This is a genomic window from Nocardia cerradoensis NBRC 101014 (assembly GCF_000308535.1).
Taxonomy (GTDB): Bacteria; Actinomycetota; Actinomycetes; order Mycobacteriales; family Mycobacteriaceae; genus Nocardia; species Nocardia cerradoensis.
This window is the reverse complement of sequence record NZ_BAFW01000033.1, coordinates 57,672-114,296: the sequence shown is the minus strand read 5'-3', so window position 1 is coordinate 114,296 and position 56,625 is coordinate 57,672. Positions and strand designations below refer to the sequence as shown.

Genomic DNA, 56,625 nt, shown 5'->3' with positions numbered 1-56,625 from the left:
GGTTGGTGCCGCTGCGCGAGTTCTTCGGCTCCTTCGCCGATCGAATTTTCCACTCCACCCAGTACATTCGCCACCATTCCGCGCCGCTGTACACGCCGGAGCCGGATTCGATTCACGAAATCATCGGGCACGCAAATCAATTGGCGTCGCCGCGGTTCGCCGCGATCTATGCCGAAGTGGGCGCCGCGGTGGCCCGGCTGGAGACCGAGGCGGCGCTGAAATTCCTGGCCGACGTGTTCTGGTTCTCCATGGAATTCGGCGTGGTGCGAGAAAAGGGTGAAGTGCGTTGTTACGGGGCGGGTTTGCTGTCCTCGTTCGGTGAGATCGAGGAGTTCCGGCATGCCCGGCTGCGTCCGCTGAACATTCACGAGATGGGCACCGCGACCTACGACATCACGCACTATCAGCCGATTCTCTATTGTGCGGAGTCGATTTCCGAGATCGAGGATGTGATCGGCGGCTTCTTCGCCACCATGACCGACGACAGCGCGGCCGCCGAACTGGCCGCGTCCTGAGCGCGGGCTGCCGTCAGTCGGATTCCGAGGGGGTCGCCGGCCCCAGCGGCATGCCCGCCTCCATGAATTCCACGATCCGGTCGATCTTGTCCAGGTCGAGCCCCTCCCGGCCGAACGCGGTCATCATCGCCCCGATCATCGCCCCGGAGAAGGCGCGGACCTCGAAGTCGCCCGGTTCGCGGCCTACCCTGCGGGCGAGCAGCGCGGAGACCAGATCCACGTTGCGTTCGGTCTCCTGCATGATCACGCTGCGCAACTCGGGCTCGTTGTAGATCAGCTTCATCCGGTCCTGTTCGAACTGCCAGTCCTGCGGGTCCAGATTGTCGAAGGTGTCCCGCATCGCCTGGCGGAAGGCGGCCAGTGGCGACAGCTCCGGCGGCTGGGATTCGAGCGCGTGGATCATGATCGGATCGACGTCGTCGGCCAGCACCACCTGCTCTTTCGACGGGAAGTAGCGGAAGAACGTGCTCGGCGAGATATCGGCGGCCTCGGCGATCTGCTCGATCGTGGTCGCCGAATATCCCTGTCGCTGAAACAGTTTCATCGCTTCGGCGCGGATGGTGCGGCGGGTGCGCTGCTTCTTGCGTTCGCGCAGACCCATCCGGGGCGAGGTGGTCGCCCCGGAATGGGCCCGCGCGGGTGCCTTCGACTCAGCCGACATGCACCGATTCTCCCGCATCGTCGGCGGAGTGCGGGTCCGGCTCCCCGCTTCGGGTCCGGATCGCGGCGAGCAGCGCCGCCACCGCGCACACCCCGGCACACAGCCACAGCATCGCACCCATCCCGGAGACGAAGGCCGATTGCACCTGGGCGAGCATGTCGGCGTTACCGGTGGCCCGAGCCACCGCCACACCCGCGTTCACACCGTCCGATATCGGCTCGTGGTTGTAGGAGCCCAGGTCGGAGCGATACTGCGTGGCCAGGACGGTGCCCAGCACCGCCACGCCGATGGTGCCGCCGGCCTGGCGCAGCGCCTGCAGCAGCGCCGAGCCGGACCCGGCGCGCTCGGCGCCGAGCTGTCCCATCGCCATGCCCATCGCGGCCGGCATGACCAGGCCCATCGCGAAGCCCAGGATCGTGGTCCAGGCGGCGGTGTAGCCGTAGCCGCTGCTCACCTCGGTCATGGCGCCCATGGCGAGGCCGGCGCCGAGGATCAGGAAGCCGCCGCTGAGCACGATCCGCGCGCCGAGTTTCGGCAGCAGTTTGTCGACCGCGCGCGTGCCGACGACGAGCCCGCCGATCAGCGGCAGCAACCGCAGCCCGCTGCCGAGGGAATCGACGCCGAGCACCGCCTGGAAGTACTGCGGCACCGTGAAGAACATGCCGAACATCGCGAAGTTCACGAACACCGAATACGCGGTGCCCCAACGGAACCCGCGGTTGGTGAACAGCGCGATATCGACCAGCGGATGCGCGATCCGCCGCTGCCACCAGACGAAGCCGCCCAGCAACACCGCACCGGCGACCACCGCCGCCCACGCCGCGCCGTCGCCCCACCCCTGTTCGCCGAAGCGGATGAATCCGTAGGTGAATCCCAGCATGCCCGCGGCCGAGAGCAGCACACCCGGCAGATCGATGCGGAAGGCCGAATCGCTGCGGGTCTCCGGGACCAGCAGCGCGACCGCGATCACTCCGACCACGACCAGGGGGACGTTGATCAAGAACACCGATCCCCACCAGAAGTGGTTCAGCAACCAGCCGCCCACGATCGGGCCGAGCGGCAGCCCCAGTGCGGTGGAGCTGACCCAGATCGTCAGCGCGCGCTGGCGTTCGGCCTGATCCGGGAACAGGCTGGGCAGCACCGACATCGACAGCGGCATCATCGCGGCCGCCGCGATACCCAATACCGCGCGGGCGACGATCAACATCCCCGCGGAGGTAGCCAGCGCACACCACAGCGATGCCCCGCCGAAGACGACCAGCGCCGCCAGCAGGAACTTCTTGCGTCCGTAGCGGTCGCCGAGCGCACCCGCCGGCAGCATCACGGCGGCGAGCGCGAGCGTGTAGGCGGTGGTGAACCATTGCAGCGCAGCGGTATTCGCGTGCAGGTCGATGGCCATGGTGGGTAGCGCGACGACCAGCACGGTGGTGTCGAGTCCGATGGTGAGCATGGCGAGCGCGAGCGCACCGAGGGCGAGCCAGCGCGCCCGCCCGGCGCCCGCCGCATCGGCAGTGGGCGCTTCGCGGTTCGCTGCCGACGACCCGCCGGTCGCTCTCGGGCTGCCGGTCGCGTTCTCTCGCGCCGCGGTCTCGGCGAGTGCGGGCGATTCCGATGATCTCCGCAAGTTCATGACATGTCCATTCAGTTGGGTGTGCCTATATTTTGATAGTAGCTCCCATTTAATGGTCTCTGTCAATACTTGACCGCCCCAGGGTTCGCGGCACCATCGCGCCACGCCGCATAAGCTGCATATCGATGAACACCCGCATGTCCCGCACCGTCCGCTTCCGCCGATGCCGCGCGCTGGCGGCCGCCGTACTGACTGCCGGGCTGCTGGGCGCCACCACGGTCACCGGGCTCGACGTGGCAGACGCGGCCCCCGCGCCGCCATCCACGCCGTTCACGACCCCGAATACGGATTCGTGCCCGAACAAGACGGCCCCGCCGCCGCCGATCGACACCTCGGAGGTCCCGGCACCCGGCAGCACGACGCCGTCGCCGCTGCCGGTGCCGTCCGATCCGATCGGCGGCGACAAACTCGGGCGCTGCGGAGTGGTGGTACCGGCCGGAGCGCCACCGCTGCCCGCCGACATCTCGGCGACCGCGTGGCTGGTGGCCGACCTCGACACCGGCAAGGTGCTGGCGGCGAAGGATCCGCACGGTCGCTACCGGCCGGCGTCCACGATCAAGACGCTGCTGGCCGCGGTCGCGCTGCCCGCGCTGGACCCGAACCAGGTCGTGATCGGCACGCAGGACGACGCGAATGCCGACGGCACCCGCGTCGGCATCGGTCCGGGTGGCCGCTACACGAACGACCAGCTGTTCCACGCGCTGCTGATGTGCTCCGGCAACGACGCCGCCCACGCCATCGCCACCCAGCTGGGCGGCGACGAAGCCACCGTCGCGAAGATGAACGCGATGGCGAAACAGTTGCGGGCCATGGACACTCGCGCCGCCACCCCCTCCGGCCTGGACGGCCCCGGGATGAGCACCTCGGCCTACGATCTGGCGACGATCTTCCGCCACGACATGCAGAACCCCACCTTCGCCTCGATCATCCACACCGAGCAGTACGACTTCCCGGGTTACCCCGCGAATCCCACGATCCCCGACGACAAGGACCACCCCGGCTTCCCCATCGCCAACGACAACCACCTGCTCTACGACTACGACGGCGACCTGGGCGGCAAGACCGGCTACACCGACGATGCGCGGCAGACCTTCGTGACCGCCGCCGAACGGGGCGGCCACCGCCTGGTCGTCACCCTGCTCAAGGCCGACGTCCTGCCCATCCGTCCACCGGAGCAGGCCGCCCGCCTTCTGGACTATGCCTTCGCCCTCCCCGCCGGCGCGACCATCGGCTCCCTCCCCGACCGGAACACCGGCGAGGACTCGAACACCAACGTCGCGCTGGCGTCCCCGCCTGCCCACGACACCCCGACCGCCGCCGCGCCGACAACAACCCACGGCAACTCGAACCTGCGGACGATCGGCATCATCGGCGCGCTGGGCTCGGCCATCGCGCTGGGCTTGTTCGGCTGGTCACGCATGGGACGGTCGCGGCGGTAGACGGCCCGTCGAGACAGCGTGCGAGCGTGACGCGGTGATACCCGCCGAGCCAGGGACCCGGCCCGCACACCCCCGCATCCTCGTCATCGATCCCGCGCCGGGTGAGTTGGCGATCCCGGAGCTCGAGGGCCTGGCGGCGCTCGGACTCGCTCCGACGGCCAACCTCCGGCGAGTAGCGGATCCGACGCTGCGTTCGGAGATCTCCCGCCGGTGGCACTCGATCGACCTCGACGGTTTCCGTGCCGACGACATCGTTGCGGCATTCGACCGCCACGGCGGTTACGACGCGCTGAAATGCCGCGCCGGCATCCCGCTGACCTGCGACGTCTTCGAGCGGCTGACCGCGAGCACGCACGATCAACCGCTGCGCCTGGTCGCCAGGGCCGCCTCGGGTGTGGACAGCTTCGACCTGGACGCTGCCGCCGAACGAGGCGTCACCGTGCTGTCCACGCCGGGCGCCAATGCCGGCGCGGTCGCCGAGTTGACGATCGGTCTCATGCTCGACGCTCTCCGCGGAATCAGTAGGCGCGATACCGCACTGCGCGCCGGTGACTGGACTGCGGCGATCGGCGGTATTCCGACCGGAAGCCTGGCCGATGCCCGCGTGGGCCTCATCGGAAGTGGTTCGATCGCACGGGAAGTCGCGAAACGACTCGCGCCGTTCGGAGCCGAGGTCTGGGTCCACGGCTCGCCGCGTTTCACCGCGCGGGATGCGCAGCACTGGCCCGCGCGATGGACCGGCACCCTCCGCGAGCTCATGACCGGCTGCGACATCATCTCCGTACATGTGCCGGCCACCGCCGCGACCGCCGGGCTCATCGGCGCGCGGGAACTGCGGTGGATGCGACCAGGCTCGATCCTGGTCAATACCTCACGGGCGCACGTGGTTCCCGAAGACGCTCTCGATGCGGCACTACGCGACCCGGATTGCGGTCTCGGCCACGGCGCCCTCGATGTATTCGCCACGGAGGGAACATCTTTCACCTCTCCACTGGCATCGAATCCGCACACCACGCTCAGCCCCCATGTGGGCGGAATGACGGAGCAGGCGATGAAAGCCAGTTCCGCGCAGCTGCTTACCGCGATCTCGCGCTTCTATCGGAGCGGAGCGGAGTTCACCGCGCGACCGGGCTGACGGCAGCGCCGGGCCCCACCACGGCCGTCGGCGCTATCAGCAGTCGAGGTCGCCACGAGCGGCGGACGCGGTGAACGACGACCATTCGGCTGCGGTGAAGATCAAGGCGGGACCGGCGATATTCTTCGAATCACGCACTCCTACAAGGCTATCGGCCAGGAACGCTACTTCGACACAGTTCTTGGAGCCGCCGCTACGGCTGCTCTTGAACCACCGCGCACCTGCGAGATCCACCATCACACGTACTCCTTCGCTATCTGCCGGAGCAGGGATCGGCTCGCGACCGGATCCATCACGCTTTGCCGGAGACCTTCGTAGGCTTGATGGTACCGCTGCACCGCTACCGGTTTTTCGAGATACATATCCCCGATGAAGCCTTCGACATAGACAACCGGTGGCTCTGCGAGCTGCCCGCCGCGGTCTTTGCCGAAGTCGAGGATCACAAAGGAACCGACTGCTTCGCCTAGAGGAAACCCGGCGCGATCCGGCAGTACCTGCACGCTGACGTTCGGGAGACAACTCACGTCCGCGAGGTGTTTCAACTGCGCAGACATCACTTTGGGGCCGCCCACCACGCACCTCAGGGCTGATTCCCGCAGAATCACGTCCAGTACGGCAGGCTGATACTTGCGTGTGATTCTGGTCTGCCTGCGCATCCTCAGTTGCACCCGACGCGCATGTTCTTCGGCGGTGTCTTCTGGATGAGCAGTTGAGCACATGGCGCCGGCATACGCGGGCGTTTGGAGAAGACCGGGAACGCGTTCCGGTTCGTAAGTTTTCAAACTTCGCGCTGATGCCTCCAACCCGACATAGAAGTCGAAGTTCTCCGGAATCACGTCTCCGTATTCGCACCACCAGCTCAGCTCTTTGCCCTGGACCGCAAGAGCTTTCATCGCGAGCACGGCGTCCCCCTCGAAGCCGTAGATCTTGCACAGCGCTTCGATATCCACCTCCCGCAGTTGCGCGACCATGCCGTGCTCGATGCGTTGCAGCGTGCTCGCGCTGCGCTGAATGAGCGCCGCCGCCTGATGCAGGGTCAGCCCGCATTCCTCGCGGCCGTTGCGCAGATACCTTCCGAGCTGCCGTCGCGGCAAGGTGGACCCGTACTCCGACATGGCTGCCTCCCAACAGGTTCCGATTCGACGCCGCCAGCACACCATCACCCGAACCACCACGACGCGCCCACCGCGGAATTTCATTCGATCTCCGCATAATCCCAGGAAGCTTTGCACCGACCGGCGTCTTTCGTCCCGCCTCCCGGACGGTGCACCGGGGCACGCACGGCTCGGGCCCACGACGGCCGCCGCTCGGGGCGTCGACGCGTCCGGTATGGTCGGGGCGAATTTCAGGGTGGGAGGTACAACCGGTGGCTCAGACACTGGTGCACGGGCAGGTCTTTGCCGGATACCGGATCGAGCGACTGCTCGGTGCGGGCGGTATGGGCGAGGTGTATCTGGCTCACGATCGCGATCTGCCGCGCTACACTGCCCTGAAGGTGCTCAATCCCGCCTTCGCGGGGGACGAGGACGCCCGCCATCGGTTCCTGCGGGAAGCCGATACCATTGCGCGCCTGTCACATCCGAACATCGTGACCGTCTACGCCCGGGGCCAGGAGGGCGATCGGCTGTGGATGGCCATGCAGTACATCGAGGGCACCGACGTCGCGGCGGTGCTGCGCAACGGCCCCATGCATCCGGAACACGCGGTCGCGATCGTCACCGAAGCGGCCAAGGCGCTGGACTTCGCCCACCGCGCCGGGGTGCTTCATCGCGATGTGAAACCCGCCAACATCCTACTCGCACAGGGTGATTCGAAGCAGGTCTTCCTCGCCGACTTCGGCATAGCGAAGATCCTCGATCATACAAACGAGTTGACGCGGTCCGGCGAGGTGCACGCCAGCCTCCGATACGCCGCGCCCGAACAGCTCGACCCCGGTGTGCCGGTCGACCACCGAGTCGACGTCTATGCCCTCGGCTGCACGCTGTATCACATGCTGACCGGAGCGCCGCCGTATCCCGGCGCCTCACCCGCTCAGCTCGTCCATGCCCACCTCAAACTCCCGCTTCCGGCGGCGAGCCAGCAGAACCCTTGGCTACCACCGGCTTTCGATGCGGTGATCGCGCGGGCCACGGCCAAGAATCCGCAGGAGCGGTTCGGCAGCTGCGGCGAACTCGCGGCGGCCGCTCACTACGCATCGGCCGCAAGCGCGTCACCCGCGCCGCACCCGGCACCGGCGTCCGGCTCCGGTCGCCGCTGGGTGTGGATCGTCGCCGCGATCGTGGCCGTTCTGGTGGTCCTCGGCGCGGGCGGGGCCGGCGCATTCGTCCTGTACCACAACAGGTCCACCGACGACTCCCAGCGTTCGGCCGACGCCGCCCGCGACGCGGCCTGCGCCTTCGGCCGCACCGTCTCCACCTACGACTACGACAAATTCGCGGATTATCAGACGGCAGTTCTCGATGCCACCACCGGTGATCTGAAGACCCAGATGCAGTCGACCATGCCTACCTTGCAGGGTGTCGTCACCCAGTCGCAGGCGCGATCCCATGTGTCCGACGCTCAGTGTTTCGTGAAGACCTCCGATGCCGATCGCGCGGAGGTCGCCGCGATCATCACCCAGGCCCTCACCAACAACACGTCCTCGACCGAGCGGAGCAGTCAGGTCTCGGTTCTGCTGACCATGCAGTTCGTGGACGGACGCTGGCTCGCCGCGAAGCTGGAGCAGCTGGCGGCGCCGAAGTAGCCACGGCGCCGCTCCACACCGCCCTCACACCAGTTCCGGCACCCGCAGATGGGCCAGCGCCAGTTCGAACTCGCGCACGTCGATCGCCTCGACGCCGACCTGGCGGGCCGCGTCGACCCGCAGTGCCGCGGACTGTTCGCGGTTGCGCTGCATGGCCTCGGCGCTGTCGAAGACGCCGCAGGAGACGGCACGGCCGGATGCGCGGTTGATCAGCAGGCTCGCGCTGCAAAATCCCTCGAGTTGTTCCATCCCCGGCAGGATGTAGTTGCGGTAGGCGTCGGTCGACATGTCGAGGCGGCTCGGATCGGTCTTGATCCAGGTGACACGCACGCAGGCTCCGGGCATCGTGCGATGGTCCCGGTGCAGGACGGCGATCTCCCATTCCGCGACCTGCGCGGCGGTGCCGCCGAAGACCGTCACCGCCCGGTCGCGCGCGGCCATGAAGGCGCTCTCGCTGTCGTGCATCGCGGCCTCGGATTCCCAGCCGGTGGTGGAGATGCAACGACCGAAGGTGCGATCGACCAGCAGAGACAACCCGCTACAGCCGGGCGTCTCGGCCAGCACCGGCATGACCTCGTCCCGCATATGCGCAATTCCGGCATCGATAGCGGAGGGTTGCGCCTGAATCGTGGTAGACCGTGCGAACACGACCCACCCCCTCTCTGCTCGGGGCAGCGCCCGGCGGCGCCACCGGTGCATCTCAGCCTGCTCCGATGCGCGGGCGCTCGCAATAGGCCGTTTCGGCGTCAGTCGAGGCGCAACCGGCCGCCGTTCTCCTCCCGGTAAAAGGTGTCACCGTCAAGATCCAGACTGAAACCGGAGCCGCCGCTCGCTACGGCGCTACTCACGGCCGGCTGCGGTGACTCGGCATTGCCGCCGTCCGGGCGCGAGTCCGGGTACAGCACGGACGGATCGTCGCCGCTACCCGGCACCGTTGCGCCGGACGGGCCGTGGTCCAGCCCGCCGCCGTCGGGGTTCGCATCGGGATACCAGCTGTACGGATCGGTGGCGCTGTCCGACAAGAGGTTCGGGGTAGAAGACGGCAGCTGCGCGGCAGAAGTCGGCGTACTGCTGCCGGAGTCGTGGCCGAACCAGTGCTTCGCCAGCTGTGTGGCGTCGGTCTTCAAGCGCTTCTTGTCGTCCTGCGGACCCTCGACGACCTCGCCGGCGACCTTCTCGCCGAAGTCACCGACCTTGCCCTCGAACTTCTCGCGCTCCTCGGTCTTCGGCGCGCCGGGGCTCTCCGGCTCGTGGGTGTGCGGGTTGCGCCCGTCGGGGGACTTGTTGTGCTCGTCCACCCCGACCTTGCGCAGAGCTCCGCCGAGCGCACCGCTCGCGGCGCTCGAAATACCGTTGTGCAGACCGGCTTTCCCGATGTCGTCGAGGCTGAAGCCGTCGCGCAGGCCGAGCGCGTTCTCCCCCGCCTCCCAGGCCAGCTCCTTACCGGCTCCCTTCATGAATCCCTTGAAGCCCTCGATGGCGGTTTCCTTGATGATGCGCGTCAGTAGTTGCTTCAGCGCCTGCTGGATCACCACGCGGGTCGTGACCTCTGCCGCGGCCGCCTCGGCCATACTCGCGCCCAGCGTCTCGACGGCCGCCGCGGCGGCGATCGCGAGGTTGATCGCCAATTCGACCAGCATCGCGATGATGTAGAGCTTCACCGCGAGAATCAGCACGGACATCACCCGGCAGGCGATGGCGATCGCCTTGCAGAAGGTGACCAGACCGTCCAGGTCGTCACCGGCGGTGCGCCAGAACTGCTGGATGGATTCGTGGGTCCGGCCGTCGATGCGGGCGAGAATCGCGGTGGTGACGGCGTCGCCTTCCGCACGGATCTGCGACAGCGTGTCGCCCATATGTTCCCAGTGGTCGGCCATCCGCAGCAGGGCGGTTTCGTCGGCCTTGGGCCAATCGCAAGCGACGAGGGAGGCGACCGGCTTCAGATAGTCGGGGATCTCGATGCCCATCGCTTACGCCTTCCCCCCGTTGATGCCGTTCTTCTCGATGGCCTCGCGCACCGTGTTCAGCACCCCGGCCAATCCCTCGTCGGCGGCCTCGAGCGTATCGGCGGCAGCCCCGGACGACTCCTCCAGATGTGCGAACATCAGCGCGGCCTTCGCGATGTCCTGCAGCGCCTGTTCGGCTTTCGGCAGATAGTTCTGCGCGAACGCGGAGCCGAAGATGTCGTCTCCCCATTTGCCGGTGACCTCACCCAGGTCGACCGTGAGATTTTTCAGATCCTGCTCGAGCTGCTTGCCGAGTTGGCCCAGACGCGGTGCGTGCCGCCGGAATTCGTCGAGCTCGATGCGAAACTCGTTGCCGCTGGTCATCTCCGGCTCACCAACCCTTCCAGTGCGGCCCGTTGTCCTCGTCGTCGTCCGCGACACGCGGCGGCTCCGGAACAGGCTCCGGCTCGGCCACCGGCTGTGGGGGCGGCGGCAGGATGCCGCCCACGACACGCTCCAGATTCAGGTCCTCGCCGAGCGGATTCGTGATGTGGAAACGCTTCTCGTCGGCGAGGATCGGGGCCATCGCCGCACCGATCTCCGACTTCGCCGCACGGGCAGCGGCTTGTGCGGCCTCGGTGATGGCGTCGCCGAGCTTATCCGGAGTGGTGCGTTTGAACGCGGCCGGGTCGACCCACACCTGGATCGGGATGCCGGCCGAATTGCTGGTGACGCGGATCAGATTGTCCGAGGACCACCCTTCCGCGGTCGCTGCGGCCAAAGTGTCTCGGGCCGTGGCGATTTCGCGCAGTTGATGCTCGTAGCTCTCGAGCATCGAATCGACCTGTACCTGCAGGGCGTCGGTTCGCGCGCGCAGCTGATCGTAGCCGGATGAATCCACTGGTTCCCCTCAATCGGACTTGTCGCGTCCTGTATTCCGACGCATCGGATCGGTTGCCGGTTCCCGCGCCCGGCAAACCTGTCCGTTGTGTCAGGATGGTCCCCGTGGATCCGAACGACCCGGACGGCGCCGCCGATCAGCTGACGGCCTGGGCCGACGACCTCGAACACAAGGCCGAGCGATACCGGGAGCTGCGCGACCGGATGGCGAGTCTGAGCGTCACCGAAACCTCACGCCAGGGCATCGCGGTGACGGTCGACGGCGAGGGAATCCCCACCGATATCCGCTTCGCCGATTCCGTCCGCGGCATCGAGCCCGCCGCGCTGTCCGCCGAGCTGATGCACACGCTGCAACGCGCCCAGGTGCGGATGCGCGACCAGATCGCGGCGACCGTGCACGAGACGGTCGGCGACGACGAAGCGGGGGCGAACATCATCGACCGCTACGCCGAGCGCTTCCCCGACCCCGCGGAACCCGAGCCGGACTTCGGTCCCGATACGGACGGTTCGCCGCTGAGACCACCGGGCGGACAATAACTTTCGGGCCGACGGCCCGCCTCACCGCTTCCGGCGCGCGATACCGATCATCGACCCCAGCGCCGCACCCACGCCGAACAGGGCCAGGCCCGTCGAGGCCGTCATGCCCGCGTGCATCCGCGGCTCGATCACCGCCGGTCCCGGCGCCGGGATCTCGGCCTCCACCTCGTTCTCCCGCGCGGTGGCGGCCCAGGCGGTGGCGAACAGGATGATGCGGGCGGTGATGTAGGCGAAGACCATGAGGCCGATGATCGAGCCGAAGGCGACGCCCGCGGGGCTGGTGAGCACCTTCTGCAGGTAGAAGGAGGCCACCTGCTTCCAGATCTCGAAGGCGATCGCGGCGATGAACGCCGCACGCACGGCGCTGGTGAAGGTCACCGGCTGGCGTGGCAGCCGGGCGATGATCCAGACGAAGACCGCCCAGGACGCGAGCACCGCGAGGACCAGCGTCAGCAATCGCAACAGCCATGACACACCGGGCGCCTTGTCGAGCCCGACGCTCTCCAGCAGTTGCAGCGCCAGCCCACTCGACGACAACGCCGACAGGCCCAGCGACACCACCATCGCGACGCCGAGCCCGGCCAGCGCCATCAGATCCGACAGTTTGGTCTTGAACCAATTGCCTTCGTGCGCGGGCTGTTCCCACTGTTCGGTCAGGGCGGCGCGCAGGTTGGCCATCCAGCCCAATCCGCTGTAGGCGGCGATGAACAGACCGATGAGGCCCACGCTGGTCCGGGACTTGATGGCCTGGTCGATCAGATCGTTGACCTGGCCGCCGAACGAGCCCGGAATGTTCTCGACAATCTTGTCGCGCAACTCCTCGAGCAGGTGCGGATCGCGGGCGAGGACGAACCCGGCGACGGCGAAGGCGACCATCAGCAGCGGAAACAGCGAGAGCACCGTGAAATACGTGATACCGGCCGCGAAGTAGTCGCCACGCTGGCGCTGGTAGCTGCCGCCGGCGCGGACGGCGTGGTCCAGCCACGGCCGTGCTCGCACCTCACGTTGGATCCGCGCCTTGACCTTGTCGAGCACCTGTCCTCCCGAACCTGTTCAACCGCAACACACGGCCTCGCGCGGACAGATCAGCGGTGCAGGAAACCTACTCGGTCGTACACCTGCGCGAGGGTCTTACCGGCGATCTCGCGCGCCTGCTCGGCTCCGGTGGCGAGAATGCGATCGAGTTCGCCCTGATCGTCCAGATACTCTTGCACTTTCGCCTGCAGCGGTGTCACGAATTCCACCACGGCGTCGGCCACATCGGCTTTGAGCTCGCCATATCCCTTGCCCTCGAAGCCTTTTTCGAGTGTGACGATGGGCGTGTCGGTGAGCGAGGACAGGATCACCAGCAGGTTGCTGACGCCCGGTTTGGTCTCCGGGTCGTAGCGAATCTCCCGTTCGGTGTCGGTGACGGCCGAACGGATCTTCTTCGCCGAGACCTTCGGATCGTCGAGCAGACTGATCAGGCCCGCGTCGCTGGCGGCGGACTTGCTCATCTTGGAGGTCGGATCCTGCAGGTCGTAGATCTTCGCCGTGCCGGTGACGATATGCGGTTCGGGGACCACGAAGGTCTTCTTGAAGCGAGTGTTGAAGCGCTGCGCCAGGTTTCGGGTCAGCTCCAGGTGCTGGCGCTGATCCTCACCGACCGGGACCAGCTGCGGGCGGTACAGCAGGATGTCGGCCGCCATCAGGATCGGGTAGGTGAACAGGCCGACGGTCGCGTTGTCGGAACCCTGTTTGGCCGACTTGTCCTTGAACTGGGTCATCCGGCTGGCCTCGCCGAAGCCGGTGATGCAGCTCAGCACCCAGGTGAGCTCGGCGTGCTCGGGCACCTGACTCTGCACGAACAGGGTGGACCGTTTGGGGTCGATACCTATCGCGAGCAGCTGCGCGACACTGTGCAAAGTGCGGCTGCGCAGCTGCTTGGGGTCCTGCGACACCGTGATGGCGTGCATGTCCGGGATGAAGTAGAGCGCCTCGTAGTCGTCCTGCAGCGGCACCCAATACTGCAGCGCACCAAGGTAGTTGCCGAGGTGGAAGGAGTCGCTGGTCGGCTGGACGCCGGAGAGGACCCGCTGCTTGCGTTCGCTGGGGGCAGGACTGGACATGAACCGATCTTCCCATGCACGCCCAAGCGGTTTTTCCCGAGGGAGCGAGGACGTGCGCCACCCCGCACGGCCGGCGCTCTCGGCAGCGTGCGGGGCGGCCTCGCTCAGACCGCGTGCCGTTCGGCGTAGTTGCGCGGATCCACCCCCGGCATACTCGACCTACCGCTGGCGACCAGGTCTTTCTCCCGCCGCGTGATCAGGCGATAGACCGGGGCGCTCGGGCCGGACAGGGTGTCGCGCAGCACCGGCGGCGCGAACGGCGGGCGCACGTGGGCGGTGCGCACGGCCTGCGCGAGTCCCCGGTACGCGAGCTCTTCACGCCGACCCCATCGAATGTCGTACATCCGCCGGATCCGCGGTGGCAGCGAGCCCTGGACCAGCAGATGCGCCCCGCTGCTGGCCTGCTGGAACGGGCGCGGCAGCGGATGCGGCACCTGCTTACCCGCCAGATACGAGCCCACGAGCCGCGCCTCGTCGGTCAGATACAGCTCGTCCGAGGCGAGGTAGGCATCGAAGACCCGCCGGAAGGCCGGATAGTCGGCGGGAGCGGCCGAACGCGGCATGCCGAACAATTCACCCCAGCGCACGTAGTCCTGGTACAGGTCCTCCCGCTCGCCCGGAGTCAGTTTGCGTACCAGCAGGTCGTGCATGACCTCGGCGGAGTCGGCGGTGAACGCCATGGTCATGAACATCAGGTGCGGGTCCAGCGCGGAGTAGTGCGAACCCGCCGGATGATGCGGGCCCGCGTCCTCGGGCAGCACACCTTCGACGGGGACATGCCGTTTGCGGGTGAACGCGAGCGCCCGGTCGGCCTCGTCCCTGTCGCCGAGGAACACCGCCTCGAACAGCCGGCCGGTGAGCGCCAGCCGCGTGTAAGGGGTGGCGCGGTGAGCGGTGTTCTCGGCGGTGCCGACGAACAGCAGCGGATGGACCGCCCCGATCACGAGCGCCCGCAGGCCGTAGGTCAGTCCCACCGCGCGCTTGCGCATCACCCGGCGGATCATCGAATCGTCGGAGAAATATCCCGGACCAGGCATCGTCGCCCTCCTCGCATGGAATCTGGCAATAGCATCCACCAGAAACCCGTGTTCTGGCAAGAGTCCATGCCAGAATTGCGTCCGTGCCACAATCGGACCGTGACGGCACAGCGGACCTATGGCGGTATCTCGGCCGCCGAGCGGCGCGCGGGCCGGCGTGCCGCGCTGCTCGACGCGGCACTCGAGATCATCGGCACCCAGGGCGTGGACAAGCTGACGGTCGCCGGGCTGTGCGCCCAGGCCGGGCTGAACGAGCGGTACTACTACGAACAGTTCACCGGCCGCGACGCCGTTTTGACCGCACTGTTCGACGGCATCGCCGAGGAGCTGGCGTCCGCCATCGTGCAGGCGTTGCAGGAGGTGGCCGGCGGATCCGCCGCGGACACTCCGTCTGCCGCGCGGGAGAACGCCGCCAACCCGTCCGCACGCCGGATGCGGCCGGAAACCCGCACGATGGCGCATGCCGCCGTCGCGGCCGGTATTCACGTGCTGACCGACGATCCACGTAAGGCCCAGGTGGCGCTGGCGGTGAGCGCCTCCACGCCGGAGCTGCGCTCACGCACCCTGCAGACGATCGCGTCGTTCGCGAATCTGGTCGCCGCGCGCGGCATCGACTTCTACGCCCTGAGCACACCCACTCCGGACCCGGCGATCGGTTTCCGCGCGACCTACCTGGTGGGCGGGCTGGTCCAGACGCTCACCAGCTGGTTGCAGGGCGACATCGATATGACGCGGGAACAGCTCATCGACGAGACGACCGACGTGTTCGTCCTCCTCGGTGAGGATCTCGCCCAGCGACTCCGCTGAAGGGCCTCACGCCGGATCGGCCATGGTGAGCTCGACCGGCGACAGCACCGCCGGATGCTGTTGCAGCACCACCCGGAAGACCGTGCCGTGCCCGGCCCAGTACTCGGCCGCCTGAGTCATCGCGTCGGCGAACCATTCCAGATCCTCGCGCTGGTCGGCCAGCAGCCCGCTCGAATCACGGATCACCACAACGTAACCCGGCGCTTCGCCGACGAATTCGTCCAGATCGCGCAGACATTCGTCGAAGGCGTCGCGGTTGTCGCCGAAATAGTAGGGAAACTGCAGGGCGGCGGCGAATTCGTCGAAAACGCCCGCGGTGGTGCGCATCTTCGTGCCCCGGAGCTCGCGGGCGATAAACCCGTCCGGGACCTGGAATCGCACCCCGCTGAACGGTCCGGCGTCGACGTCGAGGGCGCCGAGGACCGGCCCCGCCGCGGCCCGGTGGGCGCGGCCGTTCTGCCGCGCCGCAGCCGCATCGGAGCCGGCGGCCGGGGCCAGGAACTGCGACAACGACATGGTTTCGGCCATCAGCGCATCCTCGTGAAGGTCTGGTAGTGGTCGCCGGTGTAGTAGGCCGATCCGTCACTGCCGGTCACGATGCGTTCGGCGTCGCGGGTCTGGCCGCGTTGCTTCGGGTTGACGTCCCATTCCTGATAGGTGATCGCCTTACCGCTCGAGTCGGTCTTCGGCAGGGTCCCGGCGCGGTTCATCCACTGATCACCACCCTTGGTGCCCGGCGCGTTCGCCGAACCGGGCCAGCGTCCGGCGTCGATCTCGACGAGGGTGGCGTAGGCGCGATCGGGCACGCCCGGCGCCCGGGTCGCCGACGCGGCGGGTGTCGCGCCGTTGCCGGGCACGGGCTTGGCGGATGCGGTGGTGGACTGCGCGGCCTTGGTGGAGTGCACGGTCGCCGCCACCGAACTCGCGGTGTCGTGCGTGGTGGAACCGCCGCGCAGGCCCAGGACCCCGGCCACGATCGCCGCGATCACCAGCCCACCCAGAACCATCAGGATGCGAATTCTCTTGTCGGACATGTTCATCGGTGCCTGTTCATCGGTGCTGCCGGACTTGCGGAGGTCCCGTCCACACTGACGGGGAGAACGACGAGTCGACTCGCCGCCCCGTCGGCCGGATGGTAGCGCGGCCCTCGTTCACGACAGACAAACCTACGGGACCACCCGGTGTCGTGTCCGGAAAGGTTGATGCGGCGTCACGGGGGCGAGTTGTCATCGCCGCAGCTATCGGTAGCGGGACGGATAACTCGCACTGCCCGTGACGGCGAACAAATCGTGCAAACCTAGCCGTTTTTCGCATTTTTGCCGCAGTTTTGCGGAGGTTTGCACGGAAAGTTCACGGGCGCCCAAACCACGAACACATACCGGTAATCCGGTACACCACCCTGACTGTGCCGGTGACGGCTACCTGTCACTCGGACGGATAGAAGCCGGTCTCACCCGTACCGATTGCCGGGGCAGGTGTGTAGCGCTTGCGTTCACCTCCGCCGGTGACACCGCACAGCTCTTCGTCCTCTCCCAACGGCATCGCGTAGTACCGCATCCCGAAGTGAGCTTCGGTCTGATCGGCACCGACAGTCACCACACGGTGAGTCGTCTCGATCTCGATATCAGAAAATTCGGCAGGGAACCGAACCCCGACGAAGGTCGGAAAACCGTCGTCTTTGCCGACCCAGAAGCGGACCCCTTCGTCCGGCCCTCTTCGGCCCCCGATGCCTCCGGCGAACACCCGGCCGGCCTCGCTGCGAGCTTCCACATAGGTCCAGTCCGGCTGGTCAGGGTGGCACCACACGCGCCACGTGTAGCCACCGTCGGTCCGCTCCGCGGTTACCGGCGTCCAGCCTTCGTCTGCGAGCGATGTCACGAATGAATCCTCACACACGGATACCCCGGAATAGTGAGGTGTCCCAGCGGGTCCCACCACCCCGCACACAGCTGGGTACCGTCCAGGAACCCACCCGTCGGACCGTAGGAATCTCGGGCTACACCTGGTCGCAACGGACCCTCGAACACATGCTCGCTGTACTTCTTCTCAGCCTTCGCAGCGTTGCCACCCGGAGGCACGATCAGGTAGTACGCCTGAAGGTTCCCGCTGTAGCCGTGCGCCACGGCCAGCGTCGTAACCACTTTGTAGACAATCAGCCCTTCCCCCGACACGTACAGCGTCACCGGGCCGTCCTGCCGTTCAGCGTCGGCATGAGCGGAGCCGGCGCCGAGCGTGAACGCCGAAACTATGCCGATGAGCGCCGCAGCGAGAACGAGACTCCATCGCGTATTCATGTATCCCCCTGGGTATTTCGGTTGTCACTTACGGATTCGAGGGCGTCACGGAACCGCATAATCACCTCCACCGGCAACAGCTCCGCCTTCGTGCCGGTAGCCAGTTCGCGGACCATGTAGGTTCCCGGTTCCCTGCGTTCGCCGAGCATCTCTTCACTGCTTTCGAGGCCAGAACAGCACTGCCAAGAACGCCACCAACGGCACCGCGAACGCGACGAACAGCCCCATCAGGCGCCCTCCGCGTCGATGTCCGCCGAACCGAGCCGTTCGGCTTCGCCTGGGCCCAACGTCCGAGCGCTATTGCATGACTGCCGGTACTCCAGATACACGCCGACACCCGGTTGGTCTCCGGGGTACGCCTGCACCTCCAGCACTCCACCCGGAAAGGTGTAAAGCCTTGTGCGCCGGGCTGGTCGGTCTCCATGTCCACTCATCTCGGCCCCTATGTGCGGTGAGTCTCCAGGGCGGACCGTTCGTCCGCTTGGTCAAGCACCCAGCACCGGAGAAGTCGGTTTTCGATCCGGTGCCGGGGCTCGGTCGGAACGGTACGAACACACTCTCAGGCGGGTCCATGAGTTTGATAAAACTTGCTCGTATTTAGTGACCAGCTATCTAACTGGGACTACTCGAGGGATCATGGAACTCGGCACGGAAAGTCCGTGCATACAAGCAGATACGGAGCTGGACTATGCTCTTGCGTTTCCTTGGTAAGGGTGGTTCGGGAACCAACGATTGCCCGACCCTCTATGCCACTGACCAGGCCAGTTACGCGATTATCGGTTGGGTGACCGACCGGCCGGAGACGGTGGAGATTCCTCACCTGCTGCTCGGCTTCCTGGAACCCGACACGTTCGTCGGTACTACCTTGACCGACACCGGCCGAGGCACGTTCCTCGTGTCGGGTCACCCGATCACCGACCGTGAGACGCTGGACCAGATGATGATCGAGACCGACGAGACGGCTATCGAAGTCCCGAAGGCAGAAAGGACGTTCTACGGTGCAACTGCTTCACGGCGATCCGTGGCCTGATCTGTTCGGGCAGTGCCAGCGGGAAGCGTTTCACCTCGAGGTCAGGGACACCTATGCGGTACCCAACGAATCGGAGCCGCTGCGGCGGTTCCTGAACGGTGAGCCGGACGACAACGCCTGGTTCGAATCGTGGGGGCAGCTCGTCCGTGAGACGACCGGGAGGGGTGTGCGCGTGACCCGCGTCCGCGTCATCACCGTTCCGCACGTGGACTACCAACGGTGGTCGCTCACGATTACTGCGCTGAATACCGAAGCGGGTGAAGATATTCGGTACTTGCCCCGGCATCTCGCAGGAGCGGTGCCCGCAGATGACTTCTGGCTGCTGGATGACGAACGGGTGGTGTTCAACCTCGTCGACGAGAACGGCCGCGCGGCCGGGGCTTCGGCTCTAACCACCGACCCGTGGATTGTCGACCGATGCCGACAGGTGAAAACGCGCCTGTGGCAGCTCGCTACGCCGTACACCGAGTATGCGGTAGACCTTCGAAGGTGAGCAACGGCGTGCATGGGGCCCGGCAGGCGCTCGGGCAGCGGCTTCGTGAGATTCGGCGCAGATCGGGAATCTCGGGCCGTGAGCTTGCGCGCCTGTCCGGCTGGCACGAAACGAAGGTCTCCAAGCTCGAGTACGGCAGAGTCACGCCTTCCGACGCCGATATTCGCGCCTACTGCGCTCACACGGGCGCAGGTGATCAACTCGAAGACCTGCTGGCGACGGTCCACAACATAGATGCCGCGTACATGGAGTACCGGCGTCAGCACGCGGCGGGGCTGAAGCGGGGACAGCAGAAGTCGGCCAGGCTCGCTGAGCGCTCGAAGCTGATGAGGATCTATCAGCCGGTCGTTGTTCCCGGCATTCTTCAGACTGCCGAGTACGCCGAAGCCATCCTGAGGCATTCAGTCGCTTTCTATCGCCTTCCTGACGACGTGGACGAGGCGGTCTCCAAGCGGCTGGAACGTCAGCAGTACCTGTACAAAGGTGAACGGCGCTTTCACATCCTCATCGCTGAGCAAACTTTATATACCTCGGTTGGCACCGACGCCGTAATGGTTGGGCAACTGGACAGGCTGATGGCGGTGATCGGCCTCTCCCGGGTTCGGCTCGGAATCGTTCCGGCGCAAGCAGGCCCGCCGATGCAGACAACGAACTTCGTCATGTTCGACTCACATATGGTCACGGTGGAAGGCATCACGGCGGAGCTGACGATTACGCAACCGCGAGAAATCGCGATCTACGCCCGCGCGTTCGATGTGCTGGCCGCTCAGTCCGCAACCGGTGAGGCCGCACGAGATTTAATCCGCAAGGCGCTCGACGCACGCACACCTTGATCGTGCCCTGAGCCGCGGAGTTGTTCGCCGGGCAGACGATCCCCAGGCCGAATCGGGGCGAACTCCCTCCGATGCGGACACGACATCAGCACCGCAGTTGATCAGGTTCAGCGGTACTGCACCGTGACCGGGGCGTGGTCCGACCAGCGCAGTGCGTACTCGGGGGCGCGTTCCACCACGGCCTGCTTCGCGCGGCCGGCGATCGCGCCGCGCGCGAGGTGGTAGTCGATCCTCCACCCGGCGTCGTTGTCGTAGGCGCGGCCGCGGTAGGACCACCAGCTGTAGGGGCCGGGCACGCCCGGATGGAGTTGGCGGACCACGTCGACGTAGCCCGCGGCCAGCATCTCGTCGATCCAGGCCCGCTCGCCGGGCAGGAAGCCGGAGTTCTTGACGTTGCCCTTCCAGTTCTTGATGTCGAGTTCGGTGTGGGCGACGTTCCAGTCGCCGCAGATCACGAAGTCGCGGGTCTGCGCCTTCATATGCGCGCCCAGTTCGCCGAGGAAACGATATTTCTCGTCCTGCATGGGAGTGCCGGCCTCGCCGGTGTGCACGTAGACGCTCGCGACGGTCACCTCGTCGAAGTCGGCTTCCACGTAGCGGCCGACGCCGTCGAATTCGGTGCTGCCGAGGCCGATTCGCACGCGGGTGGGTTCGCGGCGCGACAGGATGCCGACCCCGGCGCGGCCCTTGGCTCCCGGCTCGGCGTGGGCGAGGAACCACCCGGCGTCGAGGACCGGCGCCAGCGCCCTGCGGGTCTGCTCATCGGTTGCCCGGGTCTCCTGCAGGCAGATGATGTCGGCCTCGGTCACTGCGAGCCATTCGAGCATTCCCTTCCCGGTCTTGCCGGTAGCTGCGCGTATGCCATTGACGTTGACGGAACTGATGATGCTGGCCACGTATCGACCGTACAATGCGGGAATCAACCCGTCCTCGCGGACATCGCGGCCACGCCGAGCAGGCCGCCGCCGATCCGGAAGGGGTGACGACGATGACGTCCGGCACCACCCAACCCGCCACCTCCCTTGCGCCGATGACAGCCCTGCACACCGGATCGGGTGATCCGCTGCTGCTGTTGCACGGTTTTCTCATGTCGCCGCACTGCTGGGAGGACGTCGCGTCCCGATTGTCCGCTACTTGCGAGGTGTTCGCTCCGGCCTTCGCCGGGCATTGGGGCGGCCCCGACCTCAGCGGCTGGTACATCGACGTGAATCTGCTCGCCGACCGAGTGGAGGAACAACTCGACGAATTGGGCTGGCGCACCTGCCATATCGCGGGCAACTCGCTCGGCGGCTGGGTCGGCTTCGAATTGGCCCGCCGCGGCCGGGCACGCACGCTCACCGCCATCGCACCCGCTGGTGGATGGCACAATCCGTCGCTGGCCCAGTTGCGGGTGGGGCTCGAGTTCCTGTCGCTGGTTCCCATCGTGGAAATCGGCAAGCGCCTGCCCGCCTCGATCCGGTTCAGCGCGCCGGTCCGGCGTGCCACCGCCATGCTGCTGAGCAAGAACGTCGCCGCGGCGCCCCGGCGCGGAGTGGAGGCGGCGATCATGTCGGCAACCCACTGCGCGGCCATGCTGCCGTTGATCGCCAGTGGTTTGCGGATGGCCGTCCTCGACGATCTGTCCACGGTGCGGACGCCGGTGCGGCTGCTGATGTGCGAATACGACCGGATAATCCCGAATCGCATGTACGCCAAGCGTTTTCTGCGGGAACTGCCCGAGACGGCGGACCGCATCCTGGTGCACGGCGTCGGTCACGTTCCGATGCTGGAGGCTCCCGACCGCATCGCGACCCTCATCGCCGAGCACGTCTATGCCAGCCGCACGCGTCTGCGGGCGGTGTGAGAAAGGCCGGCGGATCGGTTCGAACCCCTCGGCGCCGATCCGCCGGCCGCCATCACGTGGCGATCACCGGCCCAGGAGCCCCTTCGCGATATGGGTCACCTGGATCTCGTTGCTGCCGGCGTAGATCATCAGGGACTTGGCATCGCGGGCGAGTTGTTCGACGCGATATTCCTGCATGTAGCCGTTGCCGCCGAACAACTGCACGGCCTCCATCGCGACCTCGGTGGCCGTCTCCGAGCAGTACAGTTTGATCGCCGAGGCCTCGGCCAGCGTGGGCGGTTTCCCCGCGCGGCCGCGTTCGAGGGTGTTGAAGACCATGTTCTGCACGTTGATGCGGGCGATCTCCATCTTCGCGAGCTTGAGCTGCACCAGCTGGAAGCGGCCGATCTCCTGACCCCACAGCGTGCGGGTCTTGGCGTATTCCACACAGAGCCGGTGACATTCGTTGATGATGCCCAGCGCCATGAATCCCACACCCACCCGCTCGGCGACGAAACTCGTTCGCGCGCTTTCGCGTCCGTCGCCGCCCTTGTGTTCCTCGGCCTCGCCGAGCAACCGGTCCCTGCCCAATCGCACGTTGTCGAAGAACAATTCGCCGGTGGGCGAGGAGTGCAAACCCATCTTCTTGAACGGTTTACCCTGGGTGAAACCCTCCATGCCCTTGTCGAGGACGAAGGTGAGCACCTTGCGATCGCGCCTGTCGGTGCCGTCGCCCTCGTCGAGTTTGGCGTAGACGACCACCACATCGGCGTAGGGCCCGTTGGTGATGAAGGTCTTCTGGCCGTTGAGGATGTAGTCCTCGCCGTCGCGCTTGACCGAGGTCTTCATGCCGCCGAAGGCATCCGAGCCCGAATCCGGTTCCGTGATGGCCCAGGCCGCCACCTTCTTCAAGGTCACGATATCGGCGAGCCAGCGCTCCTTCTGCGCGAGCGTGCCGCGCGACATGATCGTGGCCGCGCCGAGGCCGATCGAGACACCCATCGCCGCGACCAAACCCATACTGACGCCGGACAATTCACTGATCAGCACCGCCATCAACGACTGCTGCTCACCGAACGGGTCACCACCGGATCTGGGCTTCTTGTCGCGCTGCCCGGCCTCCTCCGGCGCGGCCTCGGCGGCACGCTGTTTGGCAAGCATCTTCTCGATCGCCTCGGCGCCCATGACGTCGATGCCGAACTCGCCGAACAGTTTTCGCAGGATCGGATACGGCGGCATCTCACCGCTGTCGAGAGCGTCCAGATGCGGCCGGATCTCCTTGTCGATGAAGGCGCGCACGGCCGCGCGGATCATCTCGTCGGTCTCGGACCATTCGAACATCGTCGTTCTCCTCCAGCGTCAGGGCAGCCGGGCTGCGATGTCGTCGATCAGCCAGGGGCCGTCGGTTTCGATGGTCTTGACGTCGTGCCAGCCGCCGAGCTCGGAGATGGCGCCGCCCTGGACGGCGAAAACCTTGCCGGTGACCGGGCATTTGTCGGTGGCCAGGTAGGCGACCAGCGGTGAGATGTTGGCCGGGCTGAAGGCGTCGAATTCACCCTCGCCCACCTCGGCGGCGAAGATCGCCCCCATCCCGGGTGTGGCCAGGGTCAGGCGCGTGCGTGCCATCGGGGCGATGGCGTTGACCCGCACGCCGTAACGCTCCAGTTCCTCGGCGGCGACCAGCGTCAACGCGGCGATACCGGCCTTGGCCGCGCCGTAGTTGGCCTGGCCGGCGTTGGGCAGGGTGACGCCGGAGGCCGAGGCGGTGTTGACGACGGCGGCGTTGGGCTGCTTACCGGCCTTCGACTGGTCCTTCCAATACGCCGCGGCGTGGCGTAGCACGTTGAAGTGGCCCTTCAGGTGCACCGCGATCACCGCGTCCCACTGCGATTCCTCCAGCCCGGCGATGAACCCGTCACGCAGGATGCCGGCGTTGTTGATCACCACGTCCAGCGTGCCGAACTCCGAGATCGCCTGGTCCACCAGGTTTTTCGCACCGTCCCACTGCGCGACGTTGTCGGTGTTGGCCACCGCCTTCCCGCCCGCGGCGCGGATCTCCTCCACCACCTCCTGCGCCGGTCCGGCATCGGCGCCCTCCCCGGCGTTGCTGCCGCCCAGGTCGTTCACCACGACCGAGGCACCCTCCCGCGCGAACAACAGCGCGTGTTCGCGTCCGATGCCGCGGCCCGCGCCGGTGATGACGGCGACCCGCCCATCCAAAACACCCATGACAGTCTCCTCGACTACGAGTTGTCGGCGACGACCGCCAGGCCGTCGGTCAGAACGAGATCGGTTCCGCGTGCGGTGCGGAACGCGTAGGTGGTGTCGGAGCCGGTCGAGCCGGTCTTCCAGATCTGGGTCTCCAGATCGTCGCCGGGGAACACCATCTTCGAGAAGCGCACCGCGAACCGCTTCAACCGCTGCACGTCGGAACCGGCGACCTCGGTGAGAACGGCCCACGACGACATCGCCATCGTGCACAGACCGTGCGCGATGATGCCGGGCAGTCCGGCATCCTTGGCCACCTGCTCGTCCAGGTGCAGCGGCACCGGATCGCCGGAGGCGGGGGCATAGCGGTAGGTCTGATCGTCGTCCACGTGCGCGGCGACCCGGGCCAGCGGCGGCCGCATCTCCAGTCCGGGATCGAACTTGTGCGGCGGCGCGCTCTCACCGACCTGTTTGCCGACATCGATGTTGCGGAAGAAGGCGGTCAGATACTGCTCGTTGACCAGCTCACCGTCGGAGTCCCGGCATTCGATGAGAATGGTGATGGTGGTGCCGTTCTCGCGACCCTCGTAGCCGACCGCCTTGGCCCTCGAGACCAGCCGGTCACCGGGCCGGATCGGGCGGTGGAAGTGAAAGTCCTGCTCGCCGTGCACAACTCGGCCGAAGATGTCCATCGGGACGACGTCGATCACCGGCATCATCATCGCCTCGAAGACGGGGACGATGGCGAAGACGGGTGAGGCGATATCGCCGGACAGGTGAGCCGGAATCGGGTCGTTGGTGGCGGCGGCGTACTCGGCGATCCGCTCCCGGGTGACCTCGAACCGCTCCTCGTCGGACCAGACGTTGAGGCCCGCGTCGTCGAATTCCACGGGCCGGGGCCCTGTTTCGGTGGCCATATCGCTAGGCCGTCGCCAGGGCGTCGAGCTGTTCGAGGGTGGTGTCCAGCTGCTTGGCGCCGTCCTTCTCGACCGCCTTGCCCAGCGCGCCCTTGATGAGGGCGCCCTCGAAATCACCGGAGACCGAGAATTTGCTGCCTGCTCCCTCGGGTGCGATGTCGAAGGAGAACTTCACCTTCACACCGGCCATCCCGGCGCCGCTGAGCACCAGGTTGTTCGGCGAATTCACCTCTTCCACAACCCATTCCATCTTGTTCGCCATGCCGAGCATCATGATCTTGGCGACCAGCTTCGAACCCGTGGTCAGCGTGGCCGGCGGCTCCTCCATCCAGCGTTCGTGAATGGTGAACCATTTGTCCCAGGTCTGCGGATCCGAGACGACCGCCCACAGCGCGTCCGGGGTGGCGTTGAGATTCTTGGTGGCTTCGATGTGACCCATGTTCGTACTCCTTCAGCGCTCGGCGCGTTGGTAGGCGGTGACGACCGCGGCTCCGCCGAGGCCGATGTTGTGCTGCAGTGCGGCGGTGACGCCCTCGACCTGGCGTTTGTCGGCGTCCCCGCGCAGCTGCCAGGTGAGCTCGCTGCACTGAGCCAGACCCGTCGCCCCCAGGGGATGCCCTTTGGAGATGAGGCCGCCCGACGGGTTGACCACCCACTTGCCGCCGTAGGTCGTCTGATCACCGTCGATGAGGCTGCCGGCCTCGCCCTCGCCGCACAGGCCCAGCGCCTCGTAGAGCAGCAGTTCGTTGGCGGAGAAGCAATCGTGCAGTTCGATCACCTGGAAGTCCTGCGGACCCAGGCCGGACTGCCGGTAAACCTGCTGCGCGGCTTGCACATTCATGTCGTAGCCGATCAGGTTCTTCGCGGTGCCGTCGAAGGTGGAGGCGAAATCGGTGGTCATCGCCTGGCCCACGATCTCCACCGCGCGCCCGGCCAGACCGTGCCGGTCGACGAAGTCCTCGGAGGCGAGGACCACCGCGCCCGATCCGTCCGAAGTCGGCGAGCACTGGAGTTTGGTGAGCGGGTCGTAGATCATCCGCGCGCCCAGGATGTCGTCGAGCGAATACTCGTCCTGGAACTGCGAATACGGGTTGTTCACCGAATGCTTGTGGTTCTTGTAGCCGATCTTCGCGAAATGCTCCGCGGTGGTGCCGTACTGCTTCATATGTTCGCGGCCCGCGGCGCCGAACATCCAGGGCGCCGGCGGGAACAGCACCTCGGAGATCTCGGCCAGCGCCATCATGTGCTTGGCCATCGGCTGCTCGCGGTCGTCCCAGGTGGAACCGAGCGAACCGGGCTGCATCTTCTCGAAGCCCAGCGCCAGTGTGCAGTCCGCCAGCCCGCCCCGAATCGCCTGCGCCGCAAGGTAGAGCGCGGTGGAACCGGTGGAACAGTTGTTGTTGACGTTGATCACCGGGATACCGGTCATTCCCAATTCGTAGACCGCGCGCTGACCGGAGGTGGACTCGCCGTAGACGTAGCCGACGTAGGCCTGCTGCACCTCCCGGTAGTCGATTCCGGCATCGGCCAGCGCCTTGGTGCCGGATTCGCGCGCCATATCCGGGTAGTCCCACGCACGGGTCGTGCCGTCGGCCTCCTCGACCTGCCGCCGACCCGGTTTCTCGAACTTCGTCATTCCGACGCCGACGACGTAGACCTTGTTCGCCATCGAACCACCCTTCTCCCAGTCGGCCGCCCCGGCGAGCGGCAGTGGTCGATCCGTTCCGATCGAACTGGAAACAAACATACGGAGCTGTATGTAAAGACGCAATAGGGTGCGCGCTTTCGCCGTCAGGTCGGGAGATATGCCCAGCTAGAACGTTTGTGTTGATACGTACAGATGCATCTGTAGCTCGCTACAGCTCACGCGTCGACGCCGGTGCACCGGCATGGCGGTACGGGGCGTCAACCGCCGATTCCGAGGCCCGGGAGTGCGGATTCGGCGGCCCGGCGCAGATGCGCGGAAGCGCGCTGCCAGCGGCGGTGGGCACGCTCGGGATCCGGAGAGACGAAGTTGGAGACCAGGATTCCGCGCAGGGTATCCATCGCGGTATAGGCGAAGTCCCGGACTTCCTTGCGCCGCAACTCATCCGGGACCAGCTGCGATACCGCCATCAGGACGGCGTTGTTGACGAACGGTTCCACCTTCTCGGCCTCGGCGGCCAGCACCGGATCGGTGCGGCCGGCCACCCACAGCTCCATGGCCGCGATGAACAGCGGTCCCTGGTGTAACTCCCACATCGCGTCCAAGGTGGCGCCGATCGGATCGTCACCGGCGCGCAACCGGCCCAGCTCCTTCATCGCGGCCTCGGTTCGCCGTTGCGCCAGGTGGGAAATGGCGGCCACGACCAGATCGGTTTTGGAACCGAAGTGATGCACCTGCGCGCCGCGGGTGACCCCGGCCCGCTCCGCGACGCGCGGCGTCGTGGTGCCCGCGTAGCCGTATTCGACCAGGCAATCGATGGTCGCGTCCAGCAATCGCACCCGCATCTCGCTGCTGCGCTGCTCCTGGGTACGACGCGGCGGCTTACCGACGACAGATCTGGCCATCCGGAAATCCTACACTTACATACACACGTGCATGAAACTCACTCGGGCTCGCGCGCCGCCCGTCCGCGTTGTATCGCGGCCAGCAGCACCCGCACCCCGGCGCCGATGAGCGCCAGATCGGCCAGAATCTGCACGGTCACCACGACACGCGCCGCCTGCGAGGTCGCCGCGATATCGCCGAAACCGACCGTCCCCAGCACGGTCACCGTGAAATAGAGCGCGTCGATCCGGGTCAGCAGCGCCGAGAAACTGTCCGGCGCCGCCGCCGACATCAGCACGTACGTGGTGGCGAACATGAGAATGAAGGCCACCGCGATCACGGTCAGCGCCTCGGCCCCGCGCAGCCCGGGATAAGGCGCGGCCACGATGCGCGTGGTCTGCCGCACGATGAGCACGACGACCGCCACCAGACCACCGCACAAGCCCAGAATCGGACCGAGCTCGTTCAAATGATGCAGGGGCATGACGAAATACAGCGCCACCAGCACGATCGTCGTCAGCGCGGTCCGCGCGGCGGCGAACAGCACCGCCCGCCGCCGCGGGTCGCCACCACCACTCCCCTGCACCTGCGGATCCATCCTGACCTCCCGGTCGAGTGCCGCCGCCTGCTCCGGATCACTCAACCACGCCGAGGGCCGCCACATCGGGAGGTTGACGCGGCGGCAAGCCAACACTTCCCCACAGTGGGAAATCACGCCACCGCGCGGCGGCGACCCGAGTTGAGACACTGAACGTCGACCAGTCGGTGGCGAGCCGCGCCTGGCCCGGTTCGGCGAGCCGGCAGGGCTTGCGGGGCGCCATGTCGGGATGTCCCGCCGGAGCAGCGTGAGGATTGATGAGAGAACTTCACCCCGATGTGCGCGTGGCGATGGCGATGGGACGAGAACTGAAGCACCGCATCGCCGAAATGCGTGAGCGTGCCGACGGCATAGTCGCGCGCCGACCCTCGCCGAGCGGGATGGTGATTCCCGAGGTCAACGTCTACGGCCAGCTGACGGACCTGTACCTCGCACCCGGTACCTGCGATCGTTTCGGCAATGACGAGCTGGTCGCCGAGATCGTGGCCGCCATCCGGGAAAGCACCGTCAACGCGCGCCGGCAGTACAGCATCGCCATGAACGAGGACCATCACCATGTGCCGCTGGCCGAGAAGGCACGACAGTGGCGGGCGGAGATGGACGCGCGGAAGCCCTCCACCACTGGGAACCCAGAAGAATAAGGCTCGGACGGCTGGGCGGGAGGATTGGCCAGTTATGGCGAACTATCTGGATCTTGATCCTGATCAGCTGCGCGTATATGCCGAGCAACTCGAGAGATACGCAGCTGCCATGCGGAAATGGGGCGAGATTCCGGAGAGCTGGCTGACGGAGTTTCCGGACGGTTACGGCACTATCGCAGATCCGATGCACGGGGCGCTGAAGGATTACTACCGGAAACGCCATGAGAAGGCCGAAGCCCAGGCGGCGTCGGCCGAACGGACCGCACACGATCTGCGAGCCGCGGCCGGACGAATGGAAAACACCGAACTCTCCGGGGGCCACCAGATTTCCAACGCCGGTCCGCATGGCGGGCCGAGTCCGGTCACTCACGGCCCCGGCGCACCGGACGGTGACACTCCGAAAACGCCGGGCATATCGAATGATTCGCCGCAACGCGCGCCGGATGGTCCCGCGCGGCCCGTCGTCGGCCATACCGACGGAGTGACCGACCCAGGGGCGGCCACCCCCGACCAGCCGGGCCATGGCGGCGCTCCAGCGTTTGCCGGAGCGAATCCGGTTGCGCCCATGGATGTTTCGCATTCGATGCCGAGTCCCGAACATCGCGTCGACGGTTCGGCTCCACCTCCCCCACATGGAGTGCCCGGAGATGACAGCACGCCCGAAGATGCCGGTGTCTTCACTGCCGAATACGGGACCGGTACGCAGCCCGACGCGCCGGCCGTCGCTACCGCCCCACCCACAGGGCCGACGGGCCCACTACCCGCCGGTCCGGCCCCCGAACCACCGAGACCGCTGCGGCCAGGACCGCTTGCGGTCTCGTCCCAGCCCGTCCGCGGCCACCGGCAGGGTCTGCCGCAGCTGATAGTCGGTGGCGGCGGGGAGGACGATCTGACGCTCGCCCGGACATTATTGAGCGCCGTCCTTTTCGCCGTCGGCGATTCCGCGCCTGGCGTCGAGTGGGCGACGGGCGTGGTGCGGAACAGAAGAGGTGCCGTCGTCCTGCTGACGTCGACCGAGGGGCGCGGATGGCTGCCCGCCGGCTTGTTCGTCCCGTCGGAGGTTTTGATCCCATGGCGATGGGATTCGATCCTGGACGCCGAGGGCCGCCGCGCCATCACCGCGTTCGAGAACAACGCCGATCCCGCGCGGATCCTCACCGAATTCGCCCATCATGCCGCGCGGGCGAAACGCGGACATTTGCGCGCTCTCGCGTCGACGTCGGGAGTGGGCGACTATGTGCGTGCCACGCTGGGCAGCGAGGTCGCCGTTGCGGACCTGGTAGTCGCAACAGAGACCTCTGTCGATCTATCCAGTCCCGGCGCGGGTCTTTTCGATCGGCTCGACGCTGGTGGCTCCGCAACATCGCGACAGCGTGCAGCCGAGGTAGCGGACTCCGACATCCGAGCGGTCTGCGTGCAACTGGCCCGCGAGGCCGATGCTCTCGCCCGGCAGGCTATGCCCGACGCCACCCCGGAGGTTCGGGCGCAGCGAGCCCGGCGACAGGAGGTCCTGCACTCCCTCGGCGCCCGAGACCGGGTGTCCGCGAGCAGTCGGCCACATCTTCCTCCAGCCGCCCAAGACCTTGTCGCGCCCGCCTCGGCCGTATTCGCGCCGTCCGGATCATCGCGTGCTGCGGCCACGTCTGCGATCATTTCCAGCAGTTTCTCACCGCCACCGGATGTGGATACCGAACGCAGCCGGATGTTCGAGCGACGGGCCGATGAATTGATTTCGCTACTGCTCACAGAAAAAGATGACCATCGAATGCTGCGCGATGTGTTGTACGTCCACGATCAGATTGCCGAGCATCCGCAGCTCCAGAGCATCCTAGGAAAGGTGCCGGCAGCGACCGCGAACGCTACTTCTGTCGATACGGGTTCAGCCGGGCCCAACCTCTCACCTGCCGCCGAATATCGGAGTTTCCCTGTGAGCCCGGGGCGCTACGGTGAAGAAAGGAGCATCCGATGACCGGCAAGGATCCCGGTACTCTGATCAAAGAGATCCAATCGACCCACGACAAAACTTGGGCTGACGACACTTATACCAAAGATCAATCACTCACCATCCTGAAAGAACTCGACCAACTGTCTCCGGAAGACTTCAAGACAGTATGGAACGGTTTGGACAAAGACGATAGGCAAGATCTCGTAACCTCTATCGGGCTGAGTGATGCCAACGGCTGGGATCCACGAAAAGACAGCGACTACAAAGAGCTCGCCAAAGCGCTGGGCGACGATAATCTCGACGAAGCGATGGCGTACAAAAACGCCCAGAAAACTAAGCAGGACAATGAGAAGACCGACGCTCCGGCTAAATTCGACAAGGATTTCGGCTTTCTCCCCAGCGATGGCAAGAAGCATTTCGAGGAGGTACTCCTTTATGTTCCCAAAGGACGGAGTGAATCACTCCTCGAACTGATCCAGGACACTCAGGACACCATGCAGGCCGGTTTCGATTCACTCGGCTCGCGCAACCCGAAGGACGCACCGGACTTCAATTCCCTACTGGAGCAACACCAACTCGACAAGCCTGAGGGCTGGTCCAATGTCATCGACAGGTACGACACCTTCAAAAAGACCTTCGACTCGCGAGAAGAAACGTATAAAGATAAAAGCAAGGACGTAAATTTCACGACCAAGACCACCCAGAAGGACCTTCTCGACTGCGCCTCCAAGCTCCGGGGCGTAAAGGATGAACTCAACGGCTTTCTTCAGCAGGACTACAGCACGTACACCCAGAAAGGGAACACGATAGTCCTACCCGGAGCGCATGTGAGCGCCACCACCACCGAGCCCGACGAAACCGTCTACACCCGTAAGACAGAAAACGACAATTTCGTACTCACTCCGGAAGCGGAGCAGAAGTACTACGTCAGCCACATCCAAACCGCCGTCGACAAATGGAACAAGATCTATGACGACACGGCGATGAAGTTCCAGAAGCAAGCCGATCATGTCGACGATCCGGGCCCGAAGGAACCGCAGAAACCGGCGGCGCCCGCCGCACCGGCGGCCCCCGCAGCGCCGGCGACGCCCTACACGCCCGTCACCGACACCTCCGGCACCACCGACCTGGCCGACCAGACGGACTACAGCGACAGCATTTTCGGCGGTCTCACCGACGGCCAATTCCAGACCGATACGACCGATATCACGGATCCGTGGAACATCGACGGAGCGAACGGAACAGGCACCGGCACCGGAGACGGCACCGGTTCGACCAGCGGCACGGGCTCGGGCGATTCCACGGCATGGGACCAGATAGAGAACGCCCTCACCGGTAACAACGGGGGGAGCGGAACCACCGGTCAGAATTCGGCCGGCACCACCGCCGCGTCGACGAACCCGTTCACGGGAGCCATGAATCCCTTGGCTGGATTCACGAATCCTATGGGGAACTTCGGGTCGGGCGGATTCATGAACCAGGGGGGCAATCAGAACAATCCCGCCTCGCATTACGGCCAGAACCCCCTGTCGTCGGCTCTCGGACGACAGGCGAATTCGCTTCTGCCAGAGGCTAATTCAGCGCAAACGGCGACGGGAGCCACCGCGCAGCAGGCCGCCTACACGAATCCGGCCTCGCCCGTCTCGGCCACGCCGGCTTCCGGCACGGCCCCGCATATCGGCAATTCCATGGTCGACATGAAACTCCCGGACGGCAGTACGCCGCAGAAGGTTCCCGCAGTCGTGGCCGACGCCGTGAACAGGGCGTTCAACAATCCGAACGGCAGCGATGCGGCCGCCGCCTACGGCAGCGCCTTCGCGCAGGCCACACCGGTCGACGGTTCGAATCTGCACACCGGCGACGTCGTGCAGTGGGCCGATCGCAGCGCGGTGATCGTCCGCGAGGGTACCGACAATTACTACATCATCACCGACGGCCAGATGCGGCACGTCAGTCTGGAAGAACTTCCCAATTACGACAACGGAGCGTTCGGCCGATTCCAAGGCTTCTTCCGACCGGCCGGGGCAGGGGATTCGGACCAGCAGGGGCAGCTGCAGGCGAACGCGGTTGTCCAGCCGACCACAGTGGTCGCCGCGTCGTCGACAACCTCTGAACGCCCGCCGAGCACCGACACGCAAGAGACGTGACAGCCGCGGTGGCCCAGTCGGCCGGCGACTTCCTGGTCGATGTCGCCGAGCGGATCGGGACCGGTTGCACGCCGGAATCTGTTCGCTCGGTGCTGCTTCGGGCCTGCGGGGGCCGATTGGACACACGCACCCCGGGCGGGCGTCGCTCCAGCGGGATCACCGTGTCCGGGTTGCCGTTCGAGGCCAGCGTGACCGGCGGGCGAGGACGCTCCGCCCGGCTGCTGCGCTACATCACCGAAACCACCACCTGGGAACCGGAATTCGCCGTTCGGCTGGAGGCGTACCTGGCCGCCATCGCGGAGCTGGCCTTCCGGCTGCCGGATGGGAACGACGAGATGATCGGCCTTCTGCACTCATTCGTCACCACTGTCTACCCCGATCCTGCCGCGATCGAGGCGGGTCGACGCCCGGCTATGTGGCTCGGGATTGTGCACCACCCCGCCGAGCCGGATCGCCTTGCCGGTCTCAAGGTGTACTGCAGCCCGGCCGGGAGGGTCGATGCCGTCGAGGCCGTGAGTCGACGATGGTCCGGGTTCGAGGGATTGTGTCCGATACCCGTGAACGACGATCTGTTTCGCAACGCCGGACTGGCGATAGAGGTCGACGCGTGCGCCCACCTGACGTACAAACTCTACGTGCGAGCACGCTTCCGAGACGTAGCGGTGCCGATGAAACTGGTCCGCTATTTCGGCGATTCCGCGTGGGAAACACTGTCCGAATTCACCCGGTGCGGTGTAGACGCCGCCCACTTGCACGACTTCAGCTACTTCGTCTGCTGCACCCGCCACGGAGATGAAGACCCTTCATACACCGTGTCATTGGCCACGAGGCGCTCCGACGACATCAACACGCTCGTACGTGAGCTGGCGGTGCGGCACCACGGCGGCACACGGGCGATCGATGCGATGGATCACGCCGCGCGGGCCTGTGGCGCAACCTGGCGCTGTTCAGCGCTCGCACTGGGCTTTTCACCCGAGCACGGCATCGACAAACTGAACGTGTACGGAACACCGACGTGGGAGATCCCCCGGTGACCGAGCTCAGGTCCGCTCGGCCGCTCGCACGATCGGAAGATTCGCATTGACGTGCCCGAGCCGCAGTGAGGCACGCAGTTCGGCGAGCCTGTCGAGGTCGTCGCCGTAGAGGCCGGCAGTCTTCGCGTCGTCGAGGTCGACGACGCCGTACAGGTACGGGCGGCCGCCCAACTCGCAACAGCGTCGCTGCAAGTCGCGAAAGGTCTGCCTGACATCGGCTTTCGCGGCCGGATCGCGGTCGACAGTGGCGTACAGCCCCACACCGACCGAGACGGGTGCGATGAGGACGGGCGCGAAGGCGAAGGGGGCCGGGTCGGGCGGACGGCGCACGACCAGCGCGTAGACCATGGTCGAGGGATCGTCGAAGGGAGCCCGGTCCAGCTGCGCCGCAACGACTTCGAACATCGCGACACAGTGTTCGGCCGGTACCACGTAGTCGGCCCACATCCGTCCCCGATCGGCGGGAGGCGGCGGTGCGGCATGTGGATCGGTCTCCCACATCGGCGACTCGGTGAGGACGGCGCAGTTCTCGCCGTCACACGGCCGGGCCGGGCCGTCGCCACGCCATCCCGTGACCGACCGGATTCGGCCGTGCCGGGACATTCCCCAGTAGGAGTCGACGTCGCCGGCCCGCGCGACTCGGGCGGTGTGTTCGGCGAGTGCGCCTAGCGTCGCGTGATCGGCCCGATGTTCGTGTATCCGCGGCTCGTATTCGACCGTCCGGAGTACCGCGCGCTCGATCAGGCCGACGGCGCCCAGTCCGCCGAGCGCGAACCGGAACAACTCGGCGTGTTCGGTTCGGGAACACCAACGGCTGCTTCCTGTTCCGTCGATCAGCTGAATGCGTTCCACCTGGTCGAGCTGCCAGCCGGATCGGATCGACTCGGACCCGGCGCCGCCGACGGACAGGGTGCCCCCGACCGACATGTGCAGATAATTCGGCAGAACCGGAAACGCCCGCCCGCGCCGGTTCAGATATCGCTCCAGCCCGTGCCAGCTCGCACCCGCCGGGACCTCGAACAATCCCTCGCCGAGGTCCCGGATCTCCCGGGTCGCGCTCTCGGGCGCGTACGTGACCAGCAGTTCGTCGGCGGTGACCGTCTGTCCCGCGCAGGAATGCCCGGAGCCCCGCAGCGTCAACGGCCGGCCGGAGCCGAGCAGGGCGGACGGGAAGGCGGACGGCAGCCGATGGACGGCCCGAGGTGTGGCTCGGTGCAAGCCACCGAAGTCGGTGTCGAATTCGCCGGCGGAAACCTCAGCGGCACTCATGATTTCGGCAGCGGTCGGGTCACCGTCCGGTCAGCGGTATGCGGCACGCCGTCATCGTAGCGATCTGCCGGGGCGGCTTCTCACTGCCAGGAGTAGGGCGCGGCCGGATGTTCAGCCGCGCCCTACAGCAACCTCGCGGTGCCCCGCGACCCTGCGGGCCGACCACGCGGTGATGGTGAACAGCACCACCCCGGCCACAGCCAGCCCCGCTCCCACGACGGCCGGTGCGGTGTATCCGAGGCCCGCCGCGATGACGAGACCACCCAGCCATGCGCCCGCCGCGTTGGCGATGTTCAATGCGGCGTGGTTGAGGGCGGCGGCGAGAGTTTGGGCGTCGTGGGCGACGTCCATCAGGCGGGTCTGCAGGCCGGGCGCCAGTGCGGCTCCGGAGGCGCCGACCAGGAAGGCGCCCGCGGCCGCGGTGAACGGGTTGTGGGCTGCCGCAACGAAACCCGCGAGGATGACGACCATCGCGATCAGCGCGACGAACACCGAGCGGTCCACGCCGCGGTCGGCGAGGATGCCGCCGCCGATATTGCCCGCGACCATGCCCAGGCCGAACAGCGCCAGCACGATCGGTACGAGGCCCTGTCCCATGCCGGCGACGTCGGTGAGGGTCGAGGTGATGTAGGTGTAGACCGCGAACATGCCGCCGAAGCCGACCGCGCCGACCAGCAGCGTCAGCAGCACCTGCGGACGGCGCAGGGCGGTGAGCTCGGTGCGGGGATCGGTCACCCGCACCCCGTGCAGATCGGGTACGAAGCGGCTGATCGCGAAGACCGTGGCCACCCCGATGACGGCCACCACCACATAGGCGTCGCGCCAGCCGAGGCCCTGCCCCAGCCAGGTGGCGGCGGGAACGCCCACCACATTGGCGGCGCTCAGGCCCAGCATCACCGCGGCGACGGCCTTGGCCCGCTGCCCCACCGGGGCCAGCGAGGCCGCCGCGAGCGAGGCCACGCCGAAGTAGGCGCCGTGCGGCAGGCCCGCGACGAACCGGGCCGCGACCAGAGCCGGGAACGCCGGGGCCAGCACCGAGGCGATATTTCCGACCGTGAACGCGACCATCAAGGCGATCAGCAGGCGCTTGCGCGGCATCCGGGCGCACAGCGCCGCGATCACGGGCGCGCCGACCACCACGCCCAGCGCGTACGCCGAGACGGCATGTCCGCCGGTGGGCTCCGAAACATGCAGGTCCGCGGCGATGTCGGGCAGCAGTCCCATGGTGACGAATTCGGTGGTGCCGATCCCGAAACCGCCGAGCGCCAGCGCGAGCATCGCCGGAATATGCCAACCGGTGCGAGTCTGCGGCGCCCCCTCGGAGCCGAGCGGCGCACGGGACGACACGTCACTCGCGGGTGACTCCGGCGGGAAGTCGACGGGTGGTGCGGTGCGCACGGAAGCTGAGTCGGCCATGGGTGTGGCCAACACGCGCGGCCGCCGCGGCGATACCGGCGGGCGGCGTGATTCGACTCACCCGATGGGTGCGGAAAGCAATTCGGGCACCCGCGGCCACCGGGATCGGTGGGGGCGGGTGCCCGGATATGTCTACCGGCCGCGCCGGATTCCGGCCGGTCGTGAGCGTTCAGCTCAGTTCGCGCGCCAGATTCGCATCGAGCACGCCGAGGAACTCCTCGGTGGTCAGATAGCCCTGGTTGCCGCCGACCAGCAGCGCCAGATCCTTGGTCATCTGGCCGCTCTCGACGGTCTTGATGACGACGTCCTCGAGGGTCTGCGCGAAGCCGATGACCTCGGGGGTGTTGTCCAGCTTGCCGCGATGGGCCAGACCCCGCGTCCACGCGAAGATCGAGGCGATCGGGTTCGTGGAGGTGGGTTTGCCCTGCTGGTGCTGACGGAAGTGGCGGGTCACCGTGCCGTGCGCGGCCTCGGCCTCACAGGTACGGCCGTCCGGGGTGAGCAGCACCGAGGTCATCAGGCCCAGCGAACCGAAGCCCTGCGCCACGGTGTCGGACTGCACGTCGCCGTCGTAGTTCTTGCAGGCCCAGACGTAGCCGCCTTCCCACTTCAGCGCGGAGGCGACCATATCGTCGATCAACCGGTGCTCGTAGGTCAGTCCGGCGGCCGCGAACTCGTCCTTGAACTCGGTCTCGAAGATCTCCTGGAAGGTGTCCTTGAACATGCCGTCGTAGGCCTTCAGGATGGTGTTCTTCGTCGACATGTAGACGGGGTAGTTCTGCTGCAGGCCGTAGTTCAGCGACGCCCGCGCGAAGTCCTCGATCGACTTCTTGAAGTTGTACATGCCCATGACGACGCCGCCGTCCTCGGGCATCTTCACCACTTCGTGGACGATCGGCTCGGAGCCGTCCTCCGGGGTGAACTGAATCGTGACGGTGCCGGCCTGGTGCACCTTGAAATCGGTGGCGCGGTACTGGTCACCGAAGGCGTGACGGCCGATGATGATCGGCTTGGTCCAGCCGGGAACCAGACGCGGAACATTGGAAATGATGATCGGCGCGCGGAAAATGGTGCCGCCGAGAATGTTACGAATCGTGCCGTTCGGCGAACGCCACATCTTCTTGAGGCCGAATTCTTCGACACGTGCCTCGTCGGGGGTGATGGTGGCGCATTTGACACCCACACCGTGCTTCTTGATGGCGTTGGCCGCGTCGACGGTGACCTGGTCATCGGTCTTGTCGCGGGTTTCGATGCCGAGGTCGTAGTACTCGAGGTTCACATCGAGGTACGGATGGATCAGCTTGTCCTTGATGAACTGCCAGATGATCCGGGTCATCTCGTCGCCGTCGAGTTCGACGACGGTCCCTTCAACCTTGATCTTGGACATGGATCTTCGTGTCCTCCTAAGGAAGGTGTGCTCCCATTGCACGGCCAGGCGAGCACGCTTGTGAGCGGACCCCAGCTGTTCAACAGACAACGTATACGCCCCGCGTTGTCCACGAGACGCCTGGTGCTAAACAAGACAAGCGTACTGGTGCGCTGGGTCTCACTGACAGGGGCGGTCCCATTGAGAGCTACCCACGTCACACCGGCCCGATGCGATCGGCGGGGAAACGGACATACGCCGCGAACGTCCGCCTCGAATCGGCCGAGCCCAACCCTCGCCCCGGTCGTGACCGATTGTTACCATCCACGACAGGTCATGAGTGCCAGCGCCAAGCCCCGGCTCGCTGGCCGGCAACCCTCCAGTTGCGGTGGGGTGCTCCGGGTGATTGACCGGGCTCTCGAAAGCCGAGAGCAAGCGCGACTGTCAGGAGCTACAAGTGAGCGAGTCCACCGTGCCCATCGTCGGCAAGTCCGTGGAGGCGGCGGAGCGGCACAGCCGTATCGCTACCATCGGGGATGTGTGTGCCCCAGCCCTCCGTACCGCCTCGACCACGCGCGCGCTCTCGCCGTGCGCCGACCCGGCGGCCGCCGGCGCCGCGTTCCGGCAGGTCCGCGGGCCGATGCGGGTGACGGGGATCGATCGCGTGGCACGGCTCGACGTGGTGACGGCACGGTGACCGTGAGTATCGAATCGAGCACGTCACGCCCGGGCGCGACGACACTGCTACCCCCGCCGGACGGCACGGTGGGAATCATCGGGGTCGGCGATGTCCGCCTCGAGAACGGCGCGGTCGTCCCCGGTGTCGAACTGGCCGTGCAGCGCTGGGGTGAACTGGCCCCCGGCCTGGACAACGTGGTGCTGGTCGAACACGCGCTGACCGGCGATTCCCACGTCTGCGGACAACCCGACGAACTGCACGCCCTGCCGGGCTGGTGGGACGGACTGGTCGGGCCCGGCGCGGCACTGGACACCGACCGCTGGTGCGTGATCGCGACCAACGTTCTGGGTGGTTGCCAGGGCAGCACCGGCCCCTCGTCCCTCGCGCCGGACGGAAAGCCTTGGGGGGCACGCTTTCCGGAGATTTCGATCCGCGACCAGGTGAGCGCCGAAGTGGCGCTGCTGGACCTGCTCGGACTCCCCCGCATCGCCGCGGTGGTCGGCGGTTCGATGGGCGGCATGCGGGTGCTGGAATGGATGGTCGGATACCCCGATCGTGTCGACGCGGCCCTGGTGCTGGCGGTCGGCGCCCGCGCCACCGCGGATCAGATCGGCACCCAGACCACCCAGATCGCCGCGATCACCTCGGATCCGGACTGGCAGGACGGCGACTATCACGGCACCGGCCGCCGGCCGCTGGCCGGGCTGGGCATCGCGCGCCGGATCGCGCATCTGACATATCGCACCGAATTCGAACTCGACCACCGGTTCGCCAACACCGCGCAGGGCGACGAAAACCCTTGGGACGGTGGCCGTTATGCGGTGCAGAGTTATCTGGAGCATCAGGCCGAAAAGCTGGTCGCACGGTTCGACGCGGCCACCTACGTGCTGCTGACCGAGGCCATGAACCGGCACGACGTCGGCCGCGGACGCGGCGGCATCGAGGCCGCGCTGGCCGCCACCCCGGTGCCGTGCGTGGTCGGTGGCGTGGACTCGGACCGGTTGTATCCGTTGCGGACCCAGCAGGAACTGGCCGATCTGCTGCCCGGCTGCAAAGGTCTGGAAGTCGTGCACTCGCGCGACGGCCACGACGGTTTCCTCACCGAGATCGAGGCCATCGGCAAATTGCTGGAGCAGACGATGGAATTGGCGCGCGCCGCGCAGGACGCCCGCGAATCCTGAATCCGTCCTCCGAGTTCAGTCGACGCGAGTTCAGACGACGCGAGTTCAGCCGACGCCGAGGCTGCTGATGGTGGCCGCGAGCACGATGATCGCGCCGCCCAGCACGGTATAGGCGCCGATGTCGAACGGACGGCTGCGCACCGCCAGCAGCCCGACCCGCGCCGACGGCAGGCACAACCGGAACGCGGCCGCGAGCAGCGTCGCACCGCCGATGAAGAACGCACCGCGCCGCCACCGGTCCTGCGCCAGGAAAACCACCGCGACCAGCAGCACCACGACGACCAGCAGCATCGGCAGATGAACCTGGAAGAAGCGGCTCGCCGGACTGGAATGCTGCGGGTGGGTGGTCGGCACGTCGGTCACGGCTGCGATTCTCGCATGTGCGGTCGTGCCGCCACCGAGAGCAGGGGCGGCGACGCGTGCCATTCGTGTGGGGCGGGTACCGTCTCGGTGTGCTCAAGCTGGTGTTCTTCGAACCGCGCATCCCACCGAATACGGGCAATGCGATCCGTCTGGCGGCCGGCACGGGGTGCGAGCTGCATCTGATCGAGCCGCTCGGATTCGATCTGTCGGAGCCGAAGCTGCGCCGCGCCGGATTGGACTATCACGATCTCGCGGTGGTGACCGTGCACGAAAACCTTTCCGCCGCATGGAAGTCCCTGCGTCCCGAGCGCGTCTTCGCCTTCACCACCCAGGCGACCACGCACAACACCGACATCGCCTACCGTGCCGGTGACGTCCTGCTGTTCGGTCCGGAACCGACCGGCCTCCCGGACGAGGTCCTGGCCGACCCGCACATCACCGACCAGCTGCGCATCCCCATGCTGCCGGGCCGCCGCTCGATGAACCTGTCCAATGCCGCGGCGGTCGCGGTGTACGAGGCATGGCGGCAGCTGGGGTTCCCGGGAGCCGTGTAGCGCAACGGCCTGCCGTCGGGCGCCTCAGATGTCGATCGCGAAGCGTTTGAAGCGGGAGGTGGCGCCCGCGGTGAGGTGGACGGCCGACTTGGGCACACCGTAGTGCTCGGCGAGAAGTTCGATCGCGGCCTTGTTGGCCTTGCCCTCCACCGCGGGGGCGCGCACGTACAGCTGTAGGGTGCCGTCGTCGAGGGTCTCGACGAGTGGGCCCTTGCGGCTGTTGGGTTTGATGGTCGCGCGGACCACGGTCGGCACGTGTCGCTCCTCGATCTTCGGGCGCTGCGGATGTTCGATCGGTGGGACGAGCGTAGCCGCGACGGTTCAGCGGAAATCGCGCGACTTCGAGGCCATCCGCAGGTCCATGCGCTGCAGATGTTCCGCCACCACGCTCACCACGCCCTCGGCGTTCTGCACCCGGCCCCGGATCAGCAGTGCGGGAGCGCCCTGGGCGATGCGGCGGTAGCGGCGCCACAGGCCCACCGAGCACACCACGTTCACCATGCCGGTCTCGTCCTCCAGGTTGATGAAGGTGACTCCGGACGCGGTGGCCGGTCGCTGCCGGTGCGTCACCGCGCCGCCGATCAGCACCTTCGACCCGTCGGGCACGGCGAGCAGCCGGTTCGCGGCGACCACGCCGAGTTCGTCCAGGCGCGGGCGCAGGAATTCGGTGGGATAGCGACCGGGCGACACACCGGTCGCCCACACGTCGGCGGCCGCCATTTCCAGTTCGCTCATCCCGGGCAACGCCGGTGCGTCGGTGACCGCTCCGGTCCCCGGCAGCCGATCCGCCCGCTCCCCCGCCGCCGCACCGGCCGCCCACAGTGCCTGCCGGCGGTCGAGCCCGCGGCCGGACGCGGATTCGATACTGCCGAGCGCACCCGCGGTGGCCAGGGCCTCGGCCTGCGGCACGGACAACTCGACCCGGCCGGTCAGATCCAGGAACGATCGATAGGGACCCGAGGACCGGGCCGCGACGATCTTCTCGGCCACGTCGTCACCGATGTGCCGGACCGTGGACAAGCCCAGCCGCACCTGGGTTCCGTGCTGCTCGAGCGTCGCTCCGGCCAGGCTGTGATTGATATCCGGCCCGTGCACCACCACCCCGTGCCGGCGGGCGTCGGCCACCAGCGACTGCGGAGAGTAGAAACCCATCGGCTGCGCGTTCAGCAGTCCCGCGCAGAACGCGGCGGGATGATGCAGTTTGAACCAGGCCGAATAGAACACCAGCGCGGCGAAACTCTGCGAATGACTTTCCGGGAAACCGAAATTCGCGAAGGCGTAGATCTTCTCGTAGATGCGATCGGCCAGTTCCCCGGTGATTCCGTGCAGATCGCGCATGCCCTGATAGAAGCGACCGCGCAGCCGTTCCATGCGCTGCGGTGACCGTTTCGATCCCATCGCGCGGCGCAACTGATCCGCCTCGGCGGGAGTGAATCCCGCGATATCGATCGCCATCTGCATGAGCTGTTCCTGGAACAGCGGAATTCCGAGGGTGCGGGCCAGCGAACTCTCGAGCGCCGGATGGTCGAGCGTCACCTCCTCCCGGCCGTTGCGCCGGCGGATATAGGGATGCACGGAACCGCCCTGAATGGGACCGGGCCGGATCAGCGCGACCTCCACGACGAGATCGTAGAAAGCACGCGGGCGCAGCCGCGGCAGCGTCGCCATCTGGGCGCGCGACTCGACCTGGAACACTCCCACCGAATCCGCGCGCGCCAGCATCTCGTAGACGGCGGATTCGGTGAGATCGAGGGCGTGCAATTCGACGACCTCACCTTTGTGCTCGCGCACCAGATCGATCATGTAGTGCAGGGCTGACAGCATGCCCAGGCCGAGCAGATCGAATTTCACCAGCCCCGCTGCGGCACAGTCGTCCTTGTCCCACTGCAACACGCTGCGACCGGGCATGCGCGCCCACTCCACCGGGCAGACGTCGGCGATCGGCCGATCGCAGATCACCATGCCGCCGGAATGAATTCCGAGATGCCGGGGCAGGCCCTCGATCTCGCCCGCCAGTTCCAGGACCCGATCCGGAATATCGGTATGCGTTTCGGATGCCACCCCGGTCCACCGGCTCACCTGTTTACTGAAGGCGTCCTGCTGTCCAGGCGAAAACCCCAGCGCGCGAGCGGCATCGCGCACCGCGGACTTACCGCGATAGGTGATCACATTGGCCACCTGGGCGGCGTATTCGCGACCGTACTTGCGGTAGACGTGCTGGATCGCCTCCTCCCGGCGATCGGATTCGATATCGAGATCGATATCGGGCGGGCCGTCGCGTTCGGGCGCGAGGAAGCGTTCGAACAGCAGATCGTTGGCGACCGGATCCACATTGGTGATGCCGATCGCGTAGCAGACCGCGGAATTGGCCGCCGACCCCCGGCCCTGGCACAGGATGTCGTTGCGCTTGCAGAAGTGGACGATGTCGTGCACGACCAGGAAATAGCCGGGGAAATTCAGTTCGGTGATGATCCGTAGTTCATGTTCGATCTGCCGGTACGCCTTGGGGTTTTCCTCCGGCGGGCCGTAGCGATTCCGCGCTCCGGTGAGGGTGAGTTCACGCAGCCAGGAATTCTCGTCGTGATCGGGCGGCACATCGAACGGCGGTAACTCGGGGGCGATCAAGCGCAGATCGAAGGCGCATGCGCGGGCCAGATCGACCGCCCCGGCCACCGCCTGCGGGCATTCGGCGAAGAGCCGGGCCATTTCCGCACCCGACCGCAGATGCCCGCCGCCGGTCGGCGGCAGCCAGCCGTCGATCTCATCCAGACTGCGCCGGGCCCGGATCGCCGCCAGCGCCATCGCCCGGCGGCCCTGGGCGGGGGTGGCGAAATGCGCTGCGGTCGTGGCGATCACCGGCACGTCCAGCCGGGCGGCGAGGGCGATCAGCCGGGCATTGCGTTCGTCGTCGTCGGGCACTCCGTGGTGGGTGAGTTCGACGCTCACCCGGTCGCGTCCGAACAGATCCATCAACCGGCGCAACTCCGCCTCCGCCTCGGCATCCCCCCGTTCCAGCGCCCGGCGCACATGACCTTTGCGGCAGCCGGTGAGAATATGCCAGTGCCCGTCCGCGGCGGCGGCGAGCCGATCCAGGTCGTACCGCAGAATTCCCTTCTCGCCGGCCACCATATGTGCCGCCGACATCTCCCGCGACAGCCGCCGATATCCCTCCTGCCCGCGCGCCAGCACCAGCAGATGCGGCCCGGACGGGTCCGGCTCCCCCGTGCGCGGCTGGGAATCGTCCATCGGCGCCGAACCGAATATCGTTGCCGCGTCGCGGGATTCCCCCAGCGACAATTCGGCGCCGAATACCGTCGGCAGCCCCCATTCGGCGGCGGCCTCCGCGAAACGCACCACCCCGTAGAAGCCGTTGTGATCGGTGAGCGCCAGGGCCTCGAGCCCCAGCCGCACCGCCTCCTCCACCATTTCCTCGGGTTGGCAGGCGCCGTCGAGAAAGCTGTAGGCCGAGTGCGTGTGCAATTCCGCATACGGCACCAGCGGACCGCTCGCCTCCGGCCGCGTCCCCGCCCGGTATTCGCCGCGGGTATGCGACCACGCCGGGCTGTCCCCGCCGTCCCCCGGCGGGGTGGCCCCGCGGCCGGGCAGACCGGAGAGCACCCGCTCCATTTCCGCCCAGGTGGGCGGGCCGTTTCCCCAGCCCATATCGGCACACCTCGTCGATTCGAACGTATATTCGATACCGATGCTAACTCGCGAGCCCAAGGTTCGGGAAGGCAGCCCCGCCGCGGTCGGCGAGTCCGGACGGAGACAGCGCCCCGACCGGCCGTGCCGTCTCGAGCTGCGCGGACGCCACGCCGTCGCGCCCGGCCGGCAGTCTCTCCACCGCACTGGTCATCGCCGGGGACAACCGTTCCGGCCAGCGCACCCGCGAAGGCGAGCTGCTCACCGACGATCGGCGAGCGCGGGCGATCGCAGCGGTGATCCGGCCGACGCGCGCGAGCATCTCGCACTGGGCGGCGATGTGCGGGATACAGCCCCCGGCTGACCAGGCGAAACTTCCTCGCCGTGGGCCGGAACGGATCGCCGCGATATACGCCGCTGGAATCGCGCTGATTCGAATCCTTTTCGCGGATCTCGACTCGCCCTAATGTCACTGCGCGAATCGACGGCGGGAAGGAAAGGGACCCCATGTCTGTACTGGAGTCCGCGCCGGCGACTACGCGCGTCGCGGGGCAGCACGAGGAGCGGCCGGAACATCTCGGCGCCGCCGAAACTCGAACAGCGGTGGCGGCGAGCCTGATCGGCACCACGGTCGAGTGGTACGACTTCTTCCTCTATTCCACCGCCGCGGGCATCGTCTTCAACAAACTGTTCTTCCCGGATACGAGCGCGTTCATCGGAACCATGCTGTCGTTCGCGACATTCGCGGTCGGTTTCGTAATGCGTCCGGTCGGCGGATTGGTTTTCGGCCATATCGGTGACCGCATCGGGCGCAAACGCACCCTCGCACTGACCATGGCGATCATGGGCGGGTCGACCGCGCTGATGGGTGTCCTGCCGACCAGCGCCGCGATCGGAATCGCCGCGCCGATCCTGTTGCTGGCGTTGCGCATTCTGCAGGGTTTCGCGCTCGGCGGGGAATGGGCCGGTGCGGTACTGCTGGCCGTGGAACACAGTCCTCGCAAGAAGGTCGGCCGGTTCGGCAGCTATCCGCAGATCGGTTTGGCGCTCGGCCTCGCACTCGGCACCGGCGTCTTCGCCCTGCTGCGTTCGATTCTGAGCGAACAGGCATTTCTCGACTACGGCTGGCGAATCGCCTTCGGCGCCAGCGTGGTTCTGGTGGTTATCGGCCTGGTGGTGCGGCTCAAGATCGACGAGACACCCGCGTTCCGGGAAATCGACCGGCTCAATCGGATCTCGAAAGTGCCTGTGGTCGAACTGTTCCGGAACGCGCGTACCCGGCGCAACACCGTCCTCGGCCTGCTCTCGCGATGGGGTGAGGGCGCGGCGTTCAACACCTGGGGTGTCTTCGCGATCAGTTTCGCGACCGGGCATCTCGGATTCGAACAGGTGCCGGTACTGCTCGCGGTCACAATCGCCGCCGTCGTGATGGCCGCCCTCATTCCGGTATCCGGAAATTTGACCGACAGGTTCGGGCCGCGCCGGGTCTATATCGCCGGTATCGCCGCGTACGGCGTGCTGGTGTATCCGGTCTTCGCGCTGTTCGAAGTCGGCAATATCGTCGTGTTCACCGTCGCGATCATCGCCGTCTTCGGTGTCGCCCACGCCCTGTTCTACGGTGCGCAGGGCACGTTGTACGCCGGGCTGTACCCGGCCGAGGTGCGCTACACCGGACTCTCGTTCGTCTATCAGGTCTCGGGGATCTACGCCTCGGGCATCACCCCGATGATCGTCACGGCGCTGATCGCGGCGGGCGGCAGAACACCCTGGCTCGCCTGCGGTTATCTGGTGGCGACGGCGGTGATCAGCGTGGTCGCGACGCTGTTCATCAGCGAGGACGACCGGCTCACCGCCTGAGCCCGCTCATCCGCCGGCATAGAGGGCGCGACGCCGACGACGCGCACGCCGGACCGCCTGCTCCGCGGCGGCCGCGGCTTCTCGTTCGGATGCCCCCGCCGCGATCGCCTTCGCCCGGGCATCGGCCCCGGCCTTCTCGTCCCTGGCCGCCGAGCGTCGGCGCCACGCTGTCCACAGACCCACCGCGGTCTCCTCCCGCACAGATATCGAACACCCAGCATGACCGCGGGAGTACCCGGCCGGCATCGCCCTGCGGGATGACCGGCGGAGGGCGGATGTAGTCCTCGTGGCCTACCCGGCTCCTCCCGGCGATGTGCGCCGGCCCCTTGGCAGCAGAACTTACTTTGGAGTAAGTTCGGGGAAAATCGACCTGCAAGGGAGCAGCGATGTCGGATAACCACGCGGCCGAACAGGGCTATCTGTCCCGTCGGCGGGCACGCCGGGACCTCACCGGGAAACACGTCGTCATCACGGGCGCCTCCTCCGGGATCGGACGGGCGGCCGCGACCGCCGTCGCCGCGAAGGGCGCGGTGGTGCTGCTGCTCGCGCGGCGCGACGAGGAACTGAACGCCGTGGTCGAGGAGATCACCGCCGCGGGCGGGAAGGCCTACGCCTATCAATGCGACGTCACCGATTCCGACTCGGTGGACCGGGCCGTGAAGTCGATTCTCGACACGCACGGCCACGTCGACATGCTGGTCAACAATGCCGGCCGCTCCATCCGGCGCGCCGTACACCGGTCCACCGACCGGCTGCACGATTTCGAACGGACCATGGCGGTCAACTACTTCGGTGCGGTGCGAATGACGCTGGCACTGCTGCCCCAGATGCGGGAGCGCAAATCCGGCCACATCGTGAACATCTCGAGCGCGGGTGTTCAGGTCGCCACACCGCGGTTCGCCGCCTATCTCGCCAGCAAGGCCGCTCTGGACAAGTTCGCGGAGGTCACGGCGGCCGAGATGCTCTCCGACAACATCACTTTCACGACCATTCACATGCCGCTGGTGCGGACGCCGATGATCGCGCCCAGCGGTAAACAGGGACCGTCGGAATCTCCCGAATGGGCGGCAGCCACCATCGTGCGCGCGCTGAGCGAGCGGCCGCGGCGCATCGACGTGCCGGTGGGAACCCTGGCCGAATACGGGACGCTGTTCGCGCCGGGGATCAAGGATCGCGTCATGCACCGGTACTACCGGGCGCTGCCGGACTCCCCCGCCGCCAAGGGCGAACTGCCGGTCGAGGACGAACCGGAGTCGGAAGTGCCCGCGCTGCAGGCGAAACCGCAACGCAGGTCGTCGACGGCGGGGCGGGTCACCCGCTCGACGCTGCGCCGCGCCGCACGATTGGTGCCCGGCACCTACTGGTGAACGCGGCAGCAGAGTCGAAATATCAAGTGGTCTCGCGAAGTTCGTCCGCGACGATCGCCGACGCCGGTTTCGGGGCGGCACCGCAACTCGCCTGGCGGGGCGGATAGCCGACGGTCCGCGTGGTGACCAGCCACCGGCGGCCGTCGGTGTGGGTCACCTCCGCGGCGCCGGCGAAGGTCGCCGGATCCGAGATCGGGGTGTCCGGCTCGACAGCCGTCACCGTCAATTGATCGAGGGCCGCCGGCACCCGTTCGCGCACCGCGATCTCCGCCACCTGCTCGACCGGAGAAAGGCCGCTGCGCCCGCGAAATCCTTTCAACGACAGATCATTACGCCCGACAGCCGCGACCGCCCGGACCGCGTCCTCACCATCCACGCGGCCGTAGGTCAGCCCCTCCGGCAGGATCACCATCGCGGGCGCGAATCGGTGCCCGCCGGTATGCGAGCACTCCCAGACCTGATCCGGATAGTCGCCCGCGAGCCGGGCCGCGATCGGACGGCCGAGCCGGGCACAACACTGATCGCGCTTGCCGTGTGCACACACCAGGGTCAGCGGATCGGTCACGCGCTCACCGATTCCCGGCGCGGGACCGTTGAGCACCTGCAGGTCGATATCGAGAAGCTGTTGCGGATCGGTGACGGTCAGGCGTTCGCACCACGAACCCTGCGGTCGGGAGGCGGCGAGCAGAACCGTTCGCACACCGGTGAATTCGCCGCGGCCGGGACGTCGAATGAGGGTGGGACGGACTCGCGCGGCCTTGGTCCGCGCGGCCAGTTCGGCGGTGAGCTCGGCGCCGAGAACCGCATCGCCGATCACATCGCGTCCCCAGGCGCCGGGTTGTTCGACGCACAGCCAGCCGCTCACCCGGGTCGCGCTGCCCGGCAGGGGAATATCGGCCGCGGCCGCCGAACACGGCAGCCCCTCGACATCGATCGCGGGCGCCTGCGATGTGGGTGGTGCGGAACGGGAATCGGCCCCCATGTTCAGTGCTCCAGGAACGGCAGCACCACCGAAGCGAATTCCCGATACCGGTCGCGGTGGATGCTGTGCCCGCAGGTGAAGGCCTCGACCCGGCAGTCCGGCACGCTGGTGCGGAAGATCTCCAACTTCTCCGGATCGACCATGCCGCCGGGACCGCCGCGCAATATCACCGTGGCCGCGGTGATATCCGCGAGCCGCTCCCACCATTCCGGATGCGGTTTGCGGAACTGCTCGAGCGCCGGAGTGGTCATCGACCGGTCGAAGGCCAGAACCGCGCGCGGGTGACGCAGCAGACTGGTGGTGGCATGCCACAGTTCCGGCACCGACGGCAGCCGCCGGGTGAGAGTGAGTTGTTCGTCACCGGAACGCAGCGGCAGCGGCTGCTCCTCGAGTACCAGCCGCCGGACCAGCGCCGGTCGTTCGATGGCCACCCACGAGCAGGCGTATCCGCCCAGCGAATGGCCGACCAGATCGACGGTGGTCAGTTCCAGCCGATCGCAGAGGTTCAGCAGATCCTCGCCGAAGTCCTCGAACCGGTAGGAGGCGGTGTGCTCGCTGTGGCCGTGTCCGCGCAGATCGGGAATGATCACCCGGCGCCCGGACCGGATCAGCGCGGTGGCGAAGCGGTCCCAGGTGTGGCCGTCGCCACCCATCCCGTGCACCAGCACCACCGGGATCTCCGAGAGCGGATGCGTGGTCGGCGCGCTGCCCGAATCCCGATAGGCGATCTGCACCCCCGCCAGGGGCACCCGGATGACGTTCGACTCCACGATCAGCCAGGGTACGTCGCCGCGAGCGCCGTCGCCGCAGCGTGTGGGGTGTTCCATAGCCCGCGCCCGGGCCGGGGCTATGCCGACCCTATTCGTAGAGGCCCTCCACGTGCCAGATGTGGTCGTAGCCGAGCAGCAGGAGGGCACGCTCCTCGGTGTCGAGCAGGATCTGCGCGCGGACGGCGCCGCCGGAATCGCCGGTGGCCCACCAGCGTTCGTCCAGCAGCCAGGGCCCGGCCCAGCCCGCGACCAGCCACGACTTCTTGCCCCAGTGCAGTTCGGCCGGTTCGGCGGTGAACTCACCGCGGTCGGTGAGCCAGATCGGGCTGCCGTCGCCGGACTCCAGCCGGACCTCGGGACGGTTGCCCAGCACCACCGCGGGAGCCGGTTGCGGCAGCCGGCCCGGCCACGGCAGGCCGGGGTCGGCGGCGGGGACCAATTCCTCACCGAAGGTGATCAGGGTGACGCGTTCGACGGGTCCGCGGCCGCCGCTGAGGACACCGATCCGCACCGCCTCACCGCCCAGCAGCCCCTGCACCCGGGTCAGCGCGCGGCGGGCGCGTTGATCCTCCTCGCCGACCCCGCCCCAGAGTCCGAGTTGCAGCGCACCGGCCGCCACCACCTCGACCGGTTCCAGGCGCAGCAGGGTGATCGGAGCGGACGGCGGCGCTTCGGCATCACCCGTCCGTCCGCGTTTCCCGGTGTTCCGGGCGCGGTGGGTCAGCCAGCCGTCCAGCTGCCAGCGCACCCGGTCCGCGGTGGTTTCCGGGGTGAGCGGCTGGGCACAGCGCCAGATCCTCGACAGGGCTTCCCCGGCCGCGGTTTCGGCGTGGACCGCGAGCCGGGTGCAGGCCACCGAGGCCGCCGCCAGTCGTTCGTGCAGCCGGGTGGCGAGCATGCGACCGGCGAAAGCGGCGGCATCGACCCGCTCGATCGGCGGATCGCACCGGTACTCCACCACCAGATCCGGGGCGGGCGGGGCCGCCGAGGGCGGGCGCTCCGGTTCGGCGCGGGCACACCGGTGCGCCCGGATCGCGTCGGCGCCGAAACGGGAGGCGACCTCGGCGGGCGTGAGGGCCGCGAAATCGCCGATCCGGCGTAAACCCAAGCGATGCAACAGGTCCACCAGTTCGGCACGTTCCGGCGGAGCCAGGCTCGGCTCGACGGCCAGCTCGCCCACCGGCAGCGGCGCCAGGAAATTCGCGGCGGCGCCGGGCGCGACGATCTGCGCCCGGCGCGCGGCGATCACCGCGGCCGACAGTTCGTCGGCGATGCCGATGCGGCATTCCACACCGAGTGCGGCGACCGCGTCGACCAGCCGTTCGGCGGCCTCCTCCTCGGAACCGAAGTAGCGGGCGGCGCCGCGGGCGGCGAGGACCAGCAGGCCGGGCCGCAGGACCTCCACCCCCGGCACCGTCGCGTCCACGGCCGTCGCCACCGGCTCGAACAGACGCGCGTCGCGGTCCGGATCCGCCTGCGCCACATGCAGGTCCGGGCATCGCGCCTGCGCCTCGCGCCTGGTCAGACCGCGCCGCACTCCCGCGTCGCGCGCCACCGCCGAACAGGCCACCACCCGATTCGCGTGCAGCACCACCACCGGGCGCAGCGGTGAGAGATCGGCCACGGCGGCGGCCGCGGCGGCCGGCCAGTCCGGGCACCACACCGCCAGTACACGAAATCCGGGGCGTTTCATCACGCACCCACTGCCGACAGCGTCGTCGGCGGCGAATCCGATTCCGGGACAAGCCATTCGACCCGGCCGTCACGCGGGCACAGATCGAGGGTGCCGGTGCGTTCCGGTGCGGACCGGCCGCGCACGCAGACGTCCAAGCGCACCGACCGCAGCCGGCCGCGGCCGCGTCCCAGGCCCGAATAGCCCGCGACCCGGGTGTCGATCCGCAGCATCGGGCCGCTCCAGGCGCCGCCGGTCACCACGAGCGTGGATCCTTTGCTGCGGGCGCGGGCGGCGAGAATCCGAGTCCGACTGGGCGGCACCGACATACCGGCCAGGCCGACCACCACCAGATCCAAACCGTCCAGCAACACCGCGGCGACCTCCACCGGATCCGGGCCGGGCTCGGTCACCACGGCCAGCCGGCCCAGATCGGCGCCCATCTCCGCGGCGGCGAGCAACCCGAGCCGCGGCAAACCGATCGCCGCGGCGTAACCACCACCACCGGTCACCGCGGCCAGCAGGCCGGTCAGCAGCGACCCCGCGCCCGAATAGGCCACCACCGACCCCTTCGGCACCCCGCCCTCGGGCAGGAGGCCGGCCAGGGCGGGCGGCACGGGAAGCAGCTCTCTACGCAGTTCAGCGGCGGTCGGCGGGCGTTCCACGACCTCGACCCCACGGGTCGGAACCGCGGCCATCCGCCGCCGCAGCTCCGCCAGCTGCACGGCTCGCGCATCACCAGCCGAACCCATCTCGCCGACCACCTATCTCTCACCGAATGGACTCCACCGCACTCGATGCACCGCACCGCCGCATCGGCTACATTCCGCTCCACCTCCGCCTCGCTCGCCGCGCCGGAGCCGGCCTCCCGCGACAACGCCCGACCCACATCGCCGAGAGGTTCAGCACCGATTCAGCTATCGATCTTAATCGAATATACGTTCGATCCGGTGACAGTAGAACCTTCCGACCGGTCTCCGTCAAGCCACACCGGCCCACGTGTCACATCAGCCTCAGTGCGACTGTTCCGTCACCGGTCGTGGCTGTTGTCCACGCCACCCGTCAGTGACATCCGACGGCCCGCCCGCCGGGCTGTGACCGCCGCCAACCCCGGTCCGAAGCAGGCCGGTCGCCCTGGTTTTCGGCTATCCTCGCGCCGTGACCGAACGCGCCCGCCCCATCGTCGGCCCCGACTATCTCGTCGCCGGCCGTTACCGCCTGCAGTCCAAACTCGGAGGCGGCGGTATGGGTGCGGTATGGCTCGCCACCGACCGGCTGCTCAACCGCGAGGTCGCCATCAAACAGGTGCTCACCACCGCGGGACTCAGCGAGGCCGAGGCGACCGAGGTGCGCAACCGGATCGTGCACGAGGGCCGCGTCGCGGCCAAGCTTTCGCACGAGCACGCCATCGCCGTCTACGACGTGGTGCTCGAGGCGGGCGAACCGTGGCTGGTGATGGAGTATCTGCCCTCGCGCAGCGTCGCCAAGGCGCTCGCGCTGGCCGACACCCTCTCCCCCATCGAGGTCGCGCAGATCGGTGCGCAGGTGGCCGATGCGCTGGCCGCCGCCCATGCCGCCGGGATCGTGCATCGCGACATCAAACCGGGCAACATCCTCGTCGCCGATCGGGGCTCCGAGGTGGGGATGGCCAAACTCAGCGACTTCGGTATCTCCAGTGCCGGTGAGGCTTTCGACGAACCGGAGGACTTGATCACCGGCACCCCGTCCTATCTGCCACCGGAGGTGGCGCGCGGTGCTCAGCCGGGCCCGGCCAGCGACGTATTCTCCCTCGGCGCAACGCTGTACACCGCGATCGAGGGGCATCCGCCGTACGGATTCGACGACGACAACGACGTCATCGTCACGCGCGCGGCGATGGCGCAGATCATTCCGCCCACTCGCAGCGGGCCGCTCACCCAGGTACTGCTGCACATGATGGAACCGGCGCCGCAGCGTCGCCCCACCATGGCCGAGGCGCGCGAGGAAATCCTCACCGCCGCATTCGGTCCCGGCACCGGGCCCTATATCCTCGGCGCCCCGATCCGTACCGACGACGGCACGATTCCGGCCTGGGCCGCCCGCAATTCGGCGGCCGGACTGCGCAGTCCGCATTCCGCGCCGCTGCCCCGCCCACCGCGCGTCGCCGCGGCCGGAGCCGTTGCGCAGCAACCGAAATTGGGGAAATCGAAGCTCGTCGACATCGACTTCACGAAGTTCGGGCCCAATGCCGCGCCGCTCGCGATCGCGGTGGGCCTGCTGATCGGACTGCTCATCCTGATCGTGGTGCTCGTCGCCGCGATGTAGGGCGACTCAGTCGATGCGCCGGCGGTGCGCCCAGCGCGTCAGCGCATTGCGGTTGGACTGCTGGGTTTTTCGCAGCACGTTGGAGGCATGGGTTTCCACCGTCTTCACCGAGATGAACAGGGTTTCGGCGATTTCGCGATAGGTGTAGCCGCGGGCCAGCAGGCGCAGCACCTCCAGTTCGCGCGGGGTCAGCGAATCCAGTTCCGGGTCCAGCGGGGGTTCGGGAGCCGGTGAGCGCCCGGTGAACGAGTCCAGCACGAAACCGGCCAGCCGCGGGCTGAACACCGCGTCGCCGCCCGCGACGCGCCGAATGCCTTCGGCCAGTTCGGAACCGGAGATGGTCTTGGTGACGTAACCGCGCGCGCCCGCACGGATCACCGCGATCACATCCTCGGCGGCGTCGGAGACGCTCAGCGCCAGGCATACCGGGCCGTTACCCGACGCCGAACCGTTCGGGCGATCGTCGATGCCCTGCAGTACCGCCACGCCCCCGCCGTCGGGCATGTGCACATCCAGCAGCACCACATCGGGTCGCGCGGCGTCGATCCCGGCCACGGCCTCGGCGACGGTACCCGCCTCCCCGACGACATCCATATCGGCTTCGCGGCTCAACTCCGCCCGCACCCCCGACCGGAACACGGCGTGGTCGTCGACCAGAAAAACCCGGATCGTCACAGTTCTCCTCACCTCGAGCCGGCCCGCTGCCGGGCGCGGCGGCGCCAACTCATCGGTACCACATCGCTGGTCGGGGTGCTCGGCACCGGCATCGAGGACGGCAGCCGCACCGTCCGTCCGAATTCTGTCCACTCCGCGGGTGGTCCGCTAGTGCGACCGGCGGGGGCCGGTCTCCGCGGTCTCCCCCCGCGGTCGTCCGGCCTCGGCCTGTTGCGGCTCGGCCTGTTGCGGCTCGGTCTGTTGCGGCTCGGCCTGTTGCGGCTCGGTCTGCTGCGGCTCGGCCTGTTGCGGGCCGCCCGGCGCACCGGCCAGGTCCGCATCGCCGGCGGTGGACATCTCGGTCTCGGCGCCGTCGAATCCGCCGGTTTCGCCCTGGCCTTCGGAATCCTTGCGGGGCATCATGATTCGCACCTCGGTGCCGCGACCGGGTGCGGTCTGCACCTCCACGGTGCCGCCGCGGCGTTCGATCCGGGCGTGAATGGATTTCGCCAGGCCCTGCCGGTCCGCCGGAACCGCGGCCGGGTCGAAACCGGTGCCGCGATCGCGCACGAAGATACTGACCTGATGCGGTTCCACCTCGGCGAAGACGTCGATGGTCGGCACCCCGGCATGTTTGGCGGCGTTGACCAGCGCCTCGCGGGTGGCGCCGAGCAGAGCGGTGAAATGTTCCTTCGGCAGGCCGAATCCGGTGTCGCCGACATCCATCGAGACGTCGCCGACGGTCACCGGGGTCACCTGGACCCCGTGCTGGTCCTCCACCTCACCGGCGATCGTGCGCAGGGCGGCGGCCAGGCTGGACTGTGCGGGCATGGAATCCTCGAACAACCACTTCCGCAGTTCCCGCTCCTGGCTGCGGGCCAGCCGGGCGACCTCCTGCGGGTCGTCGGCCTGCCGCTGGATCAGCGCCAGGGTCTGCAGGACCGAGTCGTGCAGATGTGAGGCGATCTCCTCGCGTTCCTCGTTACGGATGCGGGCCGAGCGTTCGGCATTGAGGGCGTGCATCATGCGCAGCCACAGTGGCACCGTCAGCAGGCCGACGCCGATCAGGGTGACCGCGACCGCGATCAGTGCCGACCCCAGCGAACTCAGGTTGATGCGGGCCAGCACCACCACGCCCAGCCCGACCACGATGAGCGTCGCCCCCGCCAGGATGCGAGTCCAGGTGAGCACGGTCGGGCGGGCGGGCAGACCCAGAATGGAACGCGGCCCCTCGGCGTCGAATTCGCGCCACACCAGCGCCGCACCGACGGCGACCACGATGATCGGCGCCACCACCCGCGCGGCGGTCCCGTTGAACAACCACGCCATCGAGACCGACAGTGCCAGCCCGAGCAGCACCAGCCCGACGGCCTGCCGCCGCTCGGACGCCGTGGGCGGCGGCCCGTCCGCACCGGAGGAGGTGAAGATCCACAGCAGCCCGTAGGCCACGATCCCCGCCCCCATCAAGGCCGACAGCAGGACGAACGCCATCCGCACCTTGAAGACGTCGACACCCAGATGGTCGGCGATACCGCCCGCGACGCCGCCGACGACCCGCCCACCGGATCGCCGCAGCAACCGCGGCTGCTCGAGGACCGGATCGGCACCCCGGCCGTCCGGCCCGAGACCGTCCACACCGGCGCGAGGCTCGAACCCCACGCGACCGTCGAACCCCGAACGCGCGTCGAATGCGGGCATGGACGGGTACATGCCTTCGATCCTGGCACGTCACCCCGACAACCGACCATCGGGAAATACCCGGATTCCCGATCTCGGGGTTGTCCGGTCCGGAACGGCCGCTAGGCCGGACCGGATTTTCGGGACGGCCTCGATCACCAGCGCGTATCGCGGACTGCCCGACATTTTCGCGGGTGCGGTCACCGTCCGGATTCCTACCGTCGATGGCGTCGCCCGCTGACGGCGGGCGACGCGCGTCCCGGTAGTCGTTTCGCCGCGGACAGCTGATCTCGCCGGTTCGCCCGGCGTGTACGGGGAGGAATTCATATGTCCATCACATCTGTCTACGCCGCCACCACGGCTCTCGCGCTGGCGCTGCTGCCGGCCACCGCCGCCTCGGCCGCGGGGCCGGGCGGTCACGAGAACACTTATCTGGCGCCGAACGGGTACAGCTTCACCGTGGGCCACCTCGATTACGCGGCCCATCCGGTGACCGCGTTGAACGGCATGCCCACCAATCGAGAAGTGTTCCTGGACAACACGTCCTACGCACGGATTCCGAGCGGCACCGCAACGTTGAAGGCGGGCTATTTCGTCGCGTGCGCGGTCGATATCGACCTCGGTTTCAGCGCCGATGCCTCGGCTTCGCTGAGCGCCGGAGCGACGATCAGCCCGGATCTCGTGGATCCGAGTGCGAGTGTGACGATCGGCCCGAGCGTCTCCGCCGGCATCGGGGTGAACGTGTCGGTCACGCCCGGGAAGATCACCGATGTCGAGGTGGGTCGGAAACATCTCGGCGCCGGGGAGACCGACTATCTCGTCAGCCGGGACTTCCATCTCATGGTGCAGGGGTGCGGCGGTCCGCTGACCATCCGCGCCTACAGCAGGATCGAGGTCTCCGCGGCAGAGGTCGACGGGAACG

The 56,625-nt window shown here is 67.2% G+C and carries 57 protein-coding genes and 1 riboswitch (2 of these 58 running past the window's edge); of the genes, 21 read left to right on the top strand and 36 right to left on the bottom strand.

What is annotated here, in order from left to right; translation table 11 throughout:
- Positions 1-515, top strand: the 3' portion of a protein-coding gene (locus ON23_RS05155) for a phenylalanine 4-monooxygenase (protein WP_039776672.1). It extends 370 nt beyond the left edge of the window; only the last 515 of its 885 coding nucleotides appear in the window; its start codon lies beyond the left edge, outside the window; it ends in the stop codon at positions 513-515.
- Positions 516-528: 13 nt separating this feature from the next.
- Here ON23_RS05155 and ON23_RS05150 read toward each other — a convergent pair whose 3' ends face one another.
- Together ON23_RS05150 and ON23_RS05145 are read right to left on the bottom strand one after the other, a co-directional pair.
- Positions 529-1,116, bottom strand: coding sequence for an acyl-CoA-like ligand-binding transcription factor (locus ON23_RS05150; protein ID WP_039776671.1), 588 nt, complete (start codon positions 1,114-1,116; stop codon positions 529-531).
- 49 nt (positions 1,117-1,165) lie between these two features.
- A complete protein-coding gene (locus ON23_RS05145; RefSeq protein ID WP_051042033.1) occupies positions 1,166-2,626 on the bottom strand; it encodes an MFS transporter in 1,461 nt (486 codons plus the stop codon).
- Positions 2,627-2,931: 305 nt separating this feature from the next.
- Here ON23_RS05145 and ON23_RS05140 point away from each other — a divergent pair, with 305 nt between their 5' ends.
- Positions 2,932-4,245, top strand: coding sequence for a serine hydrolase (locus ON23_RS05140; RefSeq protein WP_039776669.1), 1,314 nt, complete (start codon positions 2,932-2,934; stop codon positions 4,243-4,245).
- Positions 4,246-4,279: 34 nt separating this feature from the next.
- Complete coding sequence (locus tag ON23_RS05135) at positions 4,280-5,380, top strand: NAD(P)-dependent oxidoreductase (RefSeq protein WP_083903704.1); 1,101 nt, start codon at positions 4,280-4,282, stop codon at positions 5,378-5,380.
- Between the two features lie 36 nt (positions 5,381-5,416).
- On the opposite strand, the gene ON23_RS05130 is transcribed toward ON23_RS05135, so the two are convergent.
- Positions 5,417-5,617 carry a DUF397 domain-containing protein gene (locus tag ON23_RS05130; protein ID WP_039776709.1) on the bottom strand — a complete coding sequence of 67 codons (201 nt, stop codon included), beginning with the start codon at positions 5,615-5,617 and terminating at the stop codon, positions 5,417-5,419.
- The gene (locus tag ON23_RS05125) at positions 5,617-6,495 is read right to left on the bottom strand and encodes a helix-turn-helix domain-containing protein (protein ID WP_039776668.1); all 879 of its coding nucleotides are present in this window, start codon (positions 6,493-6,495) and stop codon (positions 5,617-5,619) included. Before ON23_RS05125 ends, ON23_RS05130 begins: the two co-directional genes overlap by 1 nt.
- Positions 6,496-6,746: 251 nt before the next feature.
- On the opposite strand from ON23_RS05125, the gene ON23_RS39115 reads away from it, so the two are divergent.
- Complete coding sequence (locus ON23_RS39115) at positions 6,747-8,123, top strand: serine/threonine-protein kinase (RefSeq protein WP_051042016.1); 1,377 nt, start codon at positions 6,747-6,749, stop codon at positions 8,121-8,123.
- Positions 8,124-8,147: 24 nt separating this feature from the next.
- Here ON23_RS39115 and ON23_RS05115 read toward each other — a convergent pair whose 3' ends face one another.
- The 4 genes from ON23_RS05115 to ON23_RS05100 all read right to left on the bottom strand — a co-directional run bounded on the left by ON23_RS05115 (position 8,148) and on the right by ON23_RS05100 (position 10,970).
- Positions 8,148-8,771, bottom strand: a complete 624-nt coding sequence (locus ON23_RS05115; RefSeq protein ID WP_039776666.1) for an antibiotic biosynthesis monooxygenase — start codon at positions 8,769-8,771, stop codon at positions 8,148-8,150.
- A gap of 98 nt (positions 8,772-8,869) precedes the next feature.
- Positions 8,870-10,090: a WXG100-like domain-containing protein gene (locus ON23_RS35770; RefSeq protein WP_051042014.1), complete on the bottom strand. Its 1,221-nt coding sequence runs from the start codon at positions 10,088-10,090 to the stop codon at positions 8,870-8,872.
- 3 nt (positions 10,091-10,093) lie between these two features.
- Positions 10,094-10,453 carry a WXG100 family type VII secretion target gene (locus tag ON23_RS35765; protein ID WP_051042011.1) on the bottom strand — a complete coding sequence of 120 codons (360 nt, stop codon included), beginning with the start codon at positions 10,451-10,453 and terminating at the stop codon, positions 10,094-10,096.
- Between the two features lie 7 nt (positions 10,454-10,460).
- A complete protein-coding gene (locus ON23_RS05100; RefSeq protein ID WP_039776665.1) occupies positions 10,461-10,970 on the bottom strand; it encodes a YbaB/EbfC family nucleoid-associated protein in 510 nt (169 codons plus the stop codon).
- A 104-nt stretch (positions 10,971-11,074) separates the two neighbouring features.
- On the opposite strand from ON23_RS05100, the gene ON23_RS05095 reads away from it, so the two are divergent.
- Complete coding sequence (locus tag ON23_RS05095) at positions 11,075-11,506, top strand: YbaB/EbfC family nucleoid-associated protein (protein WP_157170169.1); 432 nt, start codon at positions 11,075-11,077, stop codon at positions 11,504-11,506.
- A gap of 21 nt (positions 11,507-11,527) precedes the next feature.
- Here ON23_RS05095 and yhjD read toward each other — a convergent pair whose 3' ends face one another.
- The 3 genes from yhjD to ON23_RS05080 form a co-directional block, all read right to left on the bottom strand.
- On the bottom strand, positions 11,528-12,541 hold the full coding sequence (gene yhjD / locus ON23_RS05090; protein WP_039776664.1) for an inner membrane protein YhjD: 1,014 nt from the start codon (positions 12,539-12,541) through the stop codon (positions 11,528-11,530).
- Positions 12,542-12,591: 50 nt separating this feature from the next.
- Positions 12,592-13,614 carry a tryptophan--tRNA ligase gene (trpS, locus tag ON23_RS05085; RefSeq protein WP_039776663.1) on the bottom strand — a complete coding sequence of 341 codons (1,023 nt, stop codon included), beginning with the start codon at positions 13,612-13,614 and terminating at the stop codon, positions 12,592-12,594.
- 104 nt (positions 13,615-13,718) lie between these two features.
- Complete coding sequence (locus tag ON23_RS05080; RefSeq protein ID WP_039776661.1) at positions 13,719-14,651, bottom strand: oxygenase MpaB family protein; 933 nt, start codon at positions 14,649-14,651, stop codon at positions 13,719-13,721.
- A 99-nt stretch (positions 14,652-14,750) separates the two neighbouring features.
- Here ON23_RS05080 and ON23_RS05075 point away from each other — a divergent pair, with 99 nt between their 5' ends.
- Positions 14,751-15,458, top strand: a complete 708-nt coding sequence (locus ON23_RS05075) for a TetR/AcrR family transcriptional regulator (protein WP_039776660.1) — start codon at positions 14,751-14,753, stop codon at positions 15,456-15,458.
- Positions 15,459-15,464: 6 nt separating this feature from the next.
- Here the strand turns inward: ON23_RS05075 and ON23_RS05070 are convergent, their stop codons facing one another.
- The 4 genes from ON23_RS05070 to ON23_RS05055 all read right to left on the bottom strand — a co-directional run bounded on the left by ON23_RS05070 (position 15,465) and on the right by ON23_RS05055 (position 17,752).
- Positions 15,465-15,986 carry a barstar family protein gene (locus tag ON23_RS05070; RefSeq protein WP_039776659.1) on the bottom strand — a complete coding sequence of 174 codons (522 nt, stop codon included), beginning with the start codon at positions 15,984-15,986 and terminating at the stop codon, positions 15,465-15,467.
- Positions 15,986-16,492, bottom strand: coding sequence for a guanyl-specific ribonuclease (locus ON23_RS05065; protein ID WP_306307101.1), 507 nt, complete (start codon positions 16,490-16,492; stop codon positions 15,986-15,988). The genes ON23_RS05070 and ON23_RS05065 overlap by 1 nt, the downstream gene beginning before the upstream one ends.
- 391 nt (positions 16,493-16,883) lie before the next feature.
- The gene (locus ON23_RS05060; RefSeq protein WP_039776657.1) at positions 16,884-17,336 is read right to left on the bottom strand and encodes a hypothetical protein; all 453 of its coding nucleotides are present in this window, start codon (positions 17,334-17,336) and stop codon (positions 16,884-16,886) included.
- The gene (locus tag ON23_RS05055; RefSeq protein WP_039776656.1) at positions 17,333-17,752 is read right to left on the bottom strand and encodes a hypothetical protein; all 420 of its coding nucleotides are present in this window, start codon (positions 17,750-17,752) and stop codon (positions 17,333-17,335) included. The genes ON23_RS05060 and ON23_RS05055 overlap by 4 nt, the downstream gene beginning before the upstream one ends.
- Before the next feature lie 688 nt (positions 17,753-18,440).
- Between ON23_RS05055 and ON23_RS05050 the strand changes: the two genes are divergently transcribed.
- The 3 genes from ON23_RS05050 to ON23_RS05040 are packed head-to-tail and all read left to right on the top strand — an operon-like array spanning position 18,441 to position 20,108.
- On the top strand, positions 18,441-18,782 hold the full coding sequence (locus tag ON23_RS05050; RefSeq protein WP_039776654.1) for a hypothetical protein: 342 nt from the start codon (positions 18,441-18,443) through the stop codon (positions 18,780-18,782).
- Positions 18,751-19,275: a DUF6879 family protein gene (locus ON23_RS05045; protein WP_039776652.1), complete on the top strand. Its 525-nt coding sequence runs from the start codon at positions 18,751-18,753 to the stop codon at positions 19,273-19,275. The genes ON23_RS05050 and ON23_RS05045 overlap by 32 nt, the downstream gene beginning before the upstream one ends.
- Positions 19,272-20,108 (top strand): helix-turn-helix domain-containing protein, encoded by an 837-nt coding sequence (locus ON23_RS05040; protein WP_039776651.1) that lies wholly within the window; start codon positions 19,272-19,274, stop codon positions 20,106-20,108. Before ON23_RS05045 ends, ON23_RS05040 begins: the two co-directional genes overlap by 4 nt.
- A gap of 107 nt (positions 20,109-20,215) precedes the next feature.
- Here the strand turns inward: ON23_RS05040 and ON23_RS05035 are convergent, their stop codons facing one another.
- A complete protein-coding gene (locus ON23_RS05035; RefSeq protein WP_083903702.1) occupies positions 20,216-21,004 on the bottom strand; it encodes an exodeoxyribonuclease III in 789 nt (262 codons plus the stop codon).
- 14 nt (positions 21,005-21,018) lie between these two features.
- On the opposite strand from ON23_RS05035, the gene ephH reads away from it, so the two are divergent.
- The gene (gene ephH / locus ON23_RS05030; protein WP_223273386.1) at positions 21,019-21,951 is read left to right on the top strand and encodes an epoxide hydrolase EphH; all 933 of its coding nucleotides are present in this window, start codon (positions 21,019-21,021) and stop codon (positions 21,949-21,951) included.
- A 63-nt stretch (positions 21,952-22,014) separates the two neighbouring features.
- On the opposite strand, the gene ON23_RS05025 is transcribed toward ephH, so the two are convergent.
- The 7 genes from ON23_RS05025 to ON23_RS04995 form a co-directional block, all read right to left on the bottom strand.
- Entirely contained in the window at positions 22,015-23,271 is a 1,257-nt protein-coding gene (locus tag ON23_RS05025) for an acyl-CoA dehydrogenase family protein (protein WP_039776649.1), read from the bottom strand.
- An 18-nt stretch (positions 23,272-23,289) separates the two neighbouring features.
- On the bottom strand, positions 23,290-24,159 hold the full coding sequence (locus ON23_RS05020) for an SDR family oxidoreductase (RefSeq protein ID WP_039776647.1): 870 nt from the start codon (positions 24,157-24,159) through the stop codon (positions 23,290-23,292).
- A 14-nt stretch (positions 24,160-24,173) separates the two neighbouring features.
- Complete coding sequence (locus ON23_RS05015; RefSeq protein WP_039776646.1) at positions 24,174-25,055, bottom strand: MaoC/PaaZ C-terminal domain-containing protein; 882 nt, start codon at positions 25,053-25,055, stop codon at positions 24,174-24,176.
- Positions 25,056-25,059: 4 nt separating this feature from the next.
- The gene (locus ON23_RS05010; protein ID WP_036498339.1) at positions 25,060-25,494 is read right to left on the bottom strand and encodes a type II toxin-antitoxin system Rv0910 family toxin; all 435 of its coding nucleotides are present in this window, start codon (positions 25,492-25,494) and stop codon (positions 25,060-25,062) included.
- A 12-nt stretch (positions 25,495-25,506) separates the two neighbouring features.
- Positions 25,507-26,724, bottom strand: a complete 1,218-nt coding sequence (locus ON23_RS05005; RefSeq protein WP_039776703.1) for a lipid-transfer protein — start codon at positions 26,722-26,724, stop codon at positions 25,507-25,509.
- 236 nt (positions 26,725-26,960) lie between these two features.
- A complete protein-coding gene (locus ON23_RS05000) occupies positions 26,961-27,605 on the bottom strand; it encodes a TetR/AcrR family transcriptional regulator (protein ID WP_030513545.1) in 645 nt (214 codons plus the stop codon).
- A 38-nt stretch (positions 27,606-27,643) separates the two neighbouring features.
- A complete protein-coding gene (locus ON23_RS04995; protein ID WP_063821225.1) occupies positions 27,644-28,183 on the bottom strand; it encodes a potassium channel family protein in 540 nt (179 codons plus the stop codon).
- 290 nt (positions 28,184-28,473) lie between these two features.
- Between ON23_RS04995 and ON23_RS04990 the strand changes: the two genes are divergently transcribed.
- Genes ON23_RS04990 through ON23_RS04975 form a run of 4 tightly spaced genes read left to right on the top strand, consistent with a single transcriptional unit; the run spans position 28,474 to position 33,950 of the window.
- A complete protein-coding gene (locus tag ON23_RS04990) occupies positions 28,474-28,824 on the top strand; it encodes a hypothetical protein (protein ID WP_244970197.1) in 351 nt (116 codons plus the stop codon).
- A gap of 34 nt (positions 28,825-28,858) precedes the next feature.
- Positions 28,859-30,793 (top strand): EspK C-terminal domain-containing protein, encoded by a 1,935-nt coding sequence (locus ON23_RS36685; RefSeq protein ID WP_157170168.1) that lies wholly within the window; start codon positions 28,859-28,861, stop codon positions 30,791-30,793.
- Positions 30,790-32,916 carry a hypothetical protein gene (locus ON23_RS04980; protein ID WP_039776644.1) on the top strand — a complete coding sequence of 709 codons (2,127 nt, stop codon included), beginning with the start codon at positions 30,790-30,792 and terminating at the stop codon, positions 32,914-32,916. The genes ON23_RS36685 and ON23_RS04980 overlap by 4 nt, the downstream gene beginning before the upstream one ends.
- Positions 32,917-32,924: 8 nt before the next feature.
- Positions 32,925-33,950 (top strand): hypothetical protein, encoded by a 1,026-nt coding sequence (locus ON23_RS04975; RefSeq protein WP_157170167.1) that lies wholly within the window; start codon positions 32,925-32,927, stop codon positions 33,948-33,950.
- 6 nt (positions 33,951-33,956) lie between these two features.
- On the opposite strand, the gene ON23_RS35760 is transcribed toward ON23_RS04975, so the two are convergent.
- The 3 genes from ON23_RS35760 to ON23_RS04960 form a co-directional block, all read right to left on the bottom strand.
- The gene (locus ON23_RS35760) at positions 33,957-35,219 is read right to left on the bottom strand and encodes an FAD-binding protein (protein WP_051042007.1); all 1,263 of its coding nucleotides are present in this window, start codon (positions 35,217-35,219) and stop codon (positions 33,957-33,959) included.
- 111 nt (positions 35,220-35,330) lie between these two features.
- On the bottom strand, positions 35,331-36,635 hold the full coding sequence (locus ON23_RS04965; RefSeq protein WP_244970179.1) for an MFS transporter: 1,305 nt from the start codon (positions 36,633-36,635) through the stop codon (positions 35,331-35,333).
- Between the two features lie 169 nt (positions 36,636-36,804).
- Complete coding sequence (locus ON23_RS04960; protein ID WP_030513542.1) at positions 36,805-38,022, bottom strand: NADP-dependent isocitrate dehydrogenase; 1,218 nt, start codon at positions 38,020-38,022, stop codon at positions 36,805-36,807.
- Positions 38,023-38,333: 311 nt separating this feature from the next.
- Positions 38,334-38,445: riboswitch (SAM riboswitch) on the top strand.
- Between the two features lie 13 nt (positions 38,446-38,458).
- Between ON23_RS04960 and ON23_RS04955 the strand changes: the two genes are divergently transcribed.
- Both ON23_RS04955 and metX read left to right on the top strand, forming a co-directional pair.
- The gene (locus ON23_RS04955; protein ID WP_039776642.1) at positions 38,459-38,698 is read left to right on the top strand and encodes a hypothetical protein; all 240 of its coding nucleotides are present in this window, start codon (positions 38,459-38,461) and stop codon (positions 38,696-38,698) included.
- A gap of 44 nt (positions 38,699-38,742) precedes the next feature.
- Entirely contained in the window at positions 38,743-39,861 is a 1,119-nt protein-coding gene (gene metX, locus ON23_RS04950; protein ID WP_210744238.1) for a homoserine O-acetyltransferase MetX, read from the top strand.
- 45 nt (positions 39,862-39,906) lie between these two features.
- Here metX and ON23_RS39110 read toward each other — a convergent pair whose 3' ends face one another.
- A complete protein-coding gene (locus ON23_RS39110; protein ID WP_039776697.1) occupies positions 39,907-40,152 on the bottom strand; it encodes a DUF3017 domain-containing protein in 246 nt (81 codons plus the stop codon).
- A 161-nt stretch (positions 40,153-40,313) separates the two neighbouring features.
- Here ON23_RS39110 and ON23_RS04940 point away from each other — a divergent pair, with 161 nt between their 5' ends.
- A complete protein-coding gene (locus tag ON23_RS04940) occupies positions 40,314-40,778 on the top strand; it encodes a tRNA (cytidine(34)-2'-O)-methyltransferase (RefSeq protein ID WP_039776640.1) in 465 nt (154 codons plus the stop codon).
- 24 nt (positions 40,779-40,802) lie between these two features.
- Here ON23_RS04940 and ON23_RS04935 read toward each other — a convergent pair whose 3' ends face one another.
- Together ON23_RS04935 and ON23_RS04930 are read right to left on the bottom strand one after the other, a co-directional pair.
- Positions 40,803-41,033 carry a DUF167 domain-containing protein gene (locus tag ON23_RS04935; protein ID WP_039776639.1) on the bottom strand — a complete coding sequence of 77 codons (231 nt, stop codon included), beginning with the start codon at positions 41,031-41,033 and terminating at the stop codon, positions 40,803-40,805.
- Positions 41,034-41,099: 66 nt separating this feature from the next.
- Positions 41,100-44,441: an error-prone DNA polymerase gene (locus ON23_RS04930; RefSeq protein ID WP_039776638.1), complete on the bottom strand. Its 3,342-nt coding sequence runs from the start codon at positions 44,439-44,441 to the stop codon at positions 41,100-41,102.
- Positions 44,442-44,927: 486 nt separating this feature from the next.
- Between ON23_RS04930 and ON23_RS04920 the strand changes: the two genes are divergently transcribed.
- Complete coding sequence (locus ON23_RS04920; RefSeq protein ID WP_039776636.1) at positions 44,928-46,277, top strand: MFS transporter; 1,350 nt, start codon at positions 44,928-44,930, stop codon at positions 46,275-46,277.
- A 6-nt stretch (positions 46,278-46,283) separates the two neighbouring features.
- Here the strand turns inward: ON23_RS04920 and ON23_RS37725 are convergent, their stop codons facing one another.
- A complete protein-coding gene (locus ON23_RS37725) occupies positions 46,284-46,460 on the bottom strand; it encodes a hypothetical protein (RefSeq protein WP_157170166.1) in 177 nt (58 codons plus the stop codon).
- Between the two features lie 203 nt (positions 46,461-46,663).
- Between ON23_RS37725 and ON23_RS04915 the strand changes: the two genes are divergently transcribed.
- Positions 46,664-47,644 carry an SDR family NAD(P)-dependent oxidoreductase gene (locus ON23_RS04915; RefSeq protein ID WP_039776635.1) on the top strand — a complete coding sequence of 327 codons (981 nt, stop codon included), beginning with the start codon at positions 46,664-46,666 and terminating at the stop codon, positions 47,642-47,644.
- A gap of 22 nt (positions 47,645-47,666) precedes the next feature.
- On the opposite strand, the gene ON23_RS04910 is transcribed toward ON23_RS04915, so the two are convergent.
- From ON23_RS04910 to imuA', 4 genes are all read right to left on the bottom strand, one after another.
- Positions 47,667-48,626, bottom strand: a complete 960-nt coding sequence (locus tag ON23_RS04910) for a ferredoxin family protein (protein ID WP_083903699.1) — start codon at positions 48,624-48,626, stop codon at positions 47,667-47,669.
- Positions 48,627-48,628: 2 nt separating this feature from the next.
- Positions 48,629-49,396: an alpha/beta fold hydrolase gene (locus tag ON23_RS04905; protein ID WP_039776694.1), complete on the bottom strand. Its 768-nt coding sequence runs from the start codon at positions 49,394-49,396 to the stop codon at positions 48,629-48,631.
- A gap of 88 nt (positions 49,397-49,484) precedes the next feature.
- Entirely contained in the window at positions 49,485-51,089 is a 1,605-nt protein-coding gene (locus ON23_RS04900) for a DNA polymerase Y family protein (RefSeq protein WP_039776634.1), read from the bottom strand.
- A complete protein-coding gene (imuA', locus tag ON23_RS04895) occupies positions 51,089-51,820 on the bottom strand; it encodes a DnaE2-dependent mutagenesis accessory factor ImuA' (protein WP_039776692.1) in 732 nt (243 codons plus the stop codon). Before imuA' ends, ON23_RS04900 begins: the two co-directional genes overlap by 1 nt.
- 406 nt (positions 51,821-52,226) lie before the next feature.
- Between imuA' and ON23_RS04890 the strand changes: the two genes are divergently transcribed.
- Positions 52,227-53,372, top strand: a complete 1,146-nt coding sequence (locus tag ON23_RS04890; protein ID WP_039776633.1) for a serine/threonine-protein kinase — start codon at positions 52,227-52,229, stop codon at positions 53,370-53,372.
- 6 nt (positions 53,373-53,378) lie between these two features.
- Here ON23_RS04890 and ON23_RS04885 read toward each other — a convergent pair whose 3' ends face one another.
- Positions 53,379-54,041: a response regulator gene (locus ON23_RS04885; RefSeq protein WP_036498325.1), complete on the bottom strand. Its 663-nt coding sequence runs from the start codon at positions 54,039-54,041 to the stop codon at positions 53,379-53,381.
- Positions 54,042-54,194: 153 nt separating this feature from the next.
- Positions 54,195-55,736, bottom strand: a complete 1,542-nt coding sequence (locus ON23_RS04880) for an ATP-binding protein (RefSeq protein ID WP_174376458.1) — start codon at positions 55,734-55,736, stop codon at positions 54,195-54,197.
- Between the two features lie 294 nt (positions 55,737-56,030).
- Between ON23_RS04880 and ON23_RS04875 the strand changes: the two genes are divergently transcribed.
- Positions 56,031-56,625, top strand: the 5' portion of a protein-coding gene (locus tag ON23_RS04875) for an MspA family porin (RefSeq protein WP_039776632.1). 32 nt of this gene lie beyond the right edge of the window; 595 of the gene's 627 nt are visible here — the first part of the coding sequence; it begins with the start codon at positions 56,031-56,033; its stop codon lies off the right edge, out of view.

What these genes read in the sequence shown, in the direction of transcription:
- ON23_RS05150 (WP_039776671.1), bottom strand. Translation starts at nt 1,116, where the DNA reads ATGGGTCTGCGCGAACGCAAGAAGCAGCGCACCCGCCGCACCATCCGC.
- ON23_RS05145 (WP_051042033.1), bottom strand. Translation starts at nt 2,626, where the DNA reads ATGCTCACCATCGGACTCGACACCACCGTGCTGGTCGTCGCGCTACCC.
- ON23_RS05140 (WP_039776669.1), top strand. Translation starts at nt 2,932, where the DNA reads ATGAACACCCGCATGTCCCGCACCGTCCGCTTCCGCCGATGCCGCGCG.
- ON23_RS05130 (WP_039776709.1), bottom strand. Translation starts at nt 5,617, where the DNA reads ATGGTGGATCTCGCAGGTGCGCGGTGGTTCAAGAGCAGCCGTAGCGGC.
- ON23_RS05125 (WP_039776668.1), bottom strand. Translation starts at nt 6,495, where the DNA reads ATGTCGGAGTACGGGTCCACCTTGCCGCGACGGCAGCTCGGAAGGTAT.
- ON23_RS35770 (WP_051042014.1), bottom strand. Translation starts at nt 10,090, where the DNA reads ATGGGCATCGAGATCCCCGACTATCTGAAGCCGGTCGCCTCCCTCGTC.
- ON23_RS35765 (WP_051042011.1), bottom strand. Translation starts at nt 10,453, where the DNA reads ATGACCAGCGGCAACGAGTTTCGCATCGAGCTCGACGAATTCCGGCGG.
- trpS (WP_039776663.1), bottom strand. Translation starts at nt 13,614, where the DNA reads ATGTCCAGTCCTGCCCCCAGCGAACGCAAGCAGCGGGTCCTCTCCGGC.
- ON23_RS05080 (WP_039776661.1), bottom strand. Translation starts at nt 14,651, where the DNA reads ATGCCTGGTCCGGGATATTTCTCCGACGATTCGATGATCCGCCGGGTG.
- ON23_RS05070 (WP_039776659.1), bottom strand. Translation starts at nt 15,986, where the DNA reads ATGGCCGAAACCATGTCGTTGTCGCAGTTCCTGGCCCCGGCCGCCGGC.
- ON23_RS05065 (WP_306307101.1), bottom strand. Translation starts at nt 16,492, where the DNA reads ATGTCCGACAAGAGAATTCGCATCCTGATGGTTCTGGGTGGGCTGGTG.
- ON23_RS05055 (WP_039776656.1), bottom strand. Translation starts at nt 17,752, where the DNA reads ATGAATACGCGATGGAGTCTCGTTCTCGCTGCGGCGCTCATCGGCATA.
- ON23_RS05050 (WP_039776654.1), top strand. Translation starts at nt 18,441, where the DNA reads ATGCTCTTGCGTTTCCTTGGTAAGGGTGGTTCGGGAACCAACGATTGC.
- ephH (WP_223273386.1), top strand. Translation starts at nt 21,019, where the DNA reads ATGCGGGAATCAACCCGTCCTCGCGGACATCGCGGCCACGCCGAGCAG.
- ON23_RS05025 (WP_039776649.1), bottom strand. Translation starts at nt 23,271, where the DNA reads ATGTTCGAATGGTCCGAGACCGACGAGATGATCCGCGCGGCCGTGCGC.
- ON23_RS05020 (WP_039776647.1), bottom strand. Translation starts at nt 24,159, where the DNA reads ATGGGTGTTTTGGATGGGCGGGTCGCCGTCATCACCGGCGCGGGCCGC.
- ON23_RS05015 (WP_039776646.1), bottom strand. Translation starts at nt 25,055, where the DNA reads ATGGCCACCGAAACAGGGCCCCGGCCCGTGGAATTCGACGACGCGGGC.
- ON23_RS05010 (WP_036498339.1), bottom strand. Translation starts at nt 25,494, where the DNA reads ATGGGTCACATCGAAGCCACCAAGAATCTCAACGCCACCCCGGACGCG.
- ON23_RS05005 (WP_039776703.1), bottom strand. Translation starts at nt 26,724, where the DNA reads ATGGCGAACAAGGTCTACGTCGTCGGCGTCGGAATGACGAAGTTCGAG.
- ON23_RS05000 (WP_030513545.1), bottom strand. Translation starts at nt 27,605, where the DNA reads ATGGCCAGATCTGTCGTCGGTAAGCCGCCGCGTCGTACCCAGGAGCAG.
- ON23_RS04995 (WP_063821225.1), bottom strand. Translation starts at nt 28,183, where the DNA reads ATGGATCCGCAGGTGCAGGGGAGTGGTGGTGGCGACCCGCGGCGGCGG.
- ON23_RS04990 (WP_244970197.1), top strand. Translation starts at nt 28,474, where the DNA reads ATGGCGATGGGACGAGAACTGAAGCACCGCATCGCCGAAATGCGTGAG.
- ON23_RS36685 (WP_157170168.1), top strand. Translation starts at nt 28,859, where the DNA reads ATGGCGAACTATCTGGATCTTGATCCTGATCAGCTGCGCGTATATGCC.
- ON23_RS04980 (WP_039776644.1), top strand. Translation starts at nt 30,790, where the DNA reads ATGACCGGCAAGGATCCCGGTACTCTGATCAAAGAGATCCAATCGACC.
- ON23_RS35760 (WP_051042007.1), bottom strand. Translation starts at nt 35,219, where the DNA reads ATGAGTGCCGCTGAGGTTTCCGCCGGCGAATTCGACACCGACTTCGGT.
- ON23_RS04965 (WP_244970179.1), bottom strand. Translation starts at nt 36,635, where the DNA reads ATGGCCGACTCAGCTTCCGTGCGCACCGCACCACCCGTCGACTTCCCG.
- ON23_RS04960 (WP_030513542.1), bottom strand. Translation starts at nt 38,022, where the DNA reads ATGTCCAAGATCAAGGTTGAAGGGACCGTCGTCGAACTCGACGGCGAC.
- ON23_RS39110 (WP_039776697.1), bottom strand. Translation starts at nt 40,152, where the DNA reads ATGCTGCTGGTCGTCGTGGTGCTGCTGGTCGCGGTGGTTTTCCTGGCG.
- ON23_RS04930 (WP_039776638.1), bottom strand. Translation starts at nt 44,441, where the DNA reads ATGGGCTGGGGAAACGGCCCGCCCACCTGGGCGGAAATGGAGCGGGTG.
- ON23_RS04920 (WP_039776636.1), top strand. Translation starts at nt 44,928, where the DNA reads ATGTCTGTACTGGAGTCCGCGCCGGCGACTACGCGCGTCGCGGGGCAG.
- ON23_RS04915 (WP_039776635.1), top strand. Translation starts at nt 46,664, where the DNA reads ATGTCGGATAACCACGCGGCCGAACAGGGCTATCTGTCCCGTCGGCGG.
- ON23_RS04910 (WP_083903699.1), bottom strand. Translation starts at nt 48,626, where the DNA reads ATGGGGGCCGATTCCCGTTCCGCACCACCCACATCGCAGGCGCCCGCG.
- ON23_RS04900 (WP_039776634.1), bottom strand. Translation starts at nt 51,089, where the DNA reads ATGAAACGCCCCGGATTTCGTGTACTGGCGGTGTGGTGCCCGGACTGG.
- imuA' (WP_039776692.1), bottom strand. Translation starts at nt 51,820, where the DNA reads ATGGGTTCGGCTGGTGATGCGCGAGCCGTGCAGCTGGCGGAGCTGCGG.
- ON23_RS04880 (WP_174376458.1), bottom strand. Translation starts at nt 55,736, where the DNA reads ATGTACCCGTCCATGCCCGCATTCGACGCGCGTTCGGGGTTCGACGGT.